At 72.4% G+C, this 52,451-nt stretch carries 64 protein-coding genes (2 of these 64 only partly in view); 28 read left to right on the forward strand and 36 right to left on the reverse strand.

Annotated elements, in window-relative coordinates; genetic code table 11:
- The 5 genes from ACIRGB_RS16520 to ACIRGB_RS16540 form a co-directional block, all read left to right on the forward strand.
- Nucleotides 1-425 carry the 3' portion of an ATP-binding protein gene (locus tag ACIRGB_RS16520; protein WP_403864596.1) on the forward strand. 79 nt of this gene lie to the left of the window's left edge, so 425 of the gene's 504 nt are visible here — the last part of the coding sequence; the start codon falls outside the window, past its left edge; it ends in the stop codon at nt 423-425.
- Between the two features lie 144 nt (nt 426-569).
- Nucleotides 570-713 (forward strand): hypothetical protein, encoded by a 144-nt coding sequence (locus tag ACIRGB_RS16525; protein WP_398914422.1) that lies wholly within the window; start codon nt 570-572, stop codon nt 711-713.
- Between the two features lie 15 nt (nt 714-728).
- Entirely contained in the window at nt 729-1,913 is a 1,185-nt protein-coding gene (locus ACIRGB_RS16530; protein WP_403864599.1) for a cupin domain-containing protein, read from the forward strand.
- Complete coding sequence (locus ACIRGB_RS16535; protein WP_403864602.1) at nt 1,910-2,806, forward strand: aldo/keto reductase; 897 nt, start codon at nt 1,910-1,912, stop codon at nt 2,804-2,806. Before ACIRGB_RS16530 ends, ACIRGB_RS16535 begins: the two co-directional genes overlap by 4 nt.
- A 22-nt stretch (nt 2,807-2,828) precedes the next feature.
- Nucleotides 2,829-3,686, forward strand: a complete 858-nt coding sequence (locus ACIRGB_RS16540; protein ID WP_403864909.1) for a phosphotransferase — start codon at nt 2,829-2,831, stop codon at nt 3,684-3,686.
- Between the two features lie 76 nt (nt 3,687-3,762).
- On the opposite strand, the gene ACIRGB_RS16545 is transcribed toward ACIRGB_RS16540, so the two are convergent.
- The gene (locus tag ACIRGB_RS16545; RefSeq protein ID WP_356364907.1) at nt 3,763-4,524 is read right to left on the reverse strand and encodes a phosphoglyceromutase; all 762 of its coding nucleotides are present in this window, start codon (nt 4,522-4,524) and stop codon (nt 3,763-3,765) included.
- Nucleotides 4,525-4,720: 196 nt separating this feature from the next.
- Between ACIRGB_RS16545 and ACIRGB_RS16550 the strand changes: the two genes are divergently transcribed.
- The gene (locus ACIRGB_RS16550; RefSeq protein ID WP_403864605.1) at nt 4,721-5,998 is read left to right on the forward strand and encodes an MDR family MFS transporter; all 1,278 of its coding nucleotides are present in this window, start codon (nt 4,721-4,723) and stop codon (nt 5,996-5,998) included.
- A gap of 13 nt (nt 5,999-6,011) precedes the next feature.
- Here the strand turns inward: ACIRGB_RS16550 and ACIRGB_RS16555 are convergent, their stop codons facing one another.
- Nucleotides 6,012-6,470: a DUF2000 family protein gene (locus ACIRGB_RS16555; protein ID WP_403864608.1), complete on the reverse strand. Its 459-nt coding sequence runs from the start codon at nt 6,468-6,470 to the stop codon at nt 6,012-6,014.
- 49 nt (nt 6,471-6,519) lie between these two features.
- On the opposite strand from ACIRGB_RS16555, the gene ACIRGB_RS16560 reads away from it, so the two are divergent.
- Nucleotides 6,520-7,347, forward strand: coding sequence for an AraC family transcriptional regulator (locus ACIRGB_RS16560; RefSeq protein ID WP_403864611.1), 828 nt, complete (start codon nt 6,520-6,522; stop codon nt 7,345-7,347).
- Between the two features lie 51 nt (nt 7,348-7,398).
- Here ACIRGB_RS16560 and ACIRGB_RS16565 read toward each other — a convergent pair whose 3' ends face one another.
- Complete coding sequence (locus ACIRGB_RS16565) at nt 7,399-7,911, reverse strand: YbjN domain-containing protein (protein WP_403864614.1); 513 nt, start codon at nt 7,909-7,911, stop codon at nt 7,399-7,401.
- Nucleotides 7,904-9,277: a D-inositol-3-phosphate glycosyltransferase gene (gene mshA, locus ACIRGB_RS16570; RefSeq protein ID WP_403864617.1), complete on the reverse strand. Its 1,374-nt coding sequence runs from the start codon at nt 9,275-9,277 to the stop codon at nt 7,904-7,906. Before mshA ends, ACIRGB_RS16565 begins: the two co-directional genes overlap by 8 nt.
- A gap of 285 nt (nt 9,278-9,562) precedes the next feature.
- On the opposite strand from mshA, the gene ACIRGB_RS16575 reads away from it, so the two are divergent.
- The 3 genes from ACIRGB_RS16575 to ACIRGB_RS16585 all read left to right on the forward strand — a co-directional run bounded on the left by ACIRGB_RS16575 (nt 9,563) and on the right by ACIRGB_RS16585 (nt 13,488).
- On the forward strand, nt 9,563-10,378 hold the full coding sequence (locus ACIRGB_RS16575; RefSeq protein WP_403864620.1) for a class I SAM-dependent methyltransferase: 816 nt from the start codon (nt 9,563-9,565) through the stop codon (nt 10,376-10,378).
- Between the two features lie 264 nt (nt 10,379-10,642).
- A complete protein-coding gene (locus ACIRGB_RS16580) occupies nt 10,643-11,761 on the forward strand; it encodes an NlpC/P60 family protein (RefSeq protein WP_403864623.1) in 1,119 nt (372 codons plus the stop codon).
- Between the two features lie 239 nt (nt 11,762-12,000).
- Entirely contained in the window at nt 12,001-13,488 is a 1,488-nt protein-coding gene (locus ACIRGB_RS16585; RefSeq protein WP_403864626.1) for a SpoIIE family protein phosphatase, read from the forward strand.
- A 23-nt stretch (nt 13,489-13,511) separates the two neighbouring features.
- Here ACIRGB_RS16585 and ACIRGB_RS16590 read toward each other — a convergent pair whose 3' ends face one another.
- The 3 genes from ACIRGB_RS16590 to ACIRGB_RS16600 form a co-directional block, all read right to left on the reverse strand.
- Nucleotides 13,512-13,847, reverse strand: a complete 336-nt coding sequence (locus ACIRGB_RS16590; protein WP_403864629.1) for a DUF2516 family protein — start codon at nt 13,845-13,847, stop codon at nt 13,512-13,514.
- A 113-nt stretch (nt 13,848-13,960) separates the two neighbouring features.
- Nucleotides 13,961-14,587, reverse strand: coding sequence for a hypothetical protein (locus ACIRGB_RS16595; RefSeq protein ID WP_403864632.1), 627 nt, complete (start codon nt 14,585-14,587; stop codon nt 13,961-13,963).
- Nucleotides 14,588-14,609: 22 nt separating this feature from the next.
- Entirely contained in the window at nt 14,610-15,035 is a 426-nt protein-coding gene (locus tag ACIRGB_RS16600) for a helix-turn-helix domain-containing protein (protein ID WP_403864635.1), read from the reverse strand.
- A 144-nt stretch (nt 15,036-15,179) separates the two neighbouring features.
- On the opposite strand from ACIRGB_RS16600, the gene ACIRGB_RS16605 reads away from it, so the two are divergent.
- Nucleotides 15,180-15,521 carry a DUF6228 family protein gene (locus ACIRGB_RS16605; protein WP_403864638.1) on the forward strand — a complete coding sequence of 114 codons (342 nt, stop codon included), beginning with the start codon at nt 15,180-15,182 and terminating at the stop codon, nt 15,519-15,521.
- Nucleotides 15,518-15,664 (forward strand): hypothetical protein, encoded by a 147-nt coding sequence (locus ACIRGB_RS16610; RefSeq protein WP_403864641.1) that lies wholly within the window; start codon nt 15,518-15,520, stop codon nt 15,662-15,664. The genes ACIRGB_RS16605 and ACIRGB_RS16610 overlap by 4 nt, the downstream gene beginning before the upstream one ends.
- Nucleotides 15,665-15,728: 64 nt before the next feature.
- Here ACIRGB_RS16610 and ACIRGB_RS16615 read toward each other — a convergent pair whose 3' ends face one another.
- Nucleotides 15,729-16,196 carry a MarR family winged helix-turn-helix transcriptional regulator gene (locus ACIRGB_RS16615; protein WP_403864644.1) on the reverse strand — a complete coding sequence of 156 codons (468 nt, stop codon included), beginning with the start codon at nt 16,194-16,196 and terminating at the stop codon, nt 15,729-15,731.
- 101 nt (nt 16,197-16,297) lie between these two features.
- Between ACIRGB_RS16615 and ACIRGB_RS16620 the strand changes: the two genes are divergently transcribed.
- Nucleotides 16,298-17,512 carry an amidohydrolase family protein gene (locus ACIRGB_RS16620; RefSeq protein ID WP_403864647.1) on the forward strand — a complete coding sequence of 405 codons (1,215 nt, stop codon included), beginning with the start codon at nt 16,298-16,300 and terminating at the stop codon, nt 17,510-17,512.
- A 73-nt stretch (nt 17,513-17,585) separates the two neighbouring features.
- On the opposite strand, the gene ACIRGB_RS16625 is transcribed toward ACIRGB_RS16620, so the two are convergent.
- The 3 genes from ACIRGB_RS16625 to ACIRGB_RS16635 are packed head-to-tail and all read right to left on the reverse strand — an operon-like array spanning nt 17,586 to nt 21,424.
- Nucleotides 17,586-19,628 (reverse strand): HelD family protein, encoded by a 2,043-nt coding sequence (locus ACIRGB_RS16625; RefSeq protein WP_403864650.1) that lies wholly within the window; start codon nt 19,626-19,628, stop codon nt 17,586-17,588.
- A gap of 41 nt (nt 19,629-19,669) precedes the next feature.
- The gene (locus ACIRGB_RS16630; protein WP_403864653.1) at nt 19,670-20,305 is read right to left on the reverse strand and encodes a TetR family transcriptional regulator; all 636 of its coding nucleotides are present in this window, start codon (nt 20,303-20,305) and stop codon (nt 19,670-19,672) included.
- A gap of 9 nt (nt 20,306-20,314) precedes the next feature.
- Complete coding sequence (locus ACIRGB_RS16635; protein WP_403864656.1) at nt 20,315-21,424, reverse strand: phosphotransferase; 1,110 nt, start codon at nt 21,422-21,424, stop codon at nt 20,315-20,317.
- A gap of 113 nt (nt 21,425-21,537) precedes the next feature.
- On the opposite strand from ACIRGB_RS16635, the gene ACIRGB_RS16640 reads away from it, so the two are divergent.
- Nucleotides 21,538-22,293: an HAD family hydrolase gene (locus tag ACIRGB_RS16640; RefSeq protein WP_403864659.1), complete on the forward strand. Its 756-nt coding sequence runs from the start codon at nt 21,538-21,540 to the stop codon at nt 22,291-22,293.
- A gap of 9 nt (nt 22,294-22,302) precedes the next feature.
- Here ACIRGB_RS16640 and ACIRGB_RS16645 read toward each other — a convergent pair whose 3' ends face one another.
- Nucleotides 22,303-23,088: an HAD family hydrolase gene (locus tag ACIRGB_RS16645; RefSeq protein WP_403864662.1), complete on the reverse strand. Its 786-nt coding sequence runs from the start codon at nt 23,086-23,088 to the stop codon at nt 22,303-22,305.
- Entirely contained in the window at nt 23,088-23,966 is an 879-nt protein-coding gene (locus tag ACIRGB_RS16650; protein ID WP_403864665.1) for a winged helix-turn-helix domain-containing protein, read from the reverse strand. The genes ACIRGB_RS16645 and ACIRGB_RS16650 overlap by 1 nt, the downstream gene beginning before the upstream one ends.
- 179 nt (nt 23,967-24,145) lie before the next feature.
- On the opposite strand from ACIRGB_RS16650, the gene ACIRGB_RS16655 reads away from it, so the two are divergent.
- The gene (locus ACIRGB_RS16655; RefSeq protein ID WP_403864668.1) at nt 24,146-24,334 is read left to right on the forward strand and encodes a hypothetical protein; all 189 of its coding nucleotides are present in this window, start codon (nt 24,146-24,148) and stop codon (nt 24,332-24,334) included.
- 252 nt (nt 24,335-24,586) lie between these two features.
- A complete protein-coding gene (locus ACIRGB_RS16660) occupies nt 24,587-24,772 on the forward strand; it encodes a hypothetical protein (protein WP_003974784.1) in 186 nt (61 codons plus the stop codon).
- 155 nt (nt 24,773-24,927) lie between these two features.
- Here ACIRGB_RS16660 and ACIRGB_RS16665 read toward each other — a convergent pair whose 3' ends face one another.
- The 3 genes from ACIRGB_RS16665 to ACIRGB_RS16675 form a co-directional block, all read right to left on the reverse strand.
- A complete protein-coding gene (locus ACIRGB_RS16665) occupies nt 24,928-26,184 on the reverse strand; it encodes a GNAT family N-acetyltransferase (protein WP_403864672.1) in 1,257 nt (418 codons plus the stop codon).
- Between the two features lie 62 nt (nt 26,185-26,246).
- Entirely contained in the window at nt 26,247-27,257 is a 1,011-nt protein-coding gene (locus ACIRGB_RS16670) for an asparaginase (protein ID WP_403864675.1), read from the reverse strand.
- Nucleotides 27,258-27,346: 89 nt separating this feature from the next.
- A complete protein-coding gene (locus tag ACIRGB_RS16675; protein ID WP_403864678.1) occupies nt 27,347-28,000 on the reverse strand; it encodes an aerial mycelium formation protein in 654 nt (217 codons plus the stop codon).
- Nucleotides 28,001-28,178: 178 nt separating this feature from the next.
- Between ACIRGB_RS16675 and dtd the strand changes: the two genes are divergently transcribed.
- Nucleotides 28,179-28,604, forward strand: coding sequence for a D-aminoacyl-tRNA deacylase (dtd, locus tag ACIRGB_RS16680; protein WP_403864681.1), 426 nt, complete (start codon nt 28,179-28,181; stop codon nt 28,602-28,604).
- A gap of 32 nt (nt 28,605-28,636) precedes the next feature.
- Here the strand turns inward: dtd and ACIRGB_RS16685 are convergent, their stop codons facing one another.
- From ACIRGB_RS16685 to ACIRGB_RS16705, 5 genes are all read right to left on the reverse strand, one after another.
- Nucleotides 28,637-29,602: a YgfZ/GcvT domain-containing protein gene (locus ACIRGB_RS16685; protein WP_403864684.1), complete on the reverse strand. Its 966-nt coding sequence runs from the start codon at nt 29,600-29,602 to the stop codon at nt 28,637-28,639.
- Nucleotides 29,603-29,634: 32 nt separating this feature from the next.
- Complete coding sequence (locus ACIRGB_RS16690) at nt 29,635-30,072, reverse strand: transcriptional repressor (protein WP_123625074.1); 438 nt, start codon at nt 30,070-30,072, stop codon at nt 29,635-29,637.
- Nucleotides 30,073-30,087: 15 nt separating this feature from the next.
- Nucleotides 30,088-30,663, reverse strand: a complete 576-nt coding sequence (locus tag ACIRGB_RS16695) for an FABP family protein (RefSeq protein ID WP_403864687.1) — start codon at nt 30,661-30,663, stop codon at nt 30,088-30,090.
- A gap of 168 nt (nt 30,664-30,831) precedes the next feature.
- Complete coding sequence (locus tag ACIRGB_RS16700) at nt 30,832-31,044, reverse strand: DUF397 domain-containing protein (RefSeq protein WP_403864689.1); 213 nt, start codon at nt 31,042-31,044, stop codon at nt 30,832-30,834.
- Nucleotides 31,026-31,868 carry a helix-turn-helix domain-containing protein gene (locus ACIRGB_RS16705; protein ID WP_403864692.1) on the reverse strand — a complete coding sequence of 281 codons (843 nt, stop codon included), beginning with the start codon at nt 31,866-31,868 and terminating at the stop codon, nt 31,026-31,028. The genes ACIRGB_RS16700 and ACIRGB_RS16705 overlap by 19 nt, the downstream gene beginning before the upstream one ends.
- Before the next feature lie 171 nt (nt 31,869-32,039).
- Between ACIRGB_RS16705 and ACIRGB_RS16710 the strand changes: the two genes are divergently transcribed.
- Nucleotides 32,040-32,429 carry a hypothetical protein gene (locus ACIRGB_RS16710; protein WP_403864695.1) on the forward strand — a complete coding sequence of 130 codons (390 nt, stop codon included), beginning with the start codon at nt 32,040-32,042 and terminating at the stop codon, nt 32,427-32,429.
- The gene (locus ACIRGB_RS16715; protein WP_403864698.1) at nt 32,429-32,635 is read left to right on the forward strand and encodes a hypothetical protein; all 207 of its coding nucleotides are present in this window, start codon (nt 32,429-32,431) and stop codon (nt 32,633-32,635) included. Before ACIRGB_RS16710 ends, ACIRGB_RS16715 begins: the two co-directional genes overlap by 1 nt.
- 4 nt (nt 32,636-32,639) lie before the next feature.
- Here the strand turns inward: ACIRGB_RS16715 and ACIRGB_RS16720 are convergent, their stop codons facing one another.
- From ACIRGB_RS16720 to ACIRGB_RS16730, 3 genes are read right to left on the reverse strand one after another with little or no spacing between them, the layout of a single operon-like run.
- A complete protein-coding gene (locus tag ACIRGB_RS16720; protein WP_403864701.1) occupies nt 32,640-33,503 on the reverse strand; it encodes a hypothetical protein in 864 nt (287 codons plus the stop codon).
- The gene (locus ACIRGB_RS16725) at nt 33,500-34,252 is read right to left on the reverse strand and encodes a hypothetical protein (RefSeq protein ID WP_403864704.1); all 753 of its coding nucleotides are present in this window, start codon (nt 34,250-34,252) and stop codon (nt 33,500-33,502) included. The genes ACIRGB_RS16720 and ACIRGB_RS16725 overlap by 4 nt, the downstream gene beginning before the upstream one ends.
- Nucleotides 34,249-34,986, reverse strand: coding sequence for a hypothetical protein (locus ACIRGB_RS16730; RefSeq protein WP_403864707.1), 738 nt, complete (start codon nt 34,984-34,986; stop codon nt 34,249-34,251). Before ACIRGB_RS16730 ends, ACIRGB_RS16725 begins: the two co-directional genes overlap by 4 nt.
- A 137-nt stretch (nt 34,987-35,123) precedes the next feature.
- On the opposite strand from ACIRGB_RS16730, the gene ACIRGB_RS16735 reads away from it, so the two are divergent.
- Nucleotides 35,124-35,486, forward strand: a complete 363-nt coding sequence (locus ACIRGB_RS16735) for a DsrE family protein (RefSeq protein ID WP_052842954.1) — start codon at nt 35,124-35,126, stop codon at nt 35,484-35,486.
- Here the strand turns inward: ACIRGB_RS16735 and ACIRGB_RS16740 are convergent.
- Entirely contained in the window at nt 35,480-36,040 is a 561-nt protein-coding gene (locus ACIRGB_RS16740; RefSeq protein WP_403864710.1) for a TetR/AcrR family transcriptional regulator, read from the reverse strand. The two genes, ACIRGB_RS16735 and ACIRGB_RS16740, sit on opposite strands and share 7 nt — an antisense overlap.
- A 72-nt stretch (nt 36,041-36,112) precedes the next feature.
- Here ACIRGB_RS16740 and ACIRGB_RS16745 point away from each other — a divergent pair, with 72 nt between their 5' ends.
- Complete coding sequence (locus ACIRGB_RS16745; RefSeq protein WP_403864713.1) at nt 36,113-37,282, forward strand: FAD-dependent monooxygenase; 1,170 nt, start codon at nt 36,113-36,115, stop codon at nt 37,280-37,282.
- Nucleotides 37,283-37,387: 105 nt separating this feature from the next.
- On the opposite strand, the gene ACIRGB_RS16750 is transcribed toward ACIRGB_RS16745, so the two are convergent.
- Nucleotides 37,388-38,182: an SDR family NAD(P)-dependent oxidoreductase gene (locus ACIRGB_RS16750; protein ID WP_403864716.1), complete on the reverse strand. Its 795-nt coding sequence runs from the start codon at nt 38,180-38,182 to the stop codon at nt 37,388-37,390.
- A gap of 84 nt (nt 38,183-38,266) precedes the next feature.
- Between ACIRGB_RS16750 and ACIRGB_RS16755 the strand changes: the two genes are divergently transcribed.
- Nucleotides 38,267-38,917: a TetR family transcriptional regulator gene (locus ACIRGB_RS16755; protein ID WP_403864719.1), complete on the forward strand. Its 651-nt coding sequence runs from the start codon at nt 38,267-38,269 to the stop codon at nt 38,915-38,917.
- A 101-nt stretch (nt 38,918-39,018) separates the two neighbouring features.
- Here the strand turns inward: ACIRGB_RS16755 and ACIRGB_RS16760 are convergent, their stop codons facing one another.
- The 8 genes from ACIRGB_RS16760 to ACIRGB_RS16795 form a co-directional block, all read right to left on the reverse strand.
- Nucleotides 39,019-39,276 carry a DUF3099 domain-containing protein gene (locus ACIRGB_RS16760; protein ID WP_403864722.1) on the reverse strand — a complete coding sequence of 86 codons (258 nt, stop codon included), beginning with the start codon at nt 39,274-39,276 and terminating at the stop codon, nt 39,019-39,021.
- An 86-nt stretch (nt 39,277-39,362) separates the two neighbouring features.
- Nucleotides 39,363-39,650, reverse strand: coding sequence for a DUF1416 domain-containing protein (locus tag ACIRGB_RS16765; RefSeq protein WP_355172588.1), 288 nt, complete (start codon nt 39,648-39,650; stop codon nt 39,363-39,365).
- Nucleotides 39,651-39,684: 34 nt separating this feature from the next.
- Complete coding sequence (locus ACIRGB_RS16770) at nt 39,685-40,530, reverse strand: sulfurtransferase (RefSeq protein WP_403864726.1); 846 nt, start codon at nt 40,528-40,530, stop codon at nt 39,685-39,687.
- Nucleotides 40,531-40,669: 139 nt separating this feature from the next.
- The gene (locus ACIRGB_RS16775; RefSeq protein WP_351007875.1) at nt 40,670-40,750 is read right to left on the reverse strand and encodes a putative leader peptide; all 81 of its coding nucleotides are present in this window, start codon (nt 40,748-40,750) and stop codon (nt 40,670-40,672) included.
- A gap of 211 nt (nt 40,751-40,961) precedes the next feature.
- Nucleotides 40,962-41,699, reverse strand: coding sequence for a DUF2993 domain-containing protein (locus ACIRGB_RS16780; protein ID WP_403864729.1), 738 nt, complete (start codon nt 41,697-41,699; stop codon nt 40,962-40,964).
- A gap of 141 nt (nt 41,700-41,840) precedes the next feature.
- Nucleotides 41,841-43,052, reverse strand: a complete 1,212-nt coding sequence (locus tag ACIRGB_RS16785) for a hypothetical protein (RefSeq protein WP_403864732.1) — start codon at nt 43,050-43,052, stop codon at nt 41,841-41,843.
- 3 nt (nt 43,053-43,055) lie between these two features.
- Entirely contained in the window at nt 43,056-43,310 is a 255-nt protein-coding gene (locus tag ACIRGB_RS16790; protein WP_030187984.1) for a MoaD/ThiS family protein, read from the reverse strand.
- Nucleotides 43,311-43,346: 36 nt separating this feature from the next.
- Nucleotides 43,347-44,207: an alpha/beta hydrolase gene (locus tag ACIRGB_RS16795; protein WP_403864736.1), complete on the reverse strand. Its 861-nt coding sequence runs from the start codon at nt 44,205-44,207 to the stop codon at nt 43,347-43,349.
- Nucleotides 44,208-44,473: 266 nt separating this feature from the next.
- Between ACIRGB_RS16795 and ACIRGB_RS16800 the strand changes: the two genes are divergently transcribed.
- The 5 genes from ACIRGB_RS16800 (at nt 44,474) to ACIRGB_RS16820 (ending at nt 49,742) form a co-directional block, all read left to right on the forward strand.
- Nucleotides 44,474-45,271, forward strand: coding sequence for a winged-helix domain-containing protein (locus ACIRGB_RS16800; protein ID WP_403864739.1), 798 nt, complete (start codon nt 44,474-44,476; stop codon nt 45,269-45,271).
- A 42-nt stretch (nt 45,272-45,313) separates the two neighbouring features.
- Complete coding sequence (locus ACIRGB_RS16805) at nt 45,314-46,336, forward strand: LacI family DNA-binding transcriptional regulator (protein WP_403864742.1); 1,023 nt, start codon at nt 45,314-45,316, stop codon at nt 46,334-46,336.
- A 102-nt stretch (nt 46,337-46,438) separates the two neighbouring features.
- A complete protein-coding gene (locus tag ACIRGB_RS16810; protein WP_403864745.1) occupies nt 46,439-47,488 on the forward strand; it encodes a S1C family serine protease in 1,050 nt (349 codons plus the stop codon).
- 77 nt (nt 47,489-47,565) lie between these two features.
- Complete coding sequence (locus ACIRGB_RS16815; protein ID WP_403864748.1) at nt 47,566-48,300, forward strand: response regulator transcription factor; 735 nt, start codon at nt 47,566-47,568, stop codon at nt 48,298-48,300.
- Entirely contained in the window at nt 48,297-49,742 is a 1,446-nt protein-coding gene (locus ACIRGB_RS16820; protein WP_403864751.1) for a sensor histidine kinase, read from the forward strand. The genes ACIRGB_RS16815 and ACIRGB_RS16820 overlap by 4 nt, the downstream gene beginning before the upstream one ends.
- Here the strand turns inward: ACIRGB_RS16820 and ACIRGB_RS16825 are convergent.
- Nucleotides 49,717-50,118: a RidA family protein gene (locus ACIRGB_RS16825; RefSeq protein WP_403864754.1), complete on the reverse strand. Its 402-nt coding sequence runs from the start codon at nt 50,116-50,118 to the stop codon at nt 49,717-49,719. The two genes, ACIRGB_RS16820 and ACIRGB_RS16825, sit on opposite strands and share 26 nt — an antisense overlap.
- Nucleotides 50,119-50,219: 101 nt before the next feature.
- Between ACIRGB_RS16825 and ACIRGB_RS16830 the strand changes: the two genes are divergently transcribed.
- The gene (locus ACIRGB_RS16830) at nt 50,220-50,603 is read left to right on the forward strand and encodes a winged helix-turn-helix transcriptional regulator (RefSeq protein WP_403864757.1); all 384 of its coding nucleotides are present in this window, start codon (nt 50,220-50,222) and stop codon (nt 50,601-50,603) included.
- Nucleotides 50,604-50,633: 30 nt separating this feature from the next.
- On the opposite strand, the gene ACIRGB_RS16835 is transcribed toward ACIRGB_RS16830, so the two are convergent.
- A protein-coding gene (locus tag ACIRGB_RS16835) for a bifunctional metallophosphatase/5'-nucleotidase (RefSeq protein ID WP_403864760.1) crosses the window boundary here: on the reverse strand, nt 50,634-52,451 show its 3' portion. The gene runs 3 nt beyond the window's last position; 1,818 of the gene's 1,821 nt are visible here — the last part of the coding sequence; its start codon lies beyond the right edge, outside the window; its stop codon occupies nt 50,634-50,636.

Genomic DNA, 52,451 nt, shown 5'->3' on the forward strand with positions numbered 1-52,451 from the left:
TGGAGGACATGGTCGAGACCCTGGAGCTGCTGGCCAGCGAGGTGGTCGCAAACGCCGTGGTGCACACGGGGAAGGGCTGCCAGGTCACGGTGAGCTGGGACGGAACCCGTGTGCGGTTGGAGGTAGAGGACGCGGAAGGCGGCCTTCTCCCGCAGCGGCCGTCGGTCGGCTCGTACGAGGAGAACGGGCGTGGACTGCAATTGGTCGACGGCCTCGCCCAGAGATGGGGATCCCGGCTGACTCCGGACGGGAAGGTGGTCTGGTTCGAGATCGGCAGTCGCCCACCACTGACGCTCCGCCCGTGTCCCACCGCGAGCGGCATCGATCTCCCGTTCCGGGAGCACGACGGCCGGTGCTGGTTACCGAACCAGGTCGCGGTGCGTGAGGCGGCTTTCGCGCACCTGCCACTGCCCCGTGATCACTGACCACCTGGCTCGGGAGGCGCAAGTCCTGAGCCAGGTCCCGGCGCCCCTGGCCTCCCCTCCACCTCTGGTGGGGCGACCGGGGGCGCCACTGCCAGGGAGCGGGCGACCGGCCTGCTTCCGCCCACACCAAGAGGAGATACACCCATGCCCGAGCAGAACATGACCACGAGCGGTGGTCAGGAGGGCCACGGCCTGCTGATCGCCCGTCGCCGGATCGCCGCCGCCCGTTCGCGGGCCGAGCAGCCCTCGGACGGCGGTTCCACCGGTCGTTCCGACGGCAACGACTGAGAAGGACCGTAACCGATGACCACCGACGTACCCGCGGTGGTCGCGCGCCTGGGCGAGGACTTCCTCGCCCAGGTGTACGGCCGCACCTACCGCCACTTTCCCGGCGGGCCGGACCGCTTCGGCGGCCTGCTGGGATGGGACGACCTGAACGCCTTGCTCACCCACCACCGGCTCGAACCGCCCCGCCTGCGCCTCTCGGCCGGCGGCGAGGCGCTGCCCCAACACGCCTACACGGTCCCGGTCACCACCCGTCGTAACACCGTGTGGCATCAGCTCAAACCCGCCGAACTGCACCGACACCTCGCCGAGGGCGCCACCCTCGTCCTGGACGCGATCGACGAACTGCACCCGGCCGTCGGCGACCTCGCCCGGACGCTGGAACGACACCTGCGCACCGGCATCCAGGTCAACGCCTACGCCTCATGGACGCCCGAAGAAGGCTTCGGAGTCCACTGGGACGACCACGACGTCCTCGTCCTTCAACTGGACGGCGTTAAACGGTGGCGCATCTACGGCCCCACGAGGCAGGCCCCGCTCCACCGGGACACGGCCGTCCCCGAACCCCCGCCGAACGAGCCGCTCGTCGAACTGGTCCTGCACGCGGGAGACATGCTGTATCTGCCCCGTGGCTGGTGGCACGCGGTCACGGCGTCCGAAGGCGTCCACTCCCTCCACCTCACCTGCGGCATGCAGACGGCGACCGGAGCAGACCTCCTCCATTGGCTCTCCGAGGTTCTGCGCCGCGAAACGACCGTGCGCAGCGACCTGCCACGGTTCGGGACCGAGGAGGAGAAGGCGGACTTCGTACGGTCTCTCGGCGACCTGGTTGTGAAGGAGTTCGAGGACATGGCGCTGATCGACCGCTTCGTCGCCATGCGGGACGCCACCGAACGAGCCCGCCTCGTGCCCTCCCTGCCGTACGTCGAAGGGGTACCGCCCGACCCCGCTCTCGCCGTCCACCTGGTGACCTCTCGCGCCCGGCTGCACAGCGACGAACAGGGCCATGCGGTCCTGACGGCAGGAGGAGAGGAATGGACCTTCTCCCCGCAGGCCGCGCCCCTGCTGTCCCTCCTTGTGGACGGAGGCCGTCACCGCCTGGGCACACTCGCCCGAGCGGCCGGTCTTCGCGTCGGGCAAGTGGCGCTGCTCGTCGGCGAGCTGGTGGACGGCGAGGTCGCGGCCGTGGAGCGCATCGGATGAGCGCACAGCTCGCGGCCGGGACGTACCGGTGCCGTGACGTATCCCAGTCGGTGGCTGCCGCCGTGGGCGCTGGGGTGACATGGATCGACACGGCACCGAACTACGACTCCGGCTCGGCCGAAGCCGCACTTCGACCGGTCCTCGACACCTGCCCACAGGTACGGGTCTCGACCAAGGTCGGCTTCGTCCCCGACTCCGACCGGCGGGTCGCTCGGGAGGAGGGCGTGCTGCGACACGGCCATGCTCCAGGCCACTGTCTGACGCGTCCCTACATCTCCTGGCAGCTCGCCCGGAGCCGCGCCCGCCTCGGCCGTTCCCCGGACCTGGTCTTCGTCCACAACCCGGAACACGGCCGGACGGACCGGACCGATCTGTCACGGACGCTGGCCGAGGCGTTCGAGGAACTGGAGAGCGCGGCGGACGCCGGTCGGATCGGCGGCTACGGCGTAGCCACCTGGGCTGGTCTGTCGAGCGGCATGTTCACCGTCCCTGGACTCACGGAACTCGCCGAAACCGTGGGCGGGCCACACCACCACTTTCGGGCTGTGCAGTTCCCGGTCTCCCTCCTTCACCTCGCTGTGGTGGCGGACGCCCTCGACGGGCACGGACCACTGGCGGAAGCACGGGAAGCGGGGCTGGAGGTCTTCGCATCGGCCCCGCTCGGAGGCGGTGAACTGCTCGGTGCGATGACGGAAGAGCTGGTGCGCGTCGTCGATTCCGAGGCATCCCCGGCGCAAGCCGCTCTCTTGGTCGCGCTGTCGGCCCCAGGGGTGTCACGTGTCCTGCTGTCTGCGAGCACACCGGCACACTGGGCCGATGCCCGTGGTGCCGTGGCCCGCGGCTTCTTGCCGCCTGATCGTCTGAGAAAGGTTGTCGATGTTCTCGGAACCTGACGATCCCGAGATCGCCGCACGCATGCGGAGTGCCCATACCGTGGCGTGCGGCCTTCTCGGGGCGACCCCTGGCTCTCGGCTGTCCTGCGGAGAGAGGCAGGAGGCGTGGGGGTGGAGGGGACGCACGCTTGGCCGTCCCGTCACCGGCCCTTACGGGGCAGGATGGCTGCGCGTCGTCCAGAGCCCGCTGGACAAGGCGATCGGCAGATTGTGGACGGGGCCGGAAGACGCCGAACGGCTGGTGCCCCGGCAGGTGCCGCGCCCTGGTCTACGTCTCGTCCGGCAGTGGGTGGAGGGGGGAAACGCGTACAAGGCCGAGTTGTACGACCACGCCGTCGGCGAAACCATCTCGCCCACCCCTGCGCTCGTCACTGCCGACCCTCCTCTGGCGGCACCCTGGTGGAGCGACCTGCGCACAGCCCTAGCCAGTCTCTCGACGGTCCACACGGACCGTACGGCCGTACGTCAGGCATACCTGGACCGCGCCATGCCGCACTACCTCGCCTTCCTCGACGGGCCCGTCCCCACTGCGCCTTCCTCATGGTCCACCGCACACGGCGACCTGCACTGGGCCAACCTGACCGGACCTGAACTCGGCATCCTGGACTGGGAGGGCTGGGGCACCGCCCCGGCCGGGTACGACGCCGCCCTGCTGCACGCTTACAGCATCGGCATGCCCGAGACCGCCGAACGTGTCCGCCGGGAACTCTCCGCCGTCCTCGACAGTGAGGACGGGCGCTTCGCGGAGCTGGCAGTCATCACCGAACTCCTGCAGAGCGCCGAACGCGGGGACAACGTGGAACTCGTCCCCGCTCTGCGGCAGCGGGCGGAAGAGGTCTGGCACCGCATGATCGCCGACGGGGCGGCCCGGACCCGGTGAGGCCCCAAGGACAGCAAGAAACCCCCTGCCCGGCGGAGAACACGCAGGCAGGGGGCCTACTACTACTCGTGGGCGCTTACTTCTTCTTGCCCTGGTTCTTCACGGCCTCGATCGCCGCCGCAGCCGCGTCCGGGTCCAAGTACGTGCCGCCCGGGTTCAGCGGCTTGAACTCGGCGTCGAGTTCATACGACAGCGGGATGCCCGTCGGGATGTTCAGGCCCGCGATGTCGGCGTCGGAGATGCCGTCGAGGTGCTTGACCAGGGCGCGGAGCGAGTTGCCGTGGGCCGCGACCAGGACCGTGCGGCCGGTCAGGAGGTCGGGGACGATGTTGTCGAACCAGTACGGCAGCATGCGGCCGACGACGTCCTTCAGGCACTCCGTCTGCGGGCGCAGCTCGGGCGGGAGCATCGCGTAGCGGGCGTCGGAGAACTGGGAGTACTCGGCGTCGCGGTCCAGGGGCGGCGGCGGGGTGTCGTAGGAGCGGCGCCACAGCATGAACTGCTCCTCGCCGAACTCGGCCAGGGTCTGCGCCTTGTCCTTGCCCTGGAGGGCGCCGTAGTGGCGCTCGTTCAGGCGCCAGTGGCGGTGGACCGGGATCCAGTGGCGGTCGGCGGCCTCCAGCGCGAGCTGGGCCGTGCGGATCGCGCGCTTCTGGACGGACGTGTGGACCACGTCGGGCAGCAGGCCGGCGTCCTTGAGCAGCTCGCCGCCGCGCGTCGCCTCCTTCTCGCCCTTCGGGGTGAGGTTGACGTCCACCCAGCCGGTGAACAGGTTCTTCTCGTTCCACTCGCTCTCGCCGTGGCGGAGGAGGATCAGCTTGTACGGTGCGTCGGCCATGCTTCCGAGCCTAATCGACGCCCCTCACCGGCCGCGCGGGGCGCCCGAAGCGCGGACGGTTGACGGAAAGTGTTAATCGAGTAGCCCCGCACCGGTGGCGTTTGTAAGTTGTGATCGCCGCGCCAGCCGCTTACATCCACAGCCTTGGCCTCAGCTACAGCTACAGCTACAGCCACAGCCGCCTCGGGGGGAACCTATGTCAGTCGCCGGACTCAGACGTGCCGCACGCGAAACCGTCTCGGGGCTCCCCCGCGAGTTCTGGTGGTTGTGGACCAGCACCCTGGTCAACCGGCTCGGTGCCTTCGTCGCCACCTTCATGGCGCTGTACCTCACCATCGACCGCGGCTACTCCGCCTCGTACGCCGGTCTGGTCGCCGCCCTGCACGGGCTCGGCGGGGTCGTGTCCTCGCTGGGCGCCGGGGTGATGACCGACCGGCTGGGGCGGCGGCCGACGCTGCTCGTCGCGCAGGCCTCCACGGCCGTGTCCGTCGCGCTGCTCGGCTTCATGCGGGACCCGGTGGCCATCGCCGCCGTCGCGTTCCTGGTCGGCATGGCCAGCAACGCCTCCCGGCCCGCGGTGCAGGCGATGATGGCGGACATCGTGCGGCCCGAGGACCGTATCCGGGCGTTCTCGCTCAACTACTGGGCGATCAACCTCGGCTTCGCGATCTCCTCGATGGCGGCCGGGTTCATCGCCGAGGTCAGCTATCTCGCCGGGTTCCTGATCGAGGCCGGGATGACGCTCGTCTGCGCCGTCCTCGTCTTCGTGAAGCTGCCCGAGTCGCGGCCCGAGCAGGAGAAGACCGCCGACGTCCCGGGCGGCAGGGAACCGGCCGTCTCCCTGTTCACCGTGCTGCGCGACGGGCGGTACATGAGCGTCGTCGGGCTGTCCTTCCTCGTCGCCGTGATCTTCCAGCAGGGGTATCTGGGGCTGCCCGTCGCCATGGGCGAGGCCGGGTTCACGCCCGCGGACTTCGGGCTGGCCATCGCCGTCAACGGCGTGCTGATCGTCGTCCTTCAGATCCCCGTCACGCGGTTCATCGAGCACCGCGATCCGCGGCTGCTGCTCGTCGGCTCGTCGCTGCTGGCCGGGTACGGCTTCGGGCTCACCGCCTTCGCCGGGTCGGTCGGGGTCTTCGCCCTCACCGTGTGCGTGTGGACGCTGGCCGAGATCGTCAACGCGCCGACCCAGACCGGGCTCGTCGTCCGCCTCTCCCCCGTGCACGGGCGCGGGCGCTACCAGGGCATGTACACCATGTCCTGGTCGGTCGCCGCCCTCGTCGCCCCGCTGATGTCCGGGTTCGTCATCGACCACTGGGGCGCCGAGTGGCTGTGGGGCATCTGCGCCGTGGTCGGCACGGTGGCGGCGGCCGGGTATGGGTGGCTCATGCGGGGCCTGCCGGACGACGAGACACCGGTCGCCCGGGACACGTCCGCCGCCCCCGCGCCCCGGGTCGACGCCGGCGCCGTCTGATCCCGTCACGCGCTCACGGGTGCATCCGCGCCCCCTTCAGCACCTTGTCCACCGCGTTCTTCGGGCCGTACACCGCGAGGCCCACCAGGTCCAGGTCCGTGGTCCCGACGGCCCGTACCGCCGCCCGGTTGTCGCGGTCGTTGCCCGTGGTGAAGAGGTCGGACGTGAAGAGGGCGCGGGGCAGGGCGCGCGACAGCGCCCGTGCGTGGGCGGTGGTCAGGGTCTCCTTCGTGCCCTCGAAGACCAGCACCGGCTGGCGGAACATCGGCAGGTAGCCGACGGCGTCCGCGTCCTCGTAGGGTTCCCCGATCACCTCGGGGAACTGCCGGCCCAGGCCGCTGACCAGGAACGCTGTGACGTTGAGGCGCTGCCAGGTCTCCAGGTCCTCGCGCAGCAGTACGGCGATCTTGGTGTCGAAGCGGACGGGGGTCTCGGCCTCGGGCGCCTCGGCGGCTGCTTCGTGCGTGCTCATACGGTGAGACTGCCGACCCGCACCCCGCCCGGTCTTGTACGTTTTTTGCATGGGCGGCCGGCGCAGCGACCAGCGGAAGGACCAGCGGAACGTCTCCGCATGGCGCCCCCGCGTCCCGGGCGTCGTCGAGGTCTTCCACGCCCACTACACCGAGTACGCCTATCCGATGCACGTCCACGACGCCTGGACGCTGCTCATCGTCGACGACGGCGCCGTACGGTACGACCTGGACCGGCACGAGCACGGCACCCCGCACGACACGGTGTCGCTGCTGCCGCCGCACGTGCCGCACAACGGCTCCCCGGCGACACCGGACGGCTTCCGCAAGCGCGTCCTGTACCTGGACGCCTCCCGGCTGGGCGACGAGCTGATCGGACCGGCCGTGGACGCGCCCGACCTGCGCGACCCGGTGCTGCGGCGGCGGGTCGGGCAGCTGCACGCCGCGCTCGCGCTGCCCGGTGACGAGCTGGAGGCGGAGAGCCGCCTGACGCTGATCGGCGAGCGGCTGCACACCCATCTGCGCCCCAGGGACGACGGGGACCGCGCCCGCCGGGACCCCGTACTCGCCCGGCGGCTGCGGGAGTTGCTCGACGAGCGGGTCGTCCCGGGGATCGGGCTGGCGGAGGCCGCCGCACTCGTGCCCGCCCATCCGGCGCATCTCGTACGGGCGTTCAGCGGCGCCTACGGCATCGCGCCGCACCAGTACCTGATGTCCCGCCGGGTCGACCGGGCGCGGCGGCTGCTGCTCGCCGGACGGTCCCCGGCGGACGTGGCCGGGGCCACCGGTTTCTACGACCAGGCCCATCTGACCCGGCACTTCAAGCGGTGGGTGGGGGTCACGCCGGGGCGGTACCGGGCGAGCGGCGCCCGGAGCTGAGCCGGCCCGGGACGCGACGCGACGCGACGGGCGGGGCGGGACGCGACGGGATCAGTCGCCGGAGCGGGGGCGCTCGATCAGGTGCTGGAACGCCTCCAAGTTCCGCGTCGACTCCCCGCGCGAGGTCCGCCACTCGTACTCCTTGCGGATGGCGGCGGCGAAGCCCAGCTCCAGCAGGGTGTTGAAGGCGCCGTCGGCGGCTTCGAGGACCTGGCCGAGGAGGCGGTCGATCTCGTCGGGGGTGACGGCGGCCAGGGGGAGTTTCGCGGTGAGGTAGATGTCGCCGAGGCGGTCGACGGCGTACCCGATGCCGTAGAGCTTGAGGTTGCGTTCCAGCAGCCAGCGGTGGACGGCCGGTTCGTTCTCGTCGGGGTGGCGGATGACGAAGGCGTTCAGGGAGAGCGAGTGCCGGCCGAGGAGGAGGGAGACGGTCGTCGACAGCTTGCGGGTGCCGGGGAGCTTGACGACGTAGTTGCCGGGTTCCGGGCTCTCCCACTCCAGGTCGGCGTCCTTCAGCGCCGCCTCAAGGACCTGCGCTGCCTTCTGCTGCGGTGCCTCAGCCATGGTGCGAGCGTACGCGACGGCGGTGCGACTGGATCGCGGCCGTGTAGACGTCGGCGGTGGTGGCGGCGGCGCTGTCCCAGCCGAAGGACTGGGCGTGCCGGGCCGCGGCGTCGCCCATGCGGGGCGTCAGCTCGGGGTTGTCGGCGAAATCGCGCAGTACGCGCGCGTACGCGGCCGGGTCGTGGCCGTCGACGAGGCGGCCGGTGACCCCGTCGCGCACGGCGACCGGGAGGCCGCCCACCGCGGCGGCGAGCACCGGCGTACCGGCCGCCTGGGCCTCGATGGCGACCAGGCCGAAGGACTCGCTGTAGGACGGCATGACCAGCACGGACGCGGCCCGGAACCAGTCCGCGAGCTGCTCCTGGTCGACGGGCGGGCGGAAGCGTACGACGTCGGCGATGCCGAGCCGCGCGGCGAGCTTCTGCAACCCCTCCGGCTTGGCGAGGCCGCTGCCGCTGGGGCCGCCGACGACGGGCACGACGATGCGGGAGCGCAGCTCGGGGCGCTCGTCGAGGAGGACGGCGACGGCGCGCAGCAGCACGTCCGGCGCCTTCAGGGGCTGTATGCGGCCCGCGAAGAGCGGGATCAGCGCGTCCTGGGGCAGGCCGAGGCGGGCGCGGGCGGCGGCGCGGGCGTTCCCGTGCTGTCCCGGGCCGGGTACGGAGCCCTTGGGGAAGGGGCGGAACCGGTCGAGGTTCACGCCGGGGTGGACGACGGCGACCTTGTCGGGGTCGGCGGCGTAGTGGCGGACGAGTTCGTCGGCCTCCTCGGCCGTGTTGGCGATCAGCCGGTCGGAGGCGGCGACGATCTGGGTCTCGCCGATGACGCGGGCGGCCGGTTCGGGTGTGTCGCCGTCGGCCAGGTTGGCGTTCTTGACCTTGGCCATGGTGTGCATGGCGTGCACCAGGGGCGCGCCCCAGCGCTGGGCGGCGAGCCAGCCGACGTGGCCGGAGAGCCAGTAGTGGGAGTGCACGAGGTCGTAGTGGCCGGGGCGGTGGCCGGCCCACGCCTGCATCACGCCGTGGGTGAAGGCGCAGAGCTGGGCGGGCAGGTCCTCCTTGGCCAGTCCCTCGTACGGACCCGCGTCGACGTGCCGGACGAGGACGCCGGGGGCCAGTTCGACGGCGGGCGGGAGGGCGGCGGTGGTCGCCCGGGTGAAGATCTCGACCTCGATGTTGATCGCCGCGAGGCGCTGCGCCAGCTCGACGATGTAGACGTTCATGCCGCCGGCGTCGCCGGTGCCGGGCTGGTGGAGCGGTGAGGTGTGCACGGAGAGCATGGCGACGCGGCGGGGCCTGCGCAGCAGCCGGAGCCGCGGGGAAGCCGCCGGTGAGCGACGCCCGAGCCTGCTGACGTACTGGCTCACGAGCCGTTCCTCCTCGCTGCGGGCATGCCGGTCGGAGGACCTGGGTTGCCCTCCAAGGGGTGGGAACACCGGACGGACGGTCCTCCATTCCGGTTTTCCGACCTTTGCCGAATCATTACCGCCGATCGCTCAACCGTTCGAGGGCTGGTCGGGTCCCCGACCGGGGCCGTGACCGGTGGCGGCGGAAGCCCCGCCGTGCTGCGCGGGTACCACCGTCCTGCGGACGAATGCCGGACGGCATCCTGCGGACGAACGCCGGACAGCCGGCCGCATACCCTCGTAGTCATGCCACCCCGCGCCGCCGCCACCCGCCCCGTGGGCACGGTCACGCGCGGGACGACGAATCCCAACCGGCTGCGCCGCATGGACCGCTGGATCGCGGCCGTGCACGGCGCCGAACTGCGCCGCGCCGCCGAGCCCGTCGCCGTCGACCTCGGGTACGGCGCGGCCCCCTGGACCGCCGTCGAGCTGCTGCACCGCCTGCGCACGGTCGCACCGCACGCGCGCGTGGTGGGCGTCGAGATCGACCCGGCGCGGGTGGCCGCCGCCCGGCCGTACGCGCGCGCGGGGCTCGATTTCCGGCACGGCGGCTTCGAGGTCCCCGTCTCCCGGCCGCCGCTGCTGATCCGCGCGGCGAACGTGCTGCGCCAGTACGACGAGGACGAGGTGGCCGGCGTCTGGCGGCGGCTGTGCGCGCGGCTCGCGCCGACCTCCGAGCACTCGCGCGGCGGGCTCCTGGTCGAGGGGACGTGCGACGAGATCGGGCGCCGGCACGTGTGGGTGGCGCTCGGGCCCGAGGGGCCGCGCACGGTCACCTTCGCGACCCGGCTCGGCTCGCTGGACCTCCCCTCCGACCTGGCCGAACGGCTGCCGAAGGCGCTCATCCACCGCAATGTCCCCGGCGAGCCCGTGCACGCGTTCCTGCGCGACTTCGACCGCGCCTGGGCCGCCGCCGCGCCCTACGCCTCCTACGGCGCCCGGCAGCGCTGGATGCGGGCCGTGCGGGACCTGACGGCCGACTGGCCGGTGACGGACGGGCCGGTGCGGTGGCGGCAGGGCGAAGTGACGGTGCGGTGGGAGGCGTTGGCGCCCCGCGCGTGAACCGGCGGCACCGACACGGGCGGCCCCGGATGGACGCGGACCGGGAACGATCTCCGTGCGGCGTTCGTCACACACCGCGGGAAGCCATCGACGGAAAGCCACCGCCGGAAACCACCGCCGGAAACCACCGCCGGGAGGCCACCACCGGTAAGCGATCACGAGGAAGCAGGAGGAAAGCACGACCTCTGTCGCTTTTCGCGTCGGCGTGGCACGATCCCCCGAGCGGCCTATGTTACTGACGGTTAATCAGTTTGGGGGCGACGTATGCGTACGGGGAAGCGTGGCTTGACGACCGCTGCCGTGACCGTGGTCTGCGCGATCACCGTGCTGGCGGCACCGGGCACGGCGTTCGCGGACCCGGGCCCCTCGTCGTCGCCTTCACCGTCGGCGTCGGCCGGCGCCCCGCCCGCCACGCCCGGCAAGGACCTGGAAGCCGTACGCAAGAAGCTCGACGCGCTCTACCGCGCGGCGGCCTCGGCCACGGAGGAGTACAACGCCGCCGAGGAGAAGGCCGAGAAGCAGAACGCCGAGATCGTCGAGCTGGCCAAGAAGATCGTCAAGGGCCAGGAGAAGCTGGACGGGCTGAAGGACCGCGCCGGAGCCGCGGCCCGCTCCCAGTACCGCACCGGCGGCCTGCCCGACGGGGCCAAGCTGGTCCTGAGCGACGACCCCGAGGACTTCCTCGACGGCACCGGCCGGGTGATCCAGGGCCACCGGGCCACCAAGGGCCTGCTCGGCGAGCTGACCCGCGCCCAGGAGGACCTGAAGACCTACGCGGTGGACGCCTCCGCCCGCTACAAGGAGCTGGAGGCGCACCGCAAGGCCAAGGCCACCGCCCAGAAGAAGATCGAGAAGCAGATCGCGGCGGCCGAGAAGCTCCAGTCCGAGCTGGAGCAGGAGGAGAAGGAGCGCCTCGCCCGGCTGGAGAAGGAGGCGCAGGCCAAGGCCCAGACCGCCTGGCTCGACTCCGGCATCCTCCAGGACCTCGACACCGAGGCGACCGAGCGGGGCCGCAAGGCGGTCGAGTACGCCACCGCCCAGATCGGCAAGCCGTACCAGTGGGGCGCCGAGGGCCCGGAGTCCTACGACTGCTCCGGCCTGACCTCACAGGCCTGGGTGTCGGCCGGGCAGGTGATCCCGCGCACCTCGCAGCAGCAGTGGAAGCAGCTCAGGCACGTCGACATCGCGGACATGCGCCCCGGCGACCTGATCATCTACTTCGACGACGCCAGCCACGTCGGCATGTACGTCGGTGACGGCTCCGTCGTGCACGCTCCCCGCCCCGGGCGCTCGATCACCCTCGCCGGCGCGGGCTCGATGCCGATCCTCGGCGTGGTCCGGCCGGACACGGCCCCGGAGCAGACGCCCGCCCCGAAGGGGTGACGCGGGCCACGTGACCCAGTCCACGCCCGGCGCCCCGCCCCGCGTGACGTTCGTCATCCCGGGACCCCGGGCGAGGTGTCCAACTGCGGGGGATTACGCGGCATATGACAGTGGCCGAGGGCCGCCCGACGTGTCCTGGACCATTCCGCAGCGGCGCCGTCACCCGCTATGGTCCCCGTCGGTGGGTCGAGGTCCCTCGCCCCGCCATGCCCTCGGGGGGAGGGAAGGAAACCAAGACGATGCCCGTACCCGTACCGCGGCAGAGGGCGATCCCGGCCGTGGAGTGTGGTCAGGCGCCCGCCGCGTCCCCGGACAGCGGCCCCTCCAAGGAACAGGCCCCGCCCGGGACGCACCCGGCCGAGCACCCCACCCGCCGGCGAGAGAACCCCACGGAGAAGCGCGAGAAGCCCACGGACACCAGCCCCGAAACCAGCACCGGCCCCGGCAGCAGCGCCGGCCCCGGCATGGACACCGGTAGCGTCCGGACGCCCAGCGGCCGGACGGAGAGCGCGGTTCCCACAAACCTGACCGTGCTGCTGATCGAGGACGATCCGGCCGGTTCGCCGATCGTGCCAGACCTGCTCGACCAGGCCGGCAAGCCGATCCGGGTCCGCACCGCGCGCAACCTCACCGAGGCCGGGCGGCTGCTGACCGACGACGTCCACTGCATCCTGCTGGACCTCGCCCTGTCGGCCCCCGCCCCGGCCCGCACCGGCGCCGACGGCGGTGGCCACGGCAACGGTGCCGAGGCCGAGGACGAGCTCGCCGTGCTCCGGCACGTCCTGGAACTGGCGCCCCGGCACGCCGTGCTCGCGCTCACCTCCTCCAGCGACGCCGAGCGCGGCGCCGAGGCGGTGGCGGTCGGCGCGCAGGACTACCTGTTCCGCGACGAGCTGGACGGCCGCCTGCTGAGCCGGGCGATCCGCTACGCCGTCGAGCGCAAGCGGTCCGACTCGGCGGAGCGGCGGCTGGCCGAGGGCCGGCTGCGGGCGCAGGAGAACCGCCGCCTGGAGCGCGGCCTGCTGCCGACCCCGCTGCTGGCCGGGTCCCCGCTGCGCTTCGCCGCCCGCTACCGTCCGGGCCGCTCGCGCGCGCTGCTGGGCGGCGACTTCTACGACGTCGTCCGCACCCCGGACGGCACCGTGCACGCCATGATCGGCGACGTCTGCGGGCACGGCCCGGACGAGGCGGCGCTCGGCGTGGAGCTGCGGATCGCCTGGCGGGCGCTGACCCTGGCCGGGCTCTGCGGCGACCAGCTCCTCGGCACGCTCCAGCAGGTGCTGGAGCACGAGCGCTCGGACGACGAGATCTTCGCGACGCTGTGCGCGGTGGACATCTCCCCGGACGGCCGCCGCGCGGGCCTGTGCCTGGCCGGGCACCCGTCCCCGCTGCTCAGCCGCCCCGGCGTGCCCGCACGGCTGCTGCCCTACGACAACAACGGCCCGGCGCTGGGGCTGCTGCCCGGCGCCCGCTGGCCGCGGACGCAGGTGGAGCTGGGCGCCGAGTGGAGCCTGATGCTGTACACCGACGGCCTGATCGAGGGCCATGTCGGCGGGGGCCGGGAGCGGCTCGGCCAGGACGGCATGGTGGAGATGGTCCGCCGTCAGCTCGCCGCGGGTCTGACCGGCGAGGAGCTGCTGCGGGCGACCGTCAACGAGGTCCGCGAACTCAACGGCGGCGAGCTGGCGGACGACCTGGCCGTGGTCCTGCTGGACCGGACGGCCTGAGCCGCCCGGTCCCTCCTACGGGATCAGCGTCCGCCGTTGTACGGACCGTAGGGTCCGTCGCTGCTGGAGCCGCGGCGGCTGCTGCGGCCGCCGCCGGGCAGGCCGCGCAGCGCGGGCCGTACGTCGACCATGTACACGATCGTCGCGATGAGGCCGAGGATCGGCAGGAACGACAGGATGTTGAAGATCAGGTTCACCACGAAGGCGAGCCCGAGGATGATCAGCCAGAAGGGCTTGGTCTTCTTGTCGGCCGCGCGGTAGGCGTCCTCGCGGCGCGTGGCGGCGTCGATCAAAGCGAAGCCGCTGAAAAGGATCAGGGCGATGCTCAGCAGCCACATGAAGCCTGCGAACCCCTGCATCAGCACAACGTCCACCACCAGAATCGGATCGTCATTTAGCGGTCACCGTACCCGCAGAACGAGCCGGACACCCCGAGGGTGCCCGGCCCGCTCCCCGCTCGTCGCGCCCTGCCCTACTTGGCGGGCGGCGTCGTCTTCTTGGCGGTGGTGTTCTTCTTGGCCGGAGCCTTGCGCGGCGCGGGGGTCTTCTTCGCCGCGGCGGACTTGTCCTCGGTGACCCGGACCGGCTCCGCCTTGGCCGTCGCGGGCTTGGCCGGGGCGGGCTTGGGCGGCTCGACGGCCACCGCGAGGTCCTCCACGTCCTCGGCGAGGTCCTCGATGCCGTCGGCGGCCTGGCCGCGCCAGGTGCGGACCGCCTGCTCGCCGCGCTCGGCGACCTTCTCGTAGGTCTCGCGGGCCTTGACGGCGTACTCGGCGGCGACGCCGACGGAGCGCAGCGCGAGGTCCTGGGCGGTCTCGCCGAGCTTCTTGAAGTCGGCGTCGAGGGAGCCGAAGAGCTCGTTGGCCTTGGCCTGGAGGCTCCCCTGGGTCTCCTTGACGCGGGCCGTCGCCTTCTCCTGGACGGCCTTCGGGTCGGTGTTGCGTACGGCGTCGATCCGCGCCGGGGCCTCCGCGCGCAGCTGCTCCACCAGCACCGGCACCTTCTTGGCCTGCTGGAAGGCGAGGTCGGCGGTGCCCGCGGCGAAGTAGAGGGGGGTGGGGTCGCTGAAGGTCTTGCGCAGGTCGTCGGTGATGGCCATGGTGATGGTCCTCCGGAATTGCTTACGAATGAGGGTTCTGTGTTGCTTCCGCCCCGTCGACAACGGCATCGGTGTCGGCGTCGGCCTCCGCGTCGGCCCCGAACCCGTTCTCCTTGCGGAAGGACTCGTAGACCTGGAGCAGCACCTGCTTCTGCCGCTCGTTCAGCGAGGGATCGGCGAGGATGACCGCACGCGTCTCCACGTCGTCCCGGTCCCGCTCCGCGTCGAGGATGCCGGCGCGCACGTAGAGCGTCTCGGCGGAGATCCGCAGCGCCTTGGCGACCTGCTGGAGCACCTCCGCGCTCGGCTTGCGCAGCCCCCGCTCGATCTGGCTCAGGTACGGGTTGGACACGCCCGCGGCATCGGCGAGCTGCCGCAACGACAGCTGCGCGTTGCGCCGCTGCTCGCGCAGGTACTCCCCGAGATTGCCGACATTGAGCGATGCCATGCCTCCACCATGCAGCACCTTGCTAACTATTGCAAGCACCGCGCTTGCAAGAGTGTCACTGATCGCGGGGCGACACCTGAGAAGCACCCCGAGGCACACGGTTGCCGGAGAATCCCGGTGACGCCGAACGCGACGCCGCCTAGCGTGCACTATGCCGTCGAGCTGCGGGCCCCGGGCCTGGCCGCCCGCGTCGACGAGGTCGTCGCCTGGATCTGGGACCGCGATCTCACCACGTTCCTGGATGCGCTCGCCGCGGACTACCGGGGATGGGACGGCGAACGCGGCTGGCAGACCAACGACCGGGACCTGACCGTGTCGGCCGTCTTCCGTTCCGGCGGCCACGTCGGACCGACCTGGACCTTGCGGCCCTGGCCACGGGCCGCCGGCGGCTGGACGGCCTCGGTGACCACCTGGCTGGAGGCGGGCGAGCAGATGGCTTCCCTGGCGGCCCACGTCCGGCACTTCCTCACCGGGGAGCAGCAGTGACATCCGGCCTGCGCATCTCCTGGGGAACCGAGATCCGGTCCGGCCGACTCGGCACCAGCAAGCGGGGCGAACCCTCCCCACGAACCGAACTCGAAGCCCGCAGGCGCCCCTGGCACGCCCACCACGGCAGCGGCAACACGTAGCCGCAGCAGTCCGCCGCTCAGGTCACCGCCTCGCGATGGCCCACGTCTGCCGAGACGGGACCGCTCAGTCGCGGCCCCCCGCCCGCCTCCTGGACCAGGTGGCGGCGTCGGTGCCGTAGCGGACCAGGAGGTGGGCGAACTGGAGGCGCTCCTGGGGTGTCCAGGCGGCGGTGATCTCGTGGAACGCCTCCCGCTGCTCGGCGGCGAACCGGCGGCGTTCGGCCTCGCCGTGCTCGGTGAGTTCGAGCACGGTACGGCGCCCGTCGGACTGGGACGCCGCCCGGCGCAGCAGCCCGTCCTCGATGCAGGCGGCGACGGTCCGGCTGGCCACCGGCTGGGCGACGCCCATCTCGGCCGCGAGGCCGCCGACGGTCGTCTCGCCCGGCGCGTCGGCGATCACGTTGAGGACCAGGTTGCGGGAGAGGTCCTTGGCCGAGGCGGGTGTGCGCCGCCGCAGACGCGACAGCGCCGGGCCGATCTGGTCCAGCACCGGGTCGTCGGCGGTCCGGCCGGAGGAAGACGCGCTGCTCATGCCCCGAGTCTAGGCCGCCCGCCCGCATTTGCATACCTCACCACAACTCCATAGCATCGGGTATGTAAATGTGAACGAGCCAGGAAACGAGGCGGACTGCCATGGCACTCACCGCGATCACCGACGCGCAGGTATTCGACGGGGAGAAGACCGTAGGCGTACGGACCGTGGTCATCGACGGCACCAGGATCGCCCGCGTCGGCGGCGAGGTCCCCCGGGACTGCGAGGTCGTCGACGGCAGCGGAGCCACCCTGCTCCCGGGGCTGATCGACGCCCACGTCCACTCCGCCCCGGGCTCCCTGGCGCTCGCCCTGCGGTTCGGGGTGACGACCGAGCTGGAGATGCAGGGGATGAACACCCGGGAGAACCGCGGGGCCATCACCGACGACGACACCGTGGCCGACGTGCGCTCCTCCGGGTTCGCCATCACCCCGCCCGGCGGTCACCCGAGCGAGCTGATGCCCGAGGGGTTCCGGCCGAAGTGGGACCTCCCGCCGGTGATGCCGCTGATGCCGTTCTCCACGACCCCGGCGGAAGCCGCCGCCTACGTGCCGCAACTCCTCGCCCGGGGTTCGGACTTCATCAAGTTCATGATCGATGACGGCACCGTGGAGGGACACCCCGGGCTGCCCTCGCTCGACCGGGCCACCCTGAACGCCGGTGTCGCCGAGGCCAGGAAGTACGGCGCCCTCACCGTGGCCCACGCGCTGACCGTGGAGGCCACCCGGATGGCCGCGGAGGCGGGCGTCGACGGCCTCACCCACGTGTTCATGGACCGGCCGCACACCGCCGAGATCATCGACCTCGTCCGGGACGCGGGCATGTTCGTCATCCCCTGCATCACCCTCAACGCCTCGATGATGGGCATCACCGGCGGCGAACTCGCCGACGACCCCCGGGTCGCCGCCCGCCTCGACGAGGACTGGGACCGGACCCTGCGGTCCAGCTACAACCGCTACCCGCAGGGCAGCCTCGAGGACGTCTACGCCACCGTCCGCGCCCTGGACGCCGCCGGCGTCGACGTGCTGGCCGGGACCGACGTCTCCATGCCCGAGACGTTCTTCGGCGGCCTGGCCCACGGAGCCAGCCTGCACCACGAGTTGCAGTACCTCGTGGCGGCCGGCCTCACGCCCTCGCGGGCGCTGCGCGCGGCCACGGCGACCACGGCCCGGCGCTTCCGCCTCGGCGACCGGGGCCGCGTCGCCGAGGGACTACGCGCCGACCTGCTGCTGGTCGACGGCGATCCGACCCGCGACATCGGCGACACCCTCAACACGCGCGCCGTCTGGCGCCGCGGCACCCGCCTGGCGGCCTGAAGCCCGACCGCCCCCGACCGCCCCCGTCCGCCTCCGGCGCGGTGCCGACGGCGGCCGGGACGCCCACCGGGCCTCAGAACGGCAGCGGCCGCCCGTGCACCACGTCCAGCCGGGACACCGCGCGGGTGAGCACCACGTAGAGCCGGTGCAGGCCCCGCCCGCCGGGTCCCTCCGCCGCCGCGATCGCCGCCGGTTCGACGGCGACGACGTGGTCGTACTCCAGGCCCTTGACCACGCTCGCCGGTACGACGGCCACCCGGGCGCCCAGCGCCTCGGGCCCCGCCGCCGCGACGCCGGCCGCGTCGAGGGCCGCCCGCAGGCCGGGCACGTCCGGGTCGGCGGCGACGACGCCGACCGACCCCTCCCGGGCGAGTGCCTGCCGTACGGCGTCCACCACCGTCTCCGGCACGGCGTCCGGCGCGCACGCGCGCAGCGTCAGCTCGCCGTCGCCGCGCAGCGAACGGGCCGGGGGCACGTCCACGCCGAGCCGCTCCAGCAGCCGGTTGGCGAGGCCCACGACCTTCTTCGGCACCCGGAACCCGGTGGTCAGCGGCACCACGGCCGCGTCCGGGCGGCCCAGGTGGGCGAGGACGGTCCGCCAGGAGCGCGCGGCCCACGGCGTGGTCCCCTGGGCGAGGTCGCCGAGGACGGTGAGCGAACCGAAGGCGGAGCGGCGGGCGATGGCCCGGCACTCCATCGGGGAGAGGTCCTGGGCCTCGTCGACGACGATGTGGCCGTAGCCCTCGGGGTGTTCCAGGAGTCCGGCGACCTCGTCGAGCAGGACCAGGTCGGCGGCGGACCAGCGCGCCGACTTCCACGACCGCGGGGGCCGCCCCGTCCACAGCAGGGCCCGCTGCTCGTCGTCGTCCAGCACACCGTCGGCCGCCCGCGCCAGTGCGCCCGGGTCGCCGAGCAGCGGCGCGAGCACCTCCTCCGGGCGCACCCGGGGCCATACCGCGTCCAGGGCCGCACCGACCGGCCGGGCCCGTTCGACCCGGCGCAGCCAGGCGTCGGTCCGCGGCCCGGCGCGCCGCTCGGCCCGCTCCCGGACGTACCGCACAATGCGGGCCCTGACCCGCTCGCGCCCGACGGTGTACGGCGGCTGCTCCCGGCGTACGTCCGCGACGATGCGGGCCAGCACCTCGGCCGGGACGCGCCAGCGGTAGGAGCCGTCCGGTACGGCGAGGTCGCCCGCGGCGCCGGGGTCCACGCGCGCGTAGAGGGCGCGGCGCAGCACCTCGGCCGTCCGGGCGTCGTGCTTGAGCGCGGCGGCCCGCGCGTCGTCGGTACGGGTGACGGGGTGCCGGGCGATCTCCCGGGCGAGCGTGGACTGCCGTACGCCGCTCTCGCCGAGGGCGGGGAGCACTTCGGCGATGTAGGAGAGGAAGGTCGGGTTGGGGCCGAGGATCAGCAGTCCGCCTCGCTGGATGCGCTGCGGGTGGGTGTAGAGCAGGTAGGCGGCCCGGTGCAGGCCGACGGCGGTCTTGCCGGTGCCCGGGGCGCCCTGGACGCAGACGGTGGTGCCGAGGCCGGCGCGGACCAGGTCGTCCTGCTCGGGCTGGATGGTGGCGGCGATGTCCCGCATGGGTCCGACGCGGGGCCGTTCGATCTCCCGCGCGACGATGGCGCTGGCCCGGGACTCGCCCCGGCCGAGGTGTTCGTCCTCCATGCCGGTGAGGTCGGCCCGGTCGCCGCGGCTGCCCGGCGCCCATCCGAAGCGGCGGCGGACGGCCACGCCTCGAGGATCGCCCGCGGTGGCCTGGTAGAAGGCGCGGGAGACGGGGGCGCGCCAGTCGACGACGAGGGGCTGGGCGGCCGGGTGCTCGGTGATCCGCAGCCGCCCGATGTGCAGCGCCCGCCCGGTCTCCTCCCCCTCGGCGAAGTCGAGCCGTCCGAAGAACAGCGGGCCCTCGGGCAGCTCGCGCATCTCCTTGGCCCGGCTGCGCAGCCGGTGCCCGAGGACCTCGGCGTCGGCACCGGAGGCGGAGACGTCCTCCCCGGTGACGACGTGTTCCTGGGCGCCCTCGACCATCGCGGCGAGGACGGTCCGGCAGCGGTCGTGGTGGGCGCGTTCACGGTCGAGGGCGCGCTGGAGGGCGGTGTCGGTCGACGTCATTCCGGCAAGCATAGCCGCCTGACGTTACCGAGTTACATTTTTTACTCCGTTGTGGATCGGGGCGGCCCCGTCCCCAGTCCCGCCGCCAGCCCGGCCTCCAGTCCGGCGAACGCCCGCTCCGCCGCCGCCACCGCGTCGGCCCGCACGTCCTCCACCCGTTCCCCGCCGGAGATCCGCCGCCAGTTCTCCAGCGCGAGAATCCGCTGCACGGCGATGATCTGCCCGGCCGCCAGCCTGGCCGCCAGGCCACCGCCGAGCGCCTCGGCGAGCGCCGCCTCGGACCGCTCCAGCTGGGTGTGCATCCGGGCGACCAGGGCGGGGGTGCCGTAGAGCAGCCGGTGGAAGGCGAGGACGGCGGGGTGGTCGTTGAGCCCGGTCACCGGGTCGCACCGGTCGAGCCCCGCCAGGAAGTGCCGCCGCAGCGCGTCGATCGGCTCGGGCCCCTGAACGGCCACCCGGGCGGCCTCGTCCTCGTGGTCGGCGATGCGGTGCAGGACCAGGTCCTCCTTGGCGGGGAAGTACCGGAAGAGCGTCGGCTTGGAGACCTCGGCCGCGGCCGCCACCTCCGCGACGGACACCGCGTCGAAGCCCTTCTCCAGGAAGAGTTCGACGGCGATGTCCGACAGGGTCCGGAACATCCGCTGCTTCTTGCGCTCGCGCAGACCGGGGGCGTTCATGGGGCGAGCCTAGAGGGTGTCCGGCGGGGGCCCTTCGTCCGCGTGGGCGCGGCTCCACCGCCTGAGGGCGGCGCCGATCGCCGCCGCGTCGGGCACCGACTCGAGCCCGAGGGGCGGGGCGGCGTCGGCCAGGATGCCGTGCAGCCTGGCGGCCGCGAGCCGTACGCCGGGACCGGGCGACCGGGCCTGCCGCCCCAGCGAGGTGGCTTCACGGATGACGTCGGTGAAGACGGACTGGGCCCGCTTGTAGCCGAGGATCCGTTCCAGGTCCTGCCGCCAGCCGTACGAGCCGCCGGGGCGCACGGCCTCGACCGTGCGCCCCCACGCCTCCGCCACCCGGGGACGCTGCCGGGACGGGTAGCGCATCAGGTGCAGGTGGGTGGCCAGGTCGTAGAGCGGGTCGCCGACCATCGCCAGTTCCCAGTCGATGGTCCACAGCCGCCGGTCCGCGTCCACGACGAGGTTCTCGCGGTGCAGATCGGCGTGGAGCAGGCAGAACGGCCGCCCCCGGAGCCCGGCGACGTGCTTGCGCAGCCGCGTGAAGACGTCGTCGTCCAGCCCGAGTGCCGCGAAGAGGGAGCCGAACCGCGGCAGGTTCTGCGCGTAGACGCGCTGCTCGGTGAAGCAGACGAGCCGTTCCATGAAGCCGTCGGTGTCGCCGTCCGGCGGCCGGTCCTCGGCCCGGCACCGTCTGGCCACCGGAAGGGTCCGCGACGTCACGGCCGCCATCTCGCCGAAGAGCCGCAGGATCTGCCGTGTGAACCGGTCGGGCACCGCCCGGCCGGCCCCGTACAGCGATCCGAGGGTGCGGCCCTCGACGAACCGCTGCAGGGGCAGCAGCCCGTCGAGCTCGAAGAGGTCCGGTAGGCCGGTGATGCGGCCCTGGAGGGCGCACAGCAGCTGCTCCTCCGACACGAAGCACCGGCGGTCGAACCAGAGCAGGTCGCTCCGCGGCTCCCGGCACTTCCAGCGGGCCGCGCCCGCGGCACCCGCCGCGCCGGGCAGCGGTATCACGTACGTCTCATGATGGAAACTGCCGAGCGGGCCCTCGACCGCCCGCTGGTCGCCGCTGACCTCGGCGGCCCGCGGGCGGGCCGTGGACTTCTGGGACGGTGTCATTCTCTGTGCTCCGCTCAACCTGGAGGAGCCGGTGCGGTGACAGGGTGCGTCACCCTACTCCGAACCCCCGTGTCGCGATGGCTTGTTCGCGCCCCGTACGGGAGACTGCCGCGATGACCGACACGGACCTCGGCCGGGTGGCCTTCGGCGAACCGGCCGCACTGCTGCGCGCGTTCGGGTCCGCCCGCGCGGTGCTGTTCGACTTCGACGGCCCCGTCTGCGATCTGTTCGCGGGTTCCCCCACAGCGGCCGTGGCGGAGCGGATCAAGCGGACGGCCCGGCGGTACTGGGGGCCGCTGGACTCCGCGGTCGAGCAGTGTGACGACTCCCACGGCGTCCTGCGTCCCCTCAGGGAGATGTACGAGCGATCCGTCCCCAGGCCCAGCGCCCTCCCGCTGGAACGCGCCGAGGCCGATGTCACCGCCCTGGAGCGGCAGGCCGTGCGCACCGCGCTCCCCACACCGCACCTGCACGCCCTGGTGGACCTGCTGCTCGACCACGGCAAGCGCCTGACCGTGGTCAGCAACAACGCGGAGGGGCCGATCAGGGAGTACCTCGTCCGTCTCGGACTGACGCCGAAGTTCGACGGGGTCTTCGGCCGGTCACCCCACGACGCGCGGCTCATGAAGCCCCATCCGGACTGCGTGCACCGGGCCCTGCGCCACCTGGCCCTGCCCGCCTCCGACTGCCTGCTCATCGGTGACCAGCTCACCGATCTCGATGCCGCCAGGTCGGCCGGGACCGGCTTCCTCGGACTCACCCGCCGAGCGGGACGCGCGCTGCGGATGGCGCAAGGGGGCGCGGACGCGGTGGTGGCCTCGTACCTCCCCGTCCTGGGGGCCGTCGGCGCGTTGTCGGTCTGCGATTGACTCCGGAAGCTACTTCCGAGGCCCGGCCGCTTCCCACAGCAGCCGCAGGACCGGCTCCAGGGAGTGCACGACCGTGTGCGCGCCCGCCTGGTTCAGGATCGTCGTCTTGCGTTCGTTGTGGCCGTAGCCCAGGAAGGGCACGCCGGCCCGGCGGGCGGCGGTCAGGTCCGAGGCGGAGTCGCCGACCATCAGGGCCTGCGCGGGCGCGACGCCCATCGCGTCGAGGGCGCGGTTGAGGCAGTACGGGTCCGGCTTGAGCAGGTGCAAGTCATGGGTGCGGCCGTAGACGTGGGGGGCGAAGCAGCCCAGCAGGCCCCGGGACGCCAGGTACTCGCTCACCACGCGGGGCGAGTTGTTGCTCGTGACCGCGAGACCGACGCCGAGCGCGGACCAGGTGCGGATCAGAGGGTCGGCGTAGGGGGTCGGCCATGCGGTGGGCACGGCGCGCAGCTCCTCGCGGGTCAGCCGTTCCTCGAAGGAGGCGACCAGGTCGCTCTGGTGGCGCCTGCGATCGAAGGCACCGAGCAGAACGTGCAGGTCGGGGTGGGCCTGCTCCTCCTCGGTCAGCAGTCCCTTGAGCCCCAGTGCCTCCATCCAGGCCACCAGTTCGCCCGCCACCCGGTCGGCCGAGTAGCCCGCGAACAGTCTGCAGAGGGGCCCGTCGAAGTCCCACAGGACGACCCGGGCGCCCAGGACCAACTCCCGCAGGCCCTCGGACTTCTCGTACTCGGACTGCTCGGGCTGCTCGTCCCGCTCGCTCACCGGTTCCGTCTTCTGCTCCGTATCGGAAGTCACTAGGAGAGTGTCATCTCCGTGGCGACGGTTTCCCAGAGGGCGTCGAACCACTTCTGTGCCTCCTCCACGAACACCGCGTCCCGGTGACCGGACCGCTTCAGGAACGAGAACAGCAGCGACTCGAAGCCGAGCGCGTCGTACATCTCCAGCGCCCGGCCCTCGTACTCCTCCGCGCGCCGGGTCAGGATGTAGTAGCCGTGCAGGGCCTCCTCACCGTTGAGCAGGTAGAGCTTCGTCGGCGGGGTGAACGGCAGGGAGCGGAAGGCGACCCGCACGTCGATGCGGTGGGTGGAGCCGACGGCCCGCAGGTTGTGGCGGAGGACGCGGGCCTGCGCGTTGCGCATCTCGAGCCAGCGCCGGTGTACCGGATCACCCTCCTCGCGCTCGACCAGGACGGGGAAGGCCAGCTCGATGTCCTCCGCCGGGACCAGGAGCCGGAATTCGATGCTCTCCGGACGGAGACGCCCCTCCTGGATCAGGCGGAGCGGCTCACTGAGCGCGAGCCCCAGCGTCTCCGAGGTGTGACACACGACGTCGACCCGCACATGCGGCGCCGAGAACGCCTCCGTCAGGCGGGGCCCCAGAGCCTGCATCGTCCGCTGCGGGAGATCGCCCCGGGCGGGTGCGGGCTCGGCGATGCGGGGCGGGCTGCCCTTGCTGACGTTGGTGAGCAGGCCGTCCTCCTGGAGCGCGCGCAGGGCCTGGCGGACGGTGCCGCGCTCCACGCCGAACTCCTCGGCCAGCTCGGCCTGGGTGGGCAGGCGGTCGCCCGCCTTGAGGTCGCCCCCGCGGATCCGTTCCCGCAGGGCCTCGGCGATTTCCTGGGACGAGAGCCTTCTGCTGCCGTTCACGGACACGTTCTCCTGAGTCACGACCAAACGTTACAACTTCGACCTACCTACCGGGAGTTGATTGAAACTTGTTTATAGATGGAGACCAAGTGGGAACAACTTAAGTATAGTTGGTTGCCAACTTTTCCCGGTTGGCGGAAGTTTACCTCTCTGACGGCGTGACCCTGAGAGCTTCCGGCCGCCCGAACACCCCAAAGGGGGAGATCATGCCCGTCCTCGGCCTCGTCTCCGCGGTCTTCGTCATCGCCTTCGAGCAGATCGTCCAGTGGCGGTACGGCGCCGCCGGCATCGTCGGTCTGCTTCTGCTCGCCATAGGCATCAAGGCCAAGAGCCCTACCGTCAGCTCCGCCGGAGCGGTGCTGCTGGCCCTCCTCGTCGCGGGTCCCGCGCTGTGACCGCGACCAGGAGAGTCGCTCGATCTTGGCCGGTTCCAGCCGTCCCGCCAAGAGCCGACGCGGCGACTCACCGAGGGCAAGGCCGAGGGAGACGACCAAACACCACAACTTCCCGCCATCCTTGGGCTGTTCATTGAAAGGTGGTTACGAACCTCTTCCACATGGACATGAGTAAGGTTAAGTTGGCAGCCAACTTGAGCAACGTGGTCGAGCCTCGCGGGGGTTGGCCACCACGGTGACAGGGGGACCACCATGCCGCTCATCGCCATCGTCGTCGCGGCTCTGGCCATCGGGTTCGAGCAGCTCGTGCAATGGAAGTACGGGCCGATGGGCATCATCGCGTTCGTCGCGCTGTCCATCGGCATCAAGGCGAAGAACACCATGATCGGCGGTGTGGGCGCGGTGATCCTCGTGATGCTGCTCGCCCAGTCCGGCTGAACCGACGTACCGACGGCCGGGCTCCACTCCGGAGGGGAGCCGGGAGCCCGGCCGGCCGGTAGGCACCACAACCACAACCACAACCACAACCGCAACTGAAGAGCACACGCGCTACGGATGCGCAGGTCCACCGGCACCGGCGGAAGGGAGCCACCTCAGAACATGTCCGGGCACCATGGCCGCCTGGACGTACGCAGCAGGGCGTCGACCACACGGGCGGCGCCCGCTCGTTCTTCCCGCACCCGGCCGAGCGCCGCCAGCCGTACGGCCGAGGCGTCGCCCAGCCACAGCGCCGCCAGCTCCGCCACGTCGAGCACGAGATGGGCGCTCTCGGTGGTCGGCACGCAGGACGACCCGTCCGGGCCCGCCGCCAGCCGCCACCGCCCTCCGGTGAGCCCTGCCCGGTCCACCACGTCGAGCACCACCGACCCCTGCCCCTCGTACGTCCGCGCCGTGAGCGCCCCGGCGACGTCCAGGATCCGCACCCACAGCCAGTCGGCCTGCGTGGTGACGCGGGCGGCGCGCGGGTCCGGCAGGAGGCCGGGGAGCAGGTCGTCCGGGGAGCGCCAGCCGCTCTTCACCGTCTGGACCCAGTCGATCGAGCACAGGTAGTGCCACAGCGCGCGCTCGGCGGCCGGGGTCACGGCGAGCAGCCAGTCCACGGTCGCCGTGATCAGCGGCTGCTTGGCGTCGCCCCAGTGCTCGTCGGCGCGGTACGAGGCCAGGCCCTCGACCTCGCCGTCCGCCGCCCGGTACAGGGCGTAGTACGGCTCGGTCCAGGGCGTGCCGTTCATGTGCACGACCCCGGTCCGGGCCTGCCACCACAGCTCGGCCCGGCTGACCGCGCCCGGCTGGGCCCGGCGCAGCCGCTCGTGCAGCTCGGGGCCGAGCTTGCGGACGTCCGCGCCGTCCACGAGGTCGATCCGGCCGCCGCACTCCGGTGCCGCCCAGCGCGGGTCGAGACCGGCGCGCGGCACGTCGACCGTCCACTCGGTCATGGTGGTGGCGGGGCCGAAGCCGTACCGGCCGTAGATCCGGTACTCCGCCGCGATCAGCGTGGCGACGACGTCCCCGCGCTCCTTCGCCGCGGCCAGGTCCTGCGCCATCATCCGGGTGAGCAGGCCGCGGCGGCGGTGGGTCGCGGTGACGGTGACGTTGGAGACCGCGTCGGCCCGGACGGGGGCGCCGCCGACCGCCGTCAGCTCCTGGTCGAAGGACCGGAAGGTCGCCACGCACCGGTCGCCGTCGAAGGCACCGAGCGACCGGCCGGGCACGAACTGCCGGCGCCGCGCCTCCAGCTGCTCCTCGGCCACGGCGGGCGGTTGCAGGAACCCGGTGTTCATGGCCCGGTTCCAGTCCGGGAACTCGACCTCGGTGATGGGGCGTACGTCTATCTCGGTACGGCGGCTCATACGCTCACGGTAGGACGACGCCCCCACCCGCGTCGCGGGGATAAACCCGGGGGCCGTGGACGTCAGAAGGACGCCCGGATCTCCCCCACCTCCCGGCCGGCGCCCAGCAGCGGCGCGCGGCCGATGCGGTCGACGACCGGACCCTGCACGCCCAGCAGGGTCAGGGCGCGGGACAGCACCGGGCCCAGGGCCCGGGCCGCCCCGTCCTCGATCTTGAAGGCGAGGGCGCGGCCGTCGGGCAGGGCCACCGCCTGGACGGCCTCCGCGCCCATCTTGGAGAGCGTGCCGGGCACCTCGCGCATCAGCCAGGTGTCCGCGCGGCGGCTGCCGGCGACGTACTCGGGGTGGGCGCGCATCGCGTCGGCGACCCGGCGCTCGGCCGAACCGGGCTCGGCGGCGACGAAGGAGCGGAAGGCGCGGGCCAGCCCGACCAGGCTGATCGCCATCAGCGGCGCCCCGCAGCCGTCGGTGCCGACCGCGGCGACCGGCTCGCCCGCCGCGTCCTCCACCACCCGGTGGATGATCCGCTGGAGCGGGTGCTCCGGGTCGAGGTAGCTCTCCAGCGGCCAGCCCTGCTGCGCGCAGACCGCCAGCATCGCGGTGTGCTTGCCGGAGCAGTTCATGGTGACGCGGTCCGCCGCGGCGCCCGACGCCAGGTACGTCTCCCGCTCCTCGGTGTCCAGCGGCAGGTCGGGCGGGCACTGGAGCAGCGCCGGGTCGAGGCTGTACTCGTCCAGCATCTTGCGGACCAGGTCCCGGTGAAACGGTTCTCCGGAGTGGCTCGCGGCGGCCAGCGCCAGCCGCTCCCCCGCGAGGTCGAGACCGGCCCGCAGGACGCCCGCCGCCTGCATCGGCTTGTTGGAGGAGCGGGGGAAGACCGGCGCCGTCACGTCGCCCAGCGCCAGCTCCACCGCCCCGTCGGCGCCCAGCACCACCAGGCTGCCGCGGTGCCGCCCCTCGACGAAGCCGGACCGGACGACCTCGGCGAGGACGGGCGGCACGACGGGCGAGAGGGCGGACGTGGGCGCGGTCTGGTTGCTGTGCGACGGTTGCGAGGGCTGGGGCGCGGGCATCGGCGGTGGCCTTCCGGAACGGGCGACCCCCCGCGGCGACGGCCCGGGATCACCGGGCCCCGGAGGCGGCGCGGATGGCCGCCCCCGTGTCACACGAGCAGGTCGTCGACTTGTGCTTCCCCCTCACGGTACCGGCGCGCGATCTCCGCGCCGCAGCCGTCCGCCGTGCGCTGGAGCCGCTGCCGCCTCCGGGAGACCTGCTGCTCGTAGCGCACGAGCCGCCCCATCCCGGCGGTCAGCTCGACGTCGGTGCGGGCCGTCAGGTCGGACAGCTCCACCTCGCCCAGCATCTCCGCGGCCAGCCGTCGGCACTCCTCGCTGCGCGGGGTGCCCAGCGTCACATGCCGGGCGGAGGAACGCTGGCGGGCCGGCGCGTCGGCGAGGATCTCCGACAGCCGCTCCACCACCGACCCGGTCGCCGCGGTGACCACGGACGACGACGAGGCCGGCCCGCGCCCCGCCAGCTCCGCGCGCAGGATGTCGATACGGCCTTGCAGCAGCCGCCGTACATAGCTGAGGTCGGCCTCCTCGCGCTGGGCGTCCCGGCGCAGCGTGCGCAGCTCCGGCAGGCTCAGCGCGGTCAGGTCCCGCTCCGGAGGGTCCGCCGGCAGCTCCGGGCTGTGCGTGCGCTGCACGGGCGGCCGGGGCGTCTCCAGACCACCCGGACCGCTCGGGCCGCTCCGGCCACTCGGAGATGTCAACGCGGCGGTCCCGAACGACCGCCCCGTACTCGGTGTGCTCATGTGCCTCAACCGTCCCCTCGCCCGGCGCCTGGGAGCATCGTGCCACCCCAAGTGGCCGCTATGTGACCGAGTGCCCCCGATCGGCCCCGATCGGCCCCGGATGGGGGGTTCGCAGCGAAAAGAAACCCCCTACGGCCCCGCCCCCCGACCCCCTGGGGGCGCACGGCATCATGACGGGATGCGTGCAGTGGTGCAGAGGGTGGACGGCGCGAGCGTCGTCGTGGACGGCGAGACCGTGGGCGCGATCGACGGCGAGGGCCTGTGCGTCCTGGTCGGCGTCACCCACGACGACACCGGGGAGAAGGCGGCGCAGCTGGCCCGCAAGCTGTGGTCGCTGCGGGTCCTGCACGACGAGAAGTCGTGCAGCGACCTCGACGCCCCGCTGCTGGTGATCAGCCAGTTCACGCTGTACGGCGACGCCCGCAAGGGCCGCCGCCCCACCTGGAACGCCGCCGCGCCCGGCGACGTCGCCGAACCGCTGGTCGACGAGGTCGTCGCCCGGCTGCGCGCGCTGGGCGCGACCGTGGCGACGGGACGTTTCGGCGCGCGGATGCGGGTGTCGCTGACCAACGACGGCCCGTTCACCGTGCTCGTCGAGGTCTGAGGCGGGGTCTGAGGCCAGGTCTGAGACGGCCCCTACGGCTCGACGACGGTCTCCTGCGCGGCCGCCGTCTCCTCGGCCATCAGCCGGGCGTCCACCGGCACGTTCCGCTTCACCAGGGCGAGGGCGACCGGGCCCAGCTCGTGGTGGCGCGCGGACGTGGTGACGAACCCGACCTTCCGGCCGTCGGGCCCGTCGTCCGCGAGGCGGATCTCCGCCCCGTTCGGCGGCAGGTGGACCTCGCTGCCGTCCAGGTGCAGGAAGACCAGCCGGCGCGGCGGCTTGCCGAGGTTCTGCACCCGGGCGACGGTCTCCTGCCCGCGGTAGCAGCCCTTCTGGAGGTGCACGGCCGTACCGATCCAGCCCAGCTCGTGCGGGATGGTGCGGTGGTCGGTCTCGAAGCCGAGGCGGGGGCGGTGCTGCTCGACCCGCAGCGCCTCGTGGGCGAGGAGCCCGGCCGCGGGCCCGGCCTGGGCGGCGAACGCCTCCAGCTCCTCCCTCGGCAGGAAGAGATCACGCCCGTACGGCGTCTCGCGGACGGCCACGGAGTCGGGGGCCGGGGCGATCGACCCGGCCGGCAGGTGCACGACGGCGGTGTCGGCGGTGCGGTCGGCGACCTCGACCCGGTAGAAGAACTTCATCGACTCCAGGTAGGCGATGAGCGCCTCCTGGCTGCCGGGCTCGACGTGGGCCCAGACGGTCGTGCCGTCGTCGACGAGGTACAGGGCGTGTTCGATGTGGCCGTTCGCGGAGAGGATCAGCGCCTCGGTGGCCTGGCCGGCCGGCAGGTCGCTGACGTGCTGGGTGAGCAGCAGGTGCAGCCAGCTCAGCCGGTCCTCGCCCGTGACGGTGACGACACCGCGGTGGGAGAGGTCGACGAAGCCGGTGCCGTCGGCGAGGGCACGCTGCTCGCGGAACAGGTCGCCGTAGTGGGCGGCGACGCCTTCGTCCACCCCCTCGGCGGGAACGGCGCCGGGCAGGGACAGCAGGGGGCTCTTCATACGCCCCAGCCTACGACTCGCTTACGAGTCGCCTACGAGTCGGTAGTTGAACCCTTCAGGGAACAGCTCTCGCACCGGCCGAAGATCGCGAAGTGCTTCATGTCGGTGTCGAAGCCGAACTGCTCGCGCAGCTTGGCGGTGAAGTCGGCGGCCACCGACAGGTCGGCCTCGATCACGTTGGTGCAGTCCCGGCAGACCAGGTGGATGTGGTGGTGCCGGTCGGCCAGGTGGTAGGTGGGCGCACCGTGCCCGAGGTGGGCGTGGCTGACCAGCCCCAGCTCCTCCAGCAGCTCCAGCGTGCGGTACACGGTGGAGATGTTGACCCCCGACGCGGTCTTGCGCACCTCGCCGAGGATGTCGTCCGGGGTCGCATGCTCCAGCGTGTCGACGGCTTCGAGCACCAGCTGCCGCTGGGGGGTCAGCCGGTAGCCACGCTGCCTGAGGTCGCTCTTCCAGTCGGTGCTCACCACACCACGAGTCTAGGACTACTTGAAGAAAGCGATCCCGTCGTCCGGCATGTCGTCGGGCAGGGCCTTGGCCCAGCGCTCGACGTCCTCCGGGGTGACGACCTTCTTCAGGTGCGCCGACATGTAGGGGCGCAGCTCGACCTCGGGGGTCTGCTTCTCGCCGACCCACATCAGGTCGCTCTTGACGTAGCCGTACAGCCGCTTGCCGCCGGTGTAGGGACGGGACGCCGCGGTGCGGGCGACCGCGTCCGTGACCAGGTCGATCTGGGGCTTCTGGTCGGCCAGCTCGCCGTACCAGATCTCGATGACGCCGTCGTCGCGGGTCATCGTGACCTCGACCTTGCGGTGCGCGTCGATGCGCCAGAAGCCGTGCTCGGACTCCAGGGGACGGACCTTGTTGCCGTCGTTGTCCAGCACCCAGGTGTGCGACTGGTACTCCAGGAAGTCCCGGCCGTCGTGGGTGAAGGAGACTTCCTGGCCGAAGTTGCACTTCTCGGCGCCGGGGAAGTCGTGCACGCCCGCGCCGGCCCAGTCACCCAGCAGGAAGACGAGCGGGACAAGGTCCTTGTGCAGGTCGGACGGGATCTCGATCATGAGCGGTACTTCCTGGCGTCGGTGATCAGCGCTGGCCCTGGTACAGCTTCTTCACGGTCAGACCGGCGAAGGCGAGAACGCCGACGCAGACCAGGACCAGCAGGGCTTCGAAGAAGATCTCCACGGGGTGCTCCTTGAGCGGGGGGCATAAACAGGGCCGGCCTCAGCTTACGCGGCCCGCCCCGGCTCCTCTCGCCGGACTCCGTCCAGGAAGGCGCCCCACGCGGGCGCGGCGAAGAGGAGGGCTCCGCGGGCGGGGTCCTTGCTGTCCCGGACCGGGACGAGGGGGAGGCCGGGGGCGACCTCGACGCAGTCGCCGCCGCTCGTGTTGCTGTAGCTGCTCTTACGCCAAGAGACGGCGCTCAGATCGACGACTCGCATGGCGCTTCCTCCAACGTCCGCAGGATGAACTCGCGCGACTCGGCGGGCGACAGCGCCAAGTCACGCATCGCATCGTACCTACGTTGCAGCAGCTCAACTGAGGCGTTTTCCTCCACCAGTTCACCGCGCAGGTCGTTCTCCGTGTAGGCGACCACGCGGCCGTTCGGCAGCCGCAGGAATTTCACCGCGGTGTTCATGAGGCCGTGCGGGCCCGCACGGAACGGCAGCACCTGGAGGGTGATGCTCGGGCGCTCGGCCATCTCGGCCAAGTGGGCCAGTTGCTCTCGCCACGCCTCGACGTCGCGCAGCGACGTGCGCAGCACCGCCTCGGAGAGGATGACGCGAAACGGCGGTGGGGCCTCCCCGTCCAGCAGCTGCCGACGACCGAGGCGGGCCTCGACCTGCTGCTCCAGTTCAGGTCCCTTGAGCCAGCCCACGGCAAGCGCCTCGCGCGCGTACCCGGCGGTCTGGAGCAGACCCGGCGGCGCGCTCACCGCGTAGTGCCACAGGCTGATCGCCTCGGCCTCCAGGATCATGTACCGCCGATACTGCTCGCGGAACTGCGTGGGATCGGCCACCGCCAGCTCCCACAGCGTGAGCAGCATTCCGCCCGTGCCGTAGTACTGGTCCAGCGCCTCCACGATCTCCGGGCCGCCCAGCGTGTGGCCGTTCTCCATCTTTCCGAACTGGGACGCGTCCCAGCCCACCACCTCCGCGACGCCCCGCAGGGACACGCCCCGCCCCTGCCGGAGCAGCCGCAGCTCCTCCGCGAACCGCGCCCTCGGTTCCTGACTGCGACCCGTGATCGCCCTCCGCTGCGGCACCGCACCCCTCCCGGCTGTGGAATTTGTGGAATTTGGAGCGCCCGTTGTGGCACTAGCGGCCGTTCCGGGCTTGGCGACCCCCGGCATGGGACATGCTCGTATTGCCCACCGCTACGCAGAGTAGGGCAACTGTCGCATTCCGTACAGACGTTGACGTAAGGGAGCGGACCCGTGAGAACAGAACCGGCCACCTACGAGCCCGGCGCGGTGCTCTACGACACCGCCGCCGCCAGGGTCGGTGAGTACCGGGGCCGCAGCGGGGCGCGCCTGATGCTCCGGCCCCTCGGCGGCGGCCGGGAATGGGAGGCGGAACCGGCCGCACTGCGCCCGGCGACCGACCGCGAGCGCCTCGGGGCGAGCCTGCGCGCCGCGAACGACCGCACCCTCGCCACGCCCCCGGCCCCCGGCGGGTGGGAGCGGCCGCCCCTGCCGGTCCCCGGCTGCGACGCCTGCGCCTGGCTGGCCGACCGGCGGGAGGCCGCGCGGGCGGCGTTCGACCACAGCGCGGTGACGGACGCGAACGTCCTGCTGCGCCAGCACCAGCGCAAGGAGCACGAGTGATGACGTACGACGGCGGACTGCCCTACGAGGAGTGCAGGCGGGCGCAGCGGCTCGCGCCGCGACAGGAGCGGGCTCCCCTCTCCCCCGGCTTCGCGATGCCGCCGTTCCATCCGGGGCACCCGCCCCGGCCCGCGCCGAAGCACCAGGCCCGGCCCCGGCGGTGGCGCACCCGGCTGGAGGGTGCCACCGAGGCCCTAGTCCGTTGAGCGGTCACAGGAGCAGCCGGGTCTGAAGGGCCACGGTCTGCTGGAAGGGCACCTTCTCCGCCCCGCCCGCTCGACTGTGCAGCACCACCGCCAGAACGTCGCCGGCGCCGAGGTATGCCTCGCGGACCTGTTCATCGCCGTAGGGCTCGGTCTCGGCATAGACGGAGGTGAGCACGTCGTCGGACTCGGCAGCCTCCGGGAACTCCTCGTCGGGCCCCACCGTTTCCGTGTCTCGCACGGCGTAGGCCGGACTGTCGTAGGGCGCCAGCTGCATGGTGATCAGATCGTCCACCGCGGCCGCCGTGCCGAACTGGAGCAGGTAGATCCGCGTGTGCGTCCCGTCGGCGGCGGTCCAGCCGCGGGCGGCGATGTGCCGCAGCCCCGCGTCGACGATCTGTAGCCGCAGCGCGTCACGGTCGGCCTCCTCCCGGTACTCCGCGAGGAAGGCCTCCGTCCGCAGCCAACCGTCGTCGCCGCGCAGCCCCCGGTCCGCCGTCGCCCCCTCGGGCACCGGCAGGAGCAGGTCCCGCAGATCGGCGTAGTGGGCACCGGCCGCGTTCTTCTCGTCGAACGGCCCCGGGCTGCCGGACGGCAGCGGCGCCGCGGTGAGCGTCGGGTAGGACCAGCGCCCGTCCGACGCGGTCGCGAGCCCGGGCACGTCCGTCCGGTCCATCCGCGTGACGCCGTACGCCGTGGCCGACCCGACCGCCGCGAAGACGACGACGGCCGCGGTCCAGCGCAGCACGGCACGCAGGGCCCGGCGGTCCCGGCCCGGCGAGGTCGGGGCGCCGGGCGGCGGGGCATCCGGCAGGGGCGGCAGCGCGGGCACCGGCGGGACGGGTGCCGACGGGGTGATCTGCTCGGTCACACGGACTCCCCGGGTTCGATGATCCGGTCCAACTGGTCCTTGAACAGCGCGGCGGCGGCCTCGGCGTCGATCGGCCACAGTCCCTCGGCGGTCGCGTTGACGGTGATGTTCGCCACGGAGGCCGAGCAGTACACCGAGTCGAGACCCTCGTCGTCGCCCGCGTCGGAGGGCGTCCGGAAACACTCCGCGTCCTTGTAGCCCTCGATCTCGGGTCCGGCACGGAAGACGTCCAGGGTCTTCATGAACTCGCTCCGGCCCTCCGTCACGGCACGCGCGGCGGCCGGGTCCTTCATCCGGGCCAGAGTGATGCTCATGGTGGCGGCGACGCCGTTGATGTGCTCATCCACGTTGAAGGCGTAGCTGCGCATCGCCATCTCCTCGATGGGCCTGCGGTCGATCTCCTTCTCCAGCTGCTTGCGCTCGGACCGAGGCAGTCCGGCCAGCGACTCCTTGAGCAGCGCGGCCGTCCGAGCGCCGTTCAGCACGGCGTCCGAACCGAACTCCCCCAGGTCGGGGCCGCGCGTCCACTCGTCGGGCCCGTACGGCACGAGGGCCGAGGCCAAACCGCCCGGTTCGGCCGCCGCCGGATGGTCCCGGGTGGGTTCGGGACGCGCCCAGGAAGGGGTGCCCGGCTCCCGATCGGCGTCCGCGACGGCCACGGCGGTGTACGCGACGGCACCGACGACGGCACCGGCCAGCAGGAGTGACCCGGTGACGGCCGCGATCCGTCCGGTGCGGTTCTCGTTCACAGCCGCTCCATCTGCCGCTCGGCCAGACTCGTGATCATCTTCTTCTCGATCCGCTTGGCTCCGCTCACCCAGATCTCCATGGCGATGTCACCCCGCCGGGCGTGCGCTTCCGCCTGGTAGGGAAACGGCGCGGACTCGAGGCCGGGGACGGGCCGGTCGTAGACATACACCCGCCCGTCGCCCGTGCCCGGGATCCCCCCGTCGTCGACGCCTCCCTCGCCCGCGTGGTACTGGCCGGTCGCACTGGCTCCGCCTGCGCCGAGGACCTCCTCCTGTCGGTACTGGATCAGCCGGATCTCCACGGAGTACGCGCCGTCGACCTCCCAGCCGGTGACGGCGGCCCGGCGGAACTCGCTGTGCAGCAAGTGCTCGTACTCACGCGACGGGTCCCCGAACGTCCCGGCGTAGCCCGCCAGGTCCAGCCGGCCGTCGGAGGCTTCCAGCCAGTCGACCTCCTCCGCCCCGCTCGGCTTCTTCAGCAACAGGTCGCGCAGGTCACCCTCGGTGCGCACCTGGCGGTCCTGGTCGACGGACAGCGGCTTCGGCGCCTTCCCCGTACCGCGCGCGAGCGCGGCCTGCGACAGCGGCGGCAGCTTCGTCGGTTCCCGGTCCGCCTGCACGAGGTAGCCGGTGCAGGTGCCGGCGACCAACCCCAGCACGGTGGCGGTGCAGATAAGCGCGGCGGTGCGCCCGCGCCGACGCGGCCGTGACCGCGGCGCGGTCTCCTCGGCCACCGGTGAACCACCCTCGGGTTCCGGTTCGTCTTCCAAGTCGTCCCCCCACAGAACGTATGACGCATTCGATCAAGCGTGCGCACAGGAGACCCACAGCCCTGCCCCTGGGTTGTGGCGGCGTTGATTACGATTCGGCCATGGCGAAGAAGCTCGTGATCAAGGTGACGGCGGGGGCGGACGCGCCCGAGCGGTGTTCTCAGGCGTTCACGGTGGCGGCGGTGGCCGTGGCCAGTGGGGTGGACGTGTCGCTGTGGCTGACCGGTGAGTCCGCGTGGTTCGCGGTGCCGGGGCGCGCGGCCGAGTTCGAGCTGCCGCACGCCGCGCCGCTGCCCGACCTGCTCGACTCGCTCCTGGCGGGCGGCCGGGTGACGCTGTGCACCCAGTGCGCGGCCCGCCGCGACCTCACCGAGAAGGACGTCATCGAGGGCGTACGGATCGCGGGCGCGCAGGTGTTCGTGCAGGAGGCGCTGGGCGAGGACACCCAGGCCCTCGTCTACTGACGCAGGGCGGCGGCCACGAGCCCTTCGAGGGCCTCGCGCGGCACCTCGCCCCCGCAGACCAGCCGGTCGAAGACCAGCCCGTCGACGCAGGACAGCAGCGTGTGGGTGCGGTTCTCGACGTCCGTCATGCCGTGCCCGGCGAGGAAGGACCGAACGGCCTCGCGGCCGGCGTTCTCGCGGGGGACGAGGATCTCCCGCAGTTCCGGGGCGCGCACGCTCTCGACGGCGCAGGCGTAGCGGGCGAGCGAGCGGCGGCGCCCCTCGCCGGTGAGCCGCCGGCGGACGAGCAGCGTCAAGCCGTCCACCAGGTCCCCGGCCGTGCGCAGGGGCGCGAGCCGCTCGGCCGTCGTGTGCAGTTCCGCCTGGTCGAGTTGGACCAGGCGGGTGACGAGCCCGGTGAGCAGCGCGGCCCGCGTGCGGAAGTACGCCGACGTGGTGCCGGACGGCAGGCCCGCCCGGCGGTCCACCGCGCGGTGGGTCAGGCCGCGGGCCCCCTCGTCGGCGAGTACGTCGAGAGCCGCGTCCGCGAGGAGGGTGCGCCGATCCGTAGCCATGGCTCCATTTTCTACACCTGTAGCGCTTCGGATACAGTCATTCTTCTACAGGTGTAGAAGAGGGGGCTCGGCATGGGCAGCACAGCGGTGATCGTCGGCGGGGGCATCGGCGGACTGGCCGCCGCGATCGGCCTGCGCCGCATCGGCTGGGAGGTGACGGTCGTCGAGCGCGCGCCCGTGCTCGACGACGCGGGGGCGGGCATCTCGCTGGCCGCCAACGGCCTGCGGGCACTGGACGAACTCGGAGTGGGCCGGGCGGTGCGGGAGGCGTCGCGGGGCCAGTACAGGGGCGGCACCCGTACGCCGGGGGGCGGTTGGCTGGCCCGGATGGACGGCGCGGCGCTGGAGAAGGCGGTCGGCACGCCCATCACGGGCATCCCCCGCGCCACTTTGCACCGGCTGCTGCGTGCGGCCCTGCCCGCCGAGACGCTGCTGATCGGTTCCGAGGCCCGCCCGCTCCAGGGGGCCGGGCCCGGGGCGGTTCGCGTCGGCTGCGGCGACCTGGTGCTGGACGCCGACCTGGTGGTGGCGGCCGACGGCATCGGCAGCACGTTCCGCCGCCGTCTGTTCCCCGCTCATCCCGGTCCGGTCCACAGCGGCTCGGCGGTGCTGCGCGCCATCACCGAGCAGGCGGTCGAGCTGCGCACCGACTTCGAGCTGACCTGGGGTCACGGCGCCGAGTTCGGGCACATCGCCTTCCTCGACGGGCGGGCCGAGTGGCACGCGGTCCTCACCCTTCCCGCGGGGACGCGGTTCTCCGACCCCCTGGCCGAACTGCGGCGACGCTTCCAGGACTGGCACGACCCGATCCCCGCCCTGCTCGACGCGACCCGGACCGACGCCGTGCTCCACCACGACGTGTACGAACTGCGCACGCCCCTGCCCTCGTACACGGCCGGCCGGATCGCGCTGCTCGGGGACGCGGCGCACGCGATGACCCCGAACCTGGGGCAGGGCGCCTGCCAGGCGCTGGAGGACGCGGTCGTGCTGGCCGCCGCGCTCGCCGCCGAGCCCTCGGTGGACGCCGCGCTCGCCCGGTACGACGCCGAGCGGCGGCCGCGCAGTCAGGCCGTCGCGCGCGCCGCCCGGCAGGCCGGACGGATGGGCCAGCAGCTCGCCCGCCCCGTGCCCGTCGCCCTGCGCAACACGGCCATGCGGCTGACCCCGTCCCGCGCCGCCGTGCGCATGATCCTCCGGCACCACGACTGGGCCCCGCCCCGCCTGAGCCGAGCCGACCGGTGACCCCGGTCCGCGCCGGCGCTCACCGCCCCATGACATACGCCTGACGATCACGTTCTTGCCGGTCAGGTCGTGCATGGTGCTGTCCTCTCCGGCATGCGGGCGGCCTCAGAAGTGGGTGCCGCCGTCGATCCGGATCTCCGTGCCCGTGATGAACCGGCCGTCCTCGCTGCCCAGCATCGCGACGACCGACGCCACCGTCTCCGGACCGGCGAAGCCCCGGCCGAGGGCGGGCGACAGCTTCGCGTAGAGGCTCATGTCGGCGTCCGCGGGCAGTCCGGGACCGGCGCTCTGCCCGCTGGCCCCGCTGCCGTCCGTCATGCCGGAGGAGATGGACCCGGGCTGGACGGCGGTGAAGCGGATGCCGCGCCCGGCGTACTCACTGGCCAGGGCGTGGGTCATGGACTGGATGCCGCCCTTGCTCGCCGCGTAGGCCGCCATGTACGGGTGGGCGAACGCCGCGGAGGTCGAGCTGAAGTTGACCACCGCCGCGTCCCTGCCCTCCAGCAGCGCCGGGATCGCCTCGCGGATCACCAGGAACGTGCCGACGAGGTTCACCGTGAGGACCCGGGTGAAGTCCGCGAGGCCGGTCTCCGCGGTGTGCGAGGAGCGCAGGATGCCGGCCGCGTTGACCAGGACGTCCAGGCCGCCCAGCGCCTCCGTGGCCGCCCGGACGCCCTCGCGCACCGAGGTCTCGTCGGCGATGTCGACGACGCGGGTGGTCAGCCGGTCCGCGTGGGCCGCCGCCTTCGCCGCGGTGTCCTTCAGGCCCGCCTCGCTGATGTCCGCGGCCACGACGGTGCCGCCTTCCGCGAGGAGACGCAGCACGGTGGCCTGGCCTATGCCCGAGCCGCCGCCGGTGACCAGGACACGGCGGTCTTCGTAACGGTGCACGTAGTTCATGAGCGTCACCGTACGCCTAGGTGACACGTTTTGCCATCACGTCACGGCATGCCGCCGGGTGGTGGCAGGCCGTACGCTTCTGGGGTGAGCACCGAGCCACCGCCCCCGACGCTGACCGAACGCCGCAAGGCCGCCACCCAGCTCGACATCGCGCACGCAGCGGCAGAGCTCTTCGCCACCCGGGGCCCCGAGGCCACGACGGCGGAGGAGATCGCCCGGCGGGCGGGGGTCGCGCTGCGGACCTTCTACCGGTACTTCCGCTCCAAGCAGGACGCCGTCGGACCGCTGCTCACCGTCGGCGGCGACCGGTGGCGCGCGCTGCTGGCCGAGGCACGGCCGGGTGCCGCGCTCGGTCCGGTCCTGCGCGGCGCGGTCGAACAGGCGCTGGCGACGCCGGACCCGCAGGCCGTCGAGGCGCTCCTGCGCACACGCGGTCTGCTGCGCGCCGCCGCTGACGATCCCGCGCTGCGCGCCGTCTGGTACCGGGTGAACCAGGAGTCGGAGGAGCTGCTCGTCCCGGTGATCGCCCGGCTGGCGGACGGCCGCCGGGACCCGCTGGAGGTGCGCCTGGTCGCCGCCGCGGCCACCGACGCCATCCGGATCGCCCTGGAGACGTGGTCCGGCACCGAGGCGGCGACCGAGGGGCCGGGCTCCCCCGCCGACCTCGCGGTGCGCTGCCTGCGCCGCCTCCTGGGCGGCATGGACACACCGGAGGACGAGGGCGACGCCCTCTAGCCGGCGCCCGGGACTAGGGGGTGTCGTTTGGATCTTGCCGGGGTCGCGGGGTGGAACAAGGCACCCGTCGCCCGGAGCCGGCCTGATCCAAACGACACCCCCTAGGGGCGCTTCTTGCCGTCCAGTTCGTCCCACCACTCGTCGGACTGGGCGTCGCCCGACGGGTCGTCCCACCAGCGGTCCTCGGGCCCGCGCCGGTTGGCGATCATCGCGGCCACCGGGGGGATGAGCATCGCGAACACGCACAGGCCCACGGCCGCCGGGACGGACCACAGGCGCACGACTCCCCAGGCCAGGACGAAGAGCACGACGCAGGTCCCCATCAGGGCGAAGTAGACGTGCCGGCGCCGCGCGTACATACCTCCAGCGTAGGCCGGGCACGCCGAAGGGGCCGCACCCCAGGCGTCCAACCCGGTGGGTGCGGCCCCTTCGGCCGTCGCTGCCGTCAGACGGCGATCGCGACCTCCGCCAGGCCGCCCTGCTGGGCGACGACGGTGCGGTCGGCGGTGCCGCCCGGGACGAGCGCGCGTACGGTCCAGGTGCCCTCGGCCGCGTAGAAGCGGAACTGGCCCGTCGCGGAGGTCGGGACCTCCGCCGTGAACTCGCCGGTGGAGTCCAGCAGACGGACGTAGCCCGTCACCGGCTCGCCGCCGCGGGTCACCTGACCCTGGATGGTGGTCTCACCGGGCTTGATCGTCGAGGCGTCCGGGCCGCCGGCCTTCGCTCCGCACATGTCGTTACTCCTGAGGGGTTGAGAAGGGGCGGGCTTACTTGTTGGCGCCGAGCTCGATCGGCACGCCGACGAGGGAGCCGTACTCGGTCCAGGAGCCGTCGTAGTTCTTGACGTTCTCCACGCCCAGCAGCTCGTGCAGGACGAACCAGGTCAGGGCCGAGCGCTCGCCGATGCGGCAGTAGGCGATGGTGTCCTTCGCCAGGTCGACCTGCTCGTCGGTGTAGAGCTGCTTCAGCTCCTCGTCCGACTTGAAGGTGCCGTCGTCGTTGGCGTTCTTCGACCACGGGATGTTGCGGGCGGACGGGACGTGGCCCGGGCGCTGCGACTGCTCCTGCGGGAGGTGGGCCGGGGCGAGCAGCTTGCCGGAGAACTCGTCGGGCGAGCGGACGTCGACCAGGTTCTGCGCGCCGATCGCCTTGACCACGTCGTCGCGGAAGGCGCGGATCGCGGTGTTCTGCGGCTTGGCCTTGTAGTCGGTGGTGGCGCGCTGGGGCACCTCGTCGCCGGGCACCAGCTCGCGGGCGTCCAGCTCCCACTTCTTGCGGCCGCCGTCGAGGAGCTTGACGTTCTCGTGGCCGTAGAGCTTGAAGTACCAGTAGGCGTACGACGCGAACCAGTTGTTGTTGCCGCCGTAGAGGACCACCAGCGTGTCGTTGGCGATGCCCTTGGCCGACAGGAGCTTCTCGAAGCCCTCCTGGTCGACGAAGTCGCGGCGGACCGGGTCCTGGAGGTCCTGGGTCCAGTCGATCCGGATCGCGTTCTTGATGTGGTTCTTCTCGTAGGCGGACGTGTCCTCGTCCACCTCGACGATCGCGATGGACGGGTCGTCCAGGTGGTCCTGAAGCCAGTCGGCGTCGACCAGGACGTCGCTGCGGCTCATGTTTTCTCCTCCGGGGCAGTTGGCGGCGGGGCGTGCGGTGAGAGGGGTGCGCGCTCGGGCCGTGCGGCGGCGCGCGGGTGCCCGGGGCAGGCCGGGGCGAGGGATGAGGGGGACACGGACGGCGACGTCGCCGCCCACCTCAGAAGGTGCGACAGAGCATGGCGGCAACGCGGCACAGGTCCACTGCCCGCCGCTTCGTGAGATCCGCCTGTCGCTGCATAGGAGCGATCGTAGGGATTGAGGGCGGGCCATGTCACCGACGTGTCGCATGGTGAGACACGATCGTCCGCACTATGGGATGGGGAGCCCCGTCGCTCGGGCGTCGGAGGCCGCGGGAGCCGGGGCGGGTGTCTCCGCATCTGCGGTACGGACGGCGGCGTCTCGCCTGTCGGACAACGGCTGTCCGGTCCCGTGGGGGGACGCCCCTCGTCCTACCCGGCCAGCTTGACGTTCGAACCCTTCACCGTGATCTCGACGCCGTCCTTCGCCGCCTCGACCTTGTCCAGCTCGATGCCGCCGGGCAGCTCGTCGATGGTCTGCTGGAAGTCGGTGATGGCCCGGATCCGGGACTCGGCGAGCTGCCTGCCGCCTATCCTCGGCAGGCCGTCGGCGACGACCTCCACGTCGTCGTCCTTGACCTTGACCGAGCTGAGCACCTCGACCGGCTCGGGCACCTCGACACCGAGGACCGTGGCCTCCAGCGACACCTTGATCTTCCCGTTGCCGCCGTCGGAGAGGCCGACGACCTTGGCGTCGATACCGGGCGCGATCCGGGTGGGCTCGGACTTGGTGGCCTTCATCAGCTCGTCGTAGCCGACGGTCGCCGTGCCGGTGGCGGTGGCCGCGGTGGCGGAGCTGTAGTCGCCGGAGAACTCGACGCCCTTCATGTGGGCGCGCAGATGGGCGATGCGGATCTTCTCGTTCGCGTTGCCGGTGGACGCCTCGTAGTCGTCGATGCCGATCTCCACGTCGTCCAGCTCACCGCCGGCGACCTGGGTGAGGAAGGGGAAACCGTTGATGGACACGTCCGGCGTCGAGGCCAGGTTCTCGGTGCTGCGCACCTGGTCCGCCGCCTCGTCCTCGGCGAAGTTGACGGCGACACGGTCGGCGATCACGAAGAGGCCGCCCAGGATCACGACGACGATCAACAGTATTCGCAGTGCGCGCATGCGGTGTTTCCCCAACCCTGGACGCTCGGCGGTGGCGGACCCGACGACCGGCGGCCGTCCAGCGCGAGCGTAACGCGGCCCCCGGGCACCCCCCGGTTTTTGTCGAACAGCTGTGACAGGGGGTGCCGTACCGGCGGCGACTCAGGCCAGGGCCCGGCCCAGGAGGTACACGGCCGGGGCGGCCGCCGCGAGCGGCAGGGCCACGCCCGCCGTGAAGTGGACGAAGCGGGAGGGGTAGTCGTAGGCCGCCACCCGCAGGCCGATCAGCGCACAGACCGCCGCGCCCGCGCCGAGCAGCGCCCCCGACGCCCCGAAGTCCGTCACCGAGCCGGCCGCGATCCCCGCCCCGGCCGCCGCGAGCAGCGCGACGACCACGGACGCCGGGGTCGGCAGCGGCAGCGCACGGGCCACGGCGGCCACGGCCACCGCGATCCCGCCGACCGTCACCGCGTCCGCGTCGGCGGCGAGGTACCCGCCCGCGACGACGGCCAGGGCCGCCGCGGCGATGGTCGCCATCAGGCCGTACATCCGCTCGTCGGGGTCGGCGTGCGAGCGCAGTTGCAGGACGAGGGAGAGCAGCACCCACACCCCGAGTGTGCCGAGGATCGCCGCCGGGGAGCGGTCCGACACCAGCAGCGCCGCGTCGGCGGCGAGCGCGCCCGCGAAGCCCAGCGCGATGCCCTGCCGGGCGGGCCACATGCCGTTCAGCCGGAACCAGCCCGCCGCGGTGACCGCCTGGAGGGCGACGAGCGGGACGAGCAGGGCGTAGGTGCCGAGCGCCGCCGCGCCGGACAGCAGCAGCCCGAGCAGCGCGGTGAGAGCGGCCGGCTGCATGCCCGGGTCGATGATCGGCGAACGCCCCTCGGCGCGGGCCCGCTGCGCGTCCGTGATCCGCGTGTTCCCGGCGACGGTCGCGGGACCGTAGCCCGGATCGTCGGAGGGGGAGGCGGAGGAGGGCGCGGGGGCGGGAGCGGGGGCGGGAGCGGGGGGCTCGTACGGCTGAGGCTGGGGCTGGGGCGCGTACGGCTGCGGCGGGGACTGGTACGGCTGCGGCTGCGGCTGTCCGTACCCCTGGGACGGGTACGGCTGCGGCTGCGGCTGGGCGTGCGGCGGCAGGTACGCCGTCTCCTCCGCGGAGACCGGCGGCTGCACTTGCGTCTCCCAGGTCTGCCCCTGCCACTGCTGCGTGTACTGGGCGGCGTTCGGGTCCGGCTGCTCCCCGTAGCCCTGGTACGACGGGTACGGCTGCTGCCCGGGCCACGCCTGGGCGTCGTACCCCTCGTACTGCTGATTCGGGTCGTACTGCTGTTGCGGGTCGTACTGCCGGTACGGCTGCTGCGGCTGGTCGGTCATCGCTCACCCTCCTGCGAACGGCGGGAGCACCTCGACCGTGCCGCCCTCGGCCAGCCGTACCGTCTCATGCCCGCGGGTGCCCACGGGGTCGCCGTCGACGAGGAACGAGCAGCGCAGCAGCACGCGCGTGAGTTCGCCGGGGTGGCGCTCGCGGACCGCGCCGAGCGCGTCGGCCAGCGTCACCGCGTCGTACGGCTCCTCGGCCACCCCCGCCGCGGCCTTCGCGGCGGCCCAGTAGCGCACCGTGACCTTTGCCATCTCGATCCTTCGTCGTCGGCGATGAACAACGTCAGGCTAGCCCGCCCGGGCCACCGCCCAGTCGCCGATGCGGTCGAGCAGGTCCTCGCCGGAGGCGTTCTCGGCGTGGCCCATGCCGGGCTCCAGCCAGAGTTCGCCGTGGTCACCGGCGGCCTCGGCCAGCATCCGGGGGTGGTCGAGGGGAAAGTAGCCGTCCCGGTCGCCGTGCACGACGAGCAGCGGCCTCGGCGCGATCCGGGGCACCGCCTCCACCGGCGACAGCGGCACCGGGTCCCAGTCGCGGTGGTGGATGCGGGTGCGCAGGCCGTAGCGGCCCACCAGGCGCCCGGTGGGGCGCATCACCAGCCAGTGCAGCCGGCGCATGGGTGCCGTGCCCCGGTAGTACCAGCGGGCGGGGGAGCTGACCGACACGACGGCGTCCGTGCCCGCCGCGGCGTCGTCGGCGTACAGCGCGGCGTGCCGCAGGACCACCGAGCCGCCCATGGAGAAGCCGACGGTCACCACCCGGGGGTGCCCGAAGCCGCGCGCCCAGGCGACCGCCGCCGCCAGGTCGAGCACTTCGCGGTCCCCCACGGTGGACCGTCCGCCGGACGCGCCGTGGCCCCGGAACGAGAACGTGACCACGGCGCCGTGCCGCGCGAACGCCCCCGCGATCCGCCGTACGTGCGGCCGGTCGGCGTCGCCGGTGAACCCGTGCGCGACGACGAACACCAGGTCAGAGGGGTCGCGCCCGGCCGGTCCCGGCTCGTACACGGCGTCGATGGGGACCCCGTCGGCCGTCCGGAGGACGGTGCGCGCGGGCGTGCGGCGCGGCGCCCCCCGCGGCGTCTCGGAATGCGGACGATTTGCTGGACCACGGGTGGAACGCGCCACATGACCCGGCGGTCGGTTGCTCATGTCGGCTATTCTGCTGGGCAGAGGACTCGGGCAACGTAGCCCCCGGGTCCTTTTGTGCTTCCGGGAGCGATGCCGGGCGGTCGTCGGACGGTCGCCTGGCCTTCACCTCCCGGACGCGCCGCGGGCCCCACGGGCACGGGACCCGCACCCGCACGACCTGTACGAAGCAGTGCCGTAAACGTCCTCGCAGGGACCCAGGAGGAACCAGACGTTATGGGCGAGCGAACCGGGCACGACCACGAACCGTCCCAGGCAGGTGGGGCGCGATGAGTTCTCTGCTGCTCCTGACCAACGCCCTCCAGCCGTCGACGGAGGTGCTCCCCGCTCTCGGCCTGCTGCTGCACAACGTGCGGGTCGCCCCCGCCGAGGGCCCCGCCCTCGTCGACACCCCGGGCGCCGACGTGATCCTCGTCGACGGCCGCCGCGATCTCCCCCAGATCCGCAGCCTGTGCCAGTTGCTGCGGTCCACGGGCCTCAGCTGTCCGCTGGTGCTCATCGTCACCGAGGGCGGTCTCGCCGCCGTCACCGCCGACTGGGGCATCGACGACGTCCTGCTCGACACCGCCGGTCCGGCGGAGGTCGAGGCGCGGCTGCGGCTGGCCACGGGCCGCCAGCAGCTCGGCGGCGACGACTCCCCGATGGAGATCCGCAACGGCGACCTGTCGGTGGACGAGGCGACGTACTCCGCGAAGCTCAAGGGCCGGGTCCTGGACCTGACCTTCAAGGAGTTCGAGCTGCTGAAGTACCTCGCCCAGCACCCCGGCCGGGTGTTCACCCGCGCACAGCTGCTCCAGGAGGTGTGGGGGTACGACTACTTCGGCGGCACCCGCACGGTCGACGTGCACGTGCGGCGGCTGCGCGCCAAGCTCGGCCCCGAGCACGAGTCGCTGATCGGCACCGTCCGCAACGTGGGCTACCGCTTCGTGACGCCGGAGAAGCCCGAGAAGGGCGAGAAGCCGGAGGGGGCGGAGGACGCGGAGCCGAAGAACGCCGAGGCGGAGAGCGCCGAGGACCGGGCCGACACGCCGGCGAAGGCGGCGGACGCGAGGTCATCCAAGGTCTGATACGCCCTGCCCGGAGCGGGTCCATCCGCGTAGACTCCGCGCGTGGCCAAGGTGACTCGGGATGATGTGGCGCGACTGGCGGGGACTTCCACCGCCGTCGTCAGCTACGTCATCAACAACGGACCCCGGCCGGTCGCCCCGGCCACGCGCGAGCGTGTCCTCGCCGCGATCAAGGAACTGGGGTACCGCCCGGACCGGGTCGCCCAGGCCATGGCGTCGCGGCGCACGGACCTCATAGGTCTGATCGTGCCGGACGCGCGCCAGCCGTTCTTCGCGGAGATGGCGCACGCGGTCGAGTGGGCCGCCGCCGAGCGCGGCAAGATGGTGCTCGTCGGCAACAGCGACTACGTCGGCGAGCGCGAGGTGCACTACCTGCGGGCCTTCCTCGGCATGCGGGTCTCCGGCCTGATCCTGGTCAGCCACGCGCTGAACGACAACGCCGCCGCCGAGATCGACGCCTGGGACGCCCGGGTGGTCCTGCTGCACGAGCGCCCCGAGGCCATCGACGACGTCGCCGTCGTCACCGACGACCTCGGCGGCGCCCAGCTCGCCGTACGGCACCTGCTGGAGCACGGGTACGCGTACGTCGCCTGCATGGGCGGCACCGCCGAGACGCCGTCCGTCGGCGACCCGGTCTCCGACCACGTCGAGGGCTGGAAGCGCGCGATGAAGGAGGCCGGGCTCTCCACCGAGGGCCGGCTCTTCGAGGCGCCGTACAACCGCTACGACGCGTACCGCGTGGGTCTGGAGCTGCTCTCCGGGCCGCAGCGCCCGCCCGCGATCTTCTGCTCCACCGACGACCAGGCGATCGGCCTGCTGCGCGCGGCCCGCGAGCTGCGCATCGACGTCCCCGGCGAGCTGGCGGTGGCCGGGTTCGACGACATCAAGGAAGCCGACCTGGCGGACCCGCCGCTGACGACGGTCGCCTCGGACCGGTCGGCGATGGCGCGGGAGGCGGTGGACCTGGTCCTGGACGACGGCCTGCGGGTGGCGGGTTCCCGCCGCGAGCGGCTGAAGGTGTTCCCGTCCCAGCTGGTGGTACGGCAGTCCTGCGGCTGCGCGTAGCGATCAGCCGACGGGCGTCTTTATATCGGGCATACGAGGTTCTGCCGGGCTTCTCAGGCAGCACTCAGGCCGCTCTCATCCGGGGGCGGGAGGCTCATGGACATGACCGAGAGCCTCCGCCCCAACGGCGAGTACGAGCACGCGAACCCGTACCAGGGACCCCACCAGCACGCCTCCTCTCCCGTCAACCCGGAGTGGCCGCCCCCGCCGGCGCAGCCGCCCGGGAACCACGCCACGCAGCCCCTGCCCGGCCCGCAGCCCGAGCCGCCGCACGGCGGGCGCCCGGCCCGGCGGCGCGGTCCCGCCGCCCTGCTGGTGGCCGTGGCGATCGTCGCGGCGGCCGTCGGCGGCGGCACGGCGTACGGCATCCAGGAGCTGGCCGGCGGCGACACCGTCGCTGCCGGTTCGACCAGCACCAACGTGGTGCCCTCCAGCCAGAAGGGCACGGTCTCCGGCGTCGCCAAGGCGGTCAGCCCGAGCATCGTCGAGATCAACGCCACCTCGAACGCCGGGTCCTCCACCGGCTCCGGCGTGATCATCACCGACGACGGCGAGATCATCACCAACAACCACGTCGTGTCCGGCGCCTCCTCCGTCAAGGTGACGACCAACGACGGCAAGCAGTACACCGCCGAGGTGGTCGGCACCGACAGCAAGAAGGACCTCGCGCTGATCAAGCTGAAGGACGCCGCCGGCCTCAAGGCCGCCACCCTCGGCGACTCCGACGGCGTCGGGGTCGGCGACCAGGTCGTCGCCATCGGCTCCCCCGAGGGCCTGACCGGCACCGTGACCAGCGGCATCGTCTCCGCCCTCGACCGGGACGTGACCGTCTCGACGGACGAGGGCCGGCAGGAACAGCAGCAGCGGCAGGGCGGCCAGTGGCCGTTCGAGTTCGGCGGGCAGCAGTTCAACGGCGACACCGGCTCGTCCACGACGACGTACAAGGCGATCCAGACCGACGCGTCCCTCAACCCGGGCAACTCCGGCGGCGCGCTGATCGACATGAACGGCAACATCATCGGCATCAACTCCGCGATGTACTCGGCGACCGAGTCCTCCGCGAGCGCGGGCAGCGTGGGCCTGGGCTTCGCCATCCCGGTCAACACGGTGAAGGCCGACCTGCCCGGGCTGCGGGCGGGCGCGAGCAACTGAGCGGGCGCGCAGACGTGCGACGCTGAAAGCGTTGACACCCCGTACCCGTACCCGACCGCACCCGAGGACCCGAGCCCATGAGCCCCGCAGACGCCGACCGCGAGATCCAGCGCATCCTGATCGTCGACGACGAGCCCGCGGTCCGCGAAGCCCTCCAGCGCAGCCTCGCCTTCGAGGGGTACGACACCGAGGTCGCCGTCGACGGCGCCGACGCGCTGGAGAAGGCCGCGGCGTACCGGCCCGACCTCGTCGTCCTGGACATCCAGATGCCCCGCATGGACGGCCTGACCGCCGCCCGCCGCATCCGCGGCGCGGGCGACCTGACGCCGATCCTGATGCTGACGGCCCGCGACACGGTCGGCGACCGGGTCACCGGCCTGGACGCGGGGGCGGACGACTACCTGGTCAAGCCGTTCGAGCTGGACGAGCTGTTCGCCCGCATCCGCGCGCTGCTGCGCCGCAGCTCCTACGCGGCGGCGGTGGAGGCCACCGCCGAGGACGACGACACCCTGAGCTTCGCCGACCTGACCATGGACCTGGCGACCCGGGAGGTCAGCCGCGCCGGACGCCCGGTCGAGCTGACCCGCACGGAGTTCACCCTGCTGGAGATGTTCATGGCGCACCCGCGCCAGGTCCTCACCCGGGAGCAGATCCTGAAGGCCGTCTGGGGCTTCGACTTCGAGCCGTCGTCGAACTCCCTCGACGTGTACGTCATGTACCTGCGCCGCAAGACGGAGGCGGGCGGCGAGCCCCGCCTGGTCCACACCGTCCGCGGCGTCGGCTACGTCCTGCGGCAGGGCGGCGCGGAGTGAGAGGCGTCGCCCACCGGGTCCGGTCCCTGCCCATCAGGGCGCGGCTGTCGCTGCTGGTGGCGGCGGCGGTGGCGTTCGCGGTGGCGGCGGCGGCGGTCGCCTGCTGGTTCGTCGTCAAGAGCGTGCTGGTCAGCTCGCTGGACGAGGCCCTGAAGGCCAACCGCATGACCAGGGAGCAGGTGAGCCAGTACGTCAACCTGCGCACCGGCGCCTGCGCCCACGACCCCGTCACGCACGAGCAGAACCCCTTCGGCTCGTCCGTACAGCTGGTGGACGGCACGGGAGGGAGCTGTCTCATCATCGGCACCCGCGAGGTGCCGCTCGGCGACGCCGACCACGCCGTGGCCGAGGGCGCCTCCACCGACGCGTTGCACGACGCCACGGGGGCCGACGGTGCCCAGTACCGGGTCTACACCTACAGCGTGCTGCCCGAGCTGGGTGTGGCCGTATCCGCCGCGCGACCGCTGGGCGAGGTGAACAGCTCCCTCAACGACCTCGCCCTGGTGCTCGCGATCGTCGCGGGCGCGGGTGTCCTGGGCGCCGGCGCCGCCGGGCTGTGGGTGGCGCGCACCGGGCTGCGTCCGGTCGACGAACTCACCGAGGCCGTCGAGCACGTGGCCCGCACCGAGGACCTCACCGTCCGCATCCCCGTCGCGGACGACAGTGACGACGAGATCGCCCGCCTCTCCCGGTCCTTCAACAGCATGACCTCGTCCCTGGCCAGCTCCCGCGACCTCCAGCAGCAGCTCATCGCCGACGCCGGCCACGAACTGCGCACCCCGCTCACCTCCCTGCGCACCAACATCGAGCTGCTCACCCGCAGCGAGGAGACGGGCCGCCCGCTCCCGGAGGCCGACCGCAAGGCGCTGCTCGCCTCGGTGAAGGCGCAGATGACGGAGCTGGCGGCGCTCATCGGCGACCTCCAGGAGCTCTCCCGCCCCGACACCGGCCAGCACGAGGGCCGCACCCGCATCCTCGCCTGGCACGACGTCGTCGAGTCGGCGCTGCGCCGCGCCCGCCTGCGCGGCCCCGAGCTGGCGATCGACGCGGACGTGCGCCCCTGGTACGTCCGGGCGGAACCCGCCGCGCTGGAACGCGCGGTGGTCAACATCCTGGACAACGCGGTGAAGTTCAGCCCGGAGGGCGGCACCATCGACGTACGCCTCGCCGACGGCGTCCTGACCGTCCGCGACCACGGCCCCGGCATCGCCGCCGACGAACTCCCGCACGTCTTCGACCGCTTCTGGCGCTCCCCGAGCGCCCGCGCCCTGCCCGGCTCGGGCCTGGGCCTGTCCATCGTGGCGCGGACGGTGCAGCAGGCGGGCGGCGAGGTGACCCTGCGACCGGCGGACGGCGGCGGTACGACCGCCACGATCCGGCTGCCCGGGGCGCCGGTGCCGCCGCCGGAGGGAGACGTCACGCAGGCAGCCCCGTATCGATGACGAAGCTGATCTCGACCAGCTGACCGGGCAGGGTCAGCTCGGTCACGCCGAGGACCGTGGCGGCCGGGCGGTGCTCCCCGAAGTACGCCAGGTTGCCCCGCGCCGCCGCGGCGGCGTGGTGCCGCAGGTCCACCACGTACAGGGTCTGCGACACGATCTGGTTGCGGGTGGCTCCGTAGTGGGCCAGGACCCGGTCCATGTTGGCGTGGGTGCGCCGGAGCTGGGCGGCGAAGTCGCCCCCGTCCGGGAACTCGCCCGCCGCGTCGAACGCGAGCTGCCCGGAGACACGGACCAGCGCGCCCGACCTGATCGCCTGGGAGTAGCCGAAGTCGTCCTCGGCCGGCACGTCGAAGCGGAAGACATCGTGGGTGGTCATGGTGCTCGCCCTTCCGGTCCACTCTCTTGCAGTTACTCGGGAACTGTAGGAGAGTGGCGGCTGACCTGGAAGAACGCACTTTTCGGTGACTGAGGAACCTCATGGTGACCAAGCAACTGCTCAACGACCTGCCCGAGGACGCGGACCTGCGGCGCGCGGACTCCCTGGCGCGGGAGATCTTCTCGGACGTCGCCAACAAGTGGGCGCTGCTGATCATCGAGGCGCTCGGCGAGCGCACCCTGCGCTTCAGCGAAGTGCGGGGCGAGGTCGAGGGCATCAGCCACAAGATGCTCACCCAGAACCTGCGCATGCTGGAACGCAACGGCCTGGTCGACCGGACGGTGTACCCGACCGTGCCGCCGCGGGTCGAGTACACCCTCACCGAACCGGGCCGCGCCCTGCGCGCCACGGTCGACGCCATCTGCGACTGGACCCACCGGCACCTCGGCCACATCGAGGGCGCCCGCCGGAGTTTCGACGGCTGACGGGCGCCCTCAGGGACTCGCTGGCGCCGCCTACTGGACGACCGTGATCCGGTCCGCCGCCGGCGGAGCGATCGGGTCGGCCGCCGAGGAGTGGGCCGTCAGGTACTGCTCGAACGCCGTCAGGTCGTCCGCGCCGACGAGTTCGTTCGTGCCCTGCCCCAGCGTGGTGAAGCCGTCGCCGCCGCCCGCGAGGAAGCTGTTGGACGCGACGCGGTAGGTGGCGTTCCGGTCGACGGGCGCGCCGTTCAGGCGGACGGAGTCCGCGACGACGCGGTCCGCGCCCGACTTGGTCAGGTCCAGGGTGTAGGTGAGCCCGGAGGAGACCTGGAGGATCTTCGGGGCCGCCTCGTTCGGGCCGCTCACCTGCTCCTTGAGGACCTGGATCAGCTGGGCGCCGGTGTAGTCCTTGAGGTTCACCGTGTTGGCGAAGGGCTGGACCGTGAAGCCCTCGGCGTAGGTGACGACGCCGTCGCCCTCGGCGCCGGAGGCCGCGTAGGTCAGCGGGGCGCGGATGCCGCCCGGGTTCATCAGGGCCAGGTCGGTCTCCGGGTCCCGCTGCTTGCCGTACGCGAACTGCGCGTCGGCGATCAGGTCGCCCAGCGGGGACTCGGTGCCGGTGCGGTCGATGTCGGCGGAGACGTAGCCGATGGGGCGGCTGCCGATCGGGGCGGCCAGGGTGTTCCACGCGCCGATCAGCCGGGTCATGTCGGGCGCCTTCGGGACGTCCCGCGTCACCACGTGGTTCGCCGACTTCACCGACGTACGGGCGATGTCACCCGTGCGGCGGTCGTACGTGAGCGTGGTGTCCGTGTAGAGGCGGCCGAAGGACGAGGCCGAGGTGACCATGCGGGGGTTGCCCGCCGGGTCGGGGACCGTGCAGACGTACGCGTTGTGGGTGTGGCCGGTGACCAGCGCGTCGACCTGCGGGGTGACGTTCTTGGCGATGTCGACGATCGGTCCGGAGATGCCGTCGCCCGCGCCCGGGGAGTCGCAGTCGTAGTTGTAGGAGGACGAGGCGGGGAAGCCGCCCTCGTGGACGAGCGCGACGATCGACTTCACGCCCTGGCGCTGCAACTCCTTGGCGTACTTGTTGATCGTCTCGACCTCGTCCTTGAACGTCAGGCCCTTCACGCCCTCCGCCGAGACGATGTCCGGGGTGCCCTCCAGGGTCACGCCGATGAAACCGACCTTGACGCCCCGCTGCTTCCACACCCAGTAGGGCTTGAGGATCGGCTTCCTCGTCTTCTCGTCCAGGACGTTGGCCGCCAGGTAGGGGAAGTCGGCGCCCTCGAACTCCTTGTCCGTGTAGCAGCCCTCGGTGGGGTGGCAGCCGCCGTTCTGGAGGCGGGCCAGTTCCCTCGCGCCCTCGTCGAACTCGTGGTTGCCGACGCTCGTCACGTCCAGGTCGAGCTTGTTCAGCGCCTCGATCGTCGGCTCGTCGTGGAAGAGACCGGAGAGCAGGGGGGAGGCGCCGACCATGTCGCCGCCCGCGGCGGTGATGGAGTAGCGGTTGCCCTTGCGGGCCTCGCGCAGGTGGGTGGCCAGGTACTCCACACCGCCCGCGTCGATCGTCTTCGTGGTGCCGTCCGGCTGGACCTCGGTGACCCGGCCGGAGGAACCGGTGGGCGGCTCCAGGTTGCCGTGCAGGTCGTTGAAGGAGAGGAGCTGGACGTCCTGGTAGCGGCCCTGGCCGTGGCCGCCGTGGCCGCGGTCGTTCCCGCCCGCGCTCGCCGAGGCCGGCAGCGCCGCCGCGGCGAGCGCCCCGGCGGTGACGACGGTGGCGGCGGCGACGAGCAGACGGCTCGTACGCCGTCGGCGACGCGGCTGGTGCGGCTGTGCTGTGGCTGG

It is taken from the genome of Streptomyces sp. NPDC102490 (assembly GCF_044765285.1).
Taxonomy (GTDB): Bacteria; Actinomycetota; Actinomycetes; order Streptomycetales; family Streptomycetaceae; genus Streptomyces.

Bases quoted from the DNA above. Each gene is read 5' to 3' on its own strand.
- ACIRGB_RS16525 (WP_398914422.1), top strand. From the start codon at position 570: ATGCCCGAGCAGAACATGACCACGAGCGGTGGTCAGGAGGGCCACGGC.
- ACIRGB_RS16530 (WP_403864599.1), top strand. From the start codon at position 729: ATGACCACCGACGTACCCGCGGTGGTCGCGCGCCTGGGCGAGGACTTC.
- ACIRGB_RS16535 (WP_403864602.1), top strand. From the start codon at position 1,910: ATGAGCGCACAGCTCGCGGCCGGGACGTACCGGTGCCGTGACGTATCC.
- ACIRGB_RS16540 (WP_403864909.1), top strand. From the start codon at position 2,829: ATGCGGAGTGCCCATACCGTGGCGTGCGGCCTTCTCGGGGCGACCCCT.
- ACIRGB_RS16545 (WP_356364907.1), bottom strand. From the start codon at position 4,524: ATGGCCGACGCACCGTACAAGCTGATCCTCCTCCGCCACGGCGAGAGC.
- ACIRGB_RS16550 (WP_403864605.1), top strand. From the start codon at position 4,721: ATGTCAGTCGCCGGACTCAGACGTGCCGCACGCGAAACCGTCTCGGGG.
- ACIRGB_RS16555 (WP_403864608.1), bottom strand. From the start codon at position 6,470: ATGAGCACGCACGAAGCAGCCGCCGAGGCGCCCGAGGCCGAGACCCCC.
- ACIRGB_RS16560 (WP_403864611.1), top strand. From the start codon at position 6,520: ATGGGCGGCCGGCGCAGCGACCAGCGGAAGGACCAGCGGAACGTCTCC.
- ACIRGB_RS16565 (WP_403864614.1), bottom strand. From the start codon at position 7,911: ATGGCTGAGGCACCGCAGCAGAAGGCAGCGCAGGTCCTTGAGGCGGCG.
- ACIRGB_RS16575 (WP_403864620.1), top strand. From the start codon at position 9,563: ATGCCACCCCGCGCCGCCGCCACCCGCCCCGTGGGCACGGTCACGCGC.
- ACIRGB_RS16580 (WP_403864623.1), top strand. From the start codon at position 10,643: ATGCGTACGGGGAAGCGTGGCTTGACGACCGCTGCCGTGACCGTGGTC.
- ACIRGB_RS16585 (WP_403864626.1), top strand. From the start codon at position 12,001: ATGCCCGTACCCGTACCGCGGCAGAGGGCGATCCCGGCCGTGGAGTGT.
- ACIRGB_RS16590 (WP_403864629.1), bottom strand. From the start codon at position 13,847: ATGCAGGGGTTCGCAGGCTTCATGTGGCTGCTGAGCATCGCCCTGATC.
- ACIRGB_RS16595 (WP_403864632.1), bottom strand. From the start codon at position 14,587: ATGGCCATCACCGACGACCTGCGCAAGACCTTCAGCGACCCCACCCCC.
- ACIRGB_RS16600 (WP_403864635.1), bottom strand. From the start codon at position 15,035: ATGGCATCGCTCAATGTCGGCAATCTCGGGGAGTACCTGCGCGAGCAG.
- ACIRGB_RS16615 (WP_403864644.1), bottom strand. From the start codon at position 16,196: ATGAGCAGCGCGTCTTCCTCCGGCCGGACCGCCGACGACCCGGTGCTG.
- ACIRGB_RS16620 (WP_403864647.1), top strand. From the start codon at position 16,298: ATGGCACTCACCGCGATCACCGACGCGCAGGTATTCGACGGGGAGAAG.
- ACIRGB_RS16625 (WP_403864650.1), bottom strand. From the start codon at position 19,628: ATGACGTCGACCGACACCGCCCTCCAGCGCGCCCTCGACCGTGAACGC.
- ACIRGB_RS16630 (WP_403864653.1), bottom strand. From the start codon at position 20,305: ATGAACGCCCCCGGTCTGCGCGAGCGCAAGAAGCAGCGGATGTTCCGG.
- ACIRGB_RS16635 (WP_403864656.1), bottom strand. From the start codon at position 21,424: ATGACACCGTCCCAGAAGTCCACGGCCCGCCCGCGGGCCGCCGAGGTC.
- ACIRGB_RS16640 (WP_403864659.1), top strand. From the start codon at position 21,538: ATGACCGACACGGACCTCGGCCGGGTGGCCTTCGGCGAACCGGCCGCA.
- ACIRGB_RS16655 (WP_403864668.1), top strand. From the start codon at position 24,146: ATGCCCGTCCTCGGCCTCGTCTCCGCGGTCTTCGTCATCGCCTTCGAG.
- ACIRGB_RS16660 (WP_003974784.1), top strand. From the start codon at position 24,587: ATGCCGCTCATCGCCATCGTCGTCGCGGCTCTGGCCATCGGGTTCGAG.
- ACIRGB_RS16665 (WP_403864672.1), bottom strand. From the start codon at position 26,184: ATGAGCCGCCGTACCGAGATAGACGTACGCCCCATCACCGAGGTCGAG.
- ACIRGB_RS16670 (WP_403864675.1), bottom strand. From the start codon at position 27,257: ATGCCCGCGCCCCAGCCCTCGCAACCGTCGCACAGCAACCAGACCGCG.
- ACIRGB_RS16675 (WP_403864678.1), bottom strand. From the start codon at position 28,000: ATGAGCACACCGAGTACGGGGCGGTCGTTCGGGACCGCCGCGTTGACA.
- dtd (WP_403864681.1), top strand. From the start codon at position 28,179: ATGCGTGCAGTGGTGCAGAGGGTGGACGGCGCGAGCGTCGTCGTGGAC.
- ACIRGB_RS16685 (WP_403864684.1), bottom strand. From the start codon at position 29,602: ATGAAGAGCCCCCTGCTGTCCCTGCCCGGCGCCGTTCCCGCCGAGGGG.
- ACIRGB_RS16695 (WP_403864687.1), bottom strand. From the start codon at position 30,663: ATGATCGAGATCCCGTCCGACCTGCACAAGGACCTTGTCCCGCTCGTC.
- ACIRGB_RS16700 (WP_403864689.1), bottom strand. From the start codon at position 31,044: ATGCGAGTCGTCGATCTGAGCGCCGTCTCTTGGCGTAAGAGCAGCTAC.
- ACIRGB_RS16715 (WP_403864698.1), top strand. From the start codon at position 32,429: ATGACGTACGACGGCGGACTGCCCTACGAGGAGTGCAGGCGGGCGCAG.
- ACIRGB_RS16735 (WP_052842954.1), top strand. From the start codon at position 35,124: ATGGCGAAGAAGCTCGTGATCAAGGTGACGGCGGGGGCGGACGCGCCC.
- ACIRGB_RS16740 (WP_403864710.1), bottom strand. From the start codon at position 36,040: ATGGCTACGGATCGGCGCACCCTCCTCGCGGACGCGGCTCTCGACGTA.
- ACIRGB_RS16745 (WP_403864713.1), top strand. From the start codon at position 36,113: ATGGGCAGCACAGCGGTGATCGTCGGCGGGGGCATCGGCGGACTGGCC.
- ACIRGB_RS16750 (WP_403864716.1), bottom strand. From the start codon at position 38,182: ATGAACTACGTGCACCGTTACGAAGACCGCCGTGTCCTGGTCACCGGC.
- ACIRGB_RS16760 (WP_403864722.1), bottom strand. From the start codon at position 39,276: ATGTACGCGCGGCGCCGGCACGTCTACTTCGCCCTGATGGGGACCTGC.
- ACIRGB_RS16765 (WP_355172588.1), bottom strand. From the start codon at position 39,650: ATGTGCGGAGCGAAGGCCGGCGGCCCGGACGCCTCGACGATCAAGCCC.
- ACIRGB_RS16770 (WP_403864726.1), bottom strand. From the start codon at position 40,530: ATGAGCCGCAGCGACGTCCTGGTCGACGCCGACTGGCTTCAGGACCAC.
- ACIRGB_RS16775 (WP_351007875.1), bottom strand. From the start codon at position 40,750: ATGCAGCGACAGGCGGATCTCACGAAGCGGCGGGCAGTGGACCTGTGC.
- ACIRGB_RS16780 (WP_403864729.1), bottom strand. From the start codon at position 41,699: ATGCGCGCACTGCGAATACTGTTGATCGTCGTCGTGATCCTGGGCGGC.
- ACIRGB_RS16785 (WP_403864732.1), bottom strand. From the start codon at position 43,052: ATGACCGACCAGCCGCAGCAGCCGTACCGGCAGTACGACCCGCAACAG.
- ACIRGB_RS16790 (WP_030187984.1), bottom strand. From the start codon at position 43,310: ATGGCAAAGGTCACGGTGCGCTACTGGGCCGCCGCGAAGGCCGCGGCG.
- ACIRGB_RS16795 (WP_403864736.1), bottom strand. From the start codon at position 44,207: ATGAGCAACCGACCGCCGGGTCATGTGGCGCGTTCCACCCGTGGTCCA.
- ACIRGB_RS16800 (WP_403864739.1), top strand. From the start codon at position 44,474: ATGAGTTCTCTGCTGCTCCTGACCAACGCCCTCCAGCCGTCGACGGAG.
- ACIRGB_RS16810 (WP_403864745.1), top strand. From the start codon at position 46,439: ATGACCGAGAGCCTCCGCCCCAACGGCGAGTACGAGCACGCGAACCCG.
- ACIRGB_RS16815 (WP_403864748.1), top strand. From the start codon at position 47,566: ATGAGCCCCGCAGACGCCGACCGCGAGATCCAGCGCATCCTGATCGTC.
- ACIRGB_RS16825 (WP_403864754.1), bottom strand. From the start codon at position 50,118: ATGACCACCCACGATGTCTTCCGCTTCGACGTGCCGGCCGAGGACGAC.
- ACIRGB_RS16830 (WP_403864757.1), top strand. From the start codon at position 50,220: ATGGTGACCAAGCAACTGCTCAACGACCTGCCCGAGGACGCGGACCTG.